General features: G+C 30.8%; 48 protein-coding genes and 3 tRNA genes. 25 read left to right on the forward strand and 26 right to left on the reverse strand.

Annotated elements, in window-relative coordinates; translation table 11 throughout:
- Window positions 1-39 precede the first annotated feature (39 nt).
- Genes B0A57_RS09645 through B0A57_RS09660 form a run of 4 tightly spaced genes read right to left on the reverse strand, consistent with a single transcriptional unit; the run spans window position 40 to window position 3,737 of the window.
- Window positions 40-480 (reverse strand): sterol desaturase family protein, encoded by a 441-nt coding sequence (locus B0A57_RS09645; protein ID WP_011963569.1) that lies wholly within the window; start codon window positions 478-480, stop codon window positions 40-42.
- 5 nt (window positions 481-485) lie between these two features.
- Complete coding sequence (locus B0A57_RS09650) at window positions 486-1,325, reverse strand: phytoene/squalene synthase family protein (protein ID WP_011963568.1); 840 nt, start codon at window positions 1,323-1,325, stop codon at window positions 486-488.
- Window position 1,326: 1 nt separating this feature from the next.
- On the reverse strand, window positions 1,327-2,790 hold the full coding sequence (locus B0A57_RS09655) for a phytoene desaturase family protein (protein ID WP_038466235.1): 1,464 nt from the start codon (window positions 2,788-2,790) through the stop codon (window positions 1,327-1,329).
- A 47-nt stretch (window positions 2,791-2,837) separates the two neighbouring features.
- Window positions 2,838-3,737 carry a MerR family transcriptional regulator gene (locus B0A57_RS09660; protein WP_034097676.1) on the reverse strand — a complete coding sequence of 300 codons (900 nt, stop codon included), beginning with the start codon at window positions 3,735-3,737 and terminating at the stop codon, window positions 2,838-2,840.
- Between the two features lie 78 nt (window positions 3,738-3,815).
- Here B0A57_RS09660 and B0A57_RS09665 point away from each other — a divergent pair, with 78 nt between their 5' ends.
- Window positions 3,816-4,958 carry a lycopene cyclase family protein gene (locus tag B0A57_RS09665; protein WP_011963565.1) on the forward strand — a complete coding sequence of 381 codons (1,143 nt, stop codon included), beginning with the start codon at window positions 3,816-3,818 and terminating at the stop codon, window positions 4,956-4,958.
- 315 nt (window positions 4,959-5,273) lie between these two features.
- On the opposite strand, the gene B0A57_RS09670 is transcribed toward B0A57_RS09665, so the two are convergent.
- The 3 genes from B0A57_RS09670 to B0A57_RS09680 form a co-directional block, all read right to left on the reverse strand.
- A tRNA-Leu gene (locus tag B0A57_RS09670) sits at window positions 5,274-5,356 on the reverse strand.
- A gap of 43 nt (window positions 5,357-5,399) precedes the next feature.
- Window positions 5,400-5,472, reverse strand: a tRNA-Lys gene (locus B0A57_RS09675).
- Between the two features lie 26 nt (window positions 5,473-5,498).
- Window positions 5,499-5,571, reverse strand: a tRNA-Lys gene (locus tag B0A57_RS09680).
- 127 nt (window positions 5,572-5,698) lie between these two features.
- Here B0A57_RS09680 and B0A57_RS09685 point away from each other — a divergent pair.
- Window positions 5,699-6,217, forward strand: coding sequence for a shikimate kinase (locus B0A57_RS09685; RefSeq protein WP_011963564.1), 519 nt, complete (start codon window positions 5,699-5,701; stop codon window positions 6,215-6,217).
- On the opposite strand, the gene B0A57_RS09690 is transcribed toward B0A57_RS09685, so the two are convergent.
- The 3 genes from B0A57_RS09690 to B0A57_RS09700 are packed head-to-tail and all read right to left on the reverse strand — an operon-like array spanning window position 6,209 to window position 7,678.
- The gene (locus B0A57_RS09690; protein ID WP_011963563.1) at window positions 6,209-6,706 is read right to left on the reverse strand and encodes a phosphoribosyltransferase domain-containing protein; all 498 of its coding nucleotides are present in this window, start codon (window positions 6,704-6,706) and stop codon (window positions 6,209-6,211) included. The two genes, B0A57_RS09685 and B0A57_RS09690, sit on opposite strands and share 9 nt — an antisense overlap.
- A 5-nt stretch (window positions 6,707-6,711) precedes the next feature.
- Entirely contained in the window at window positions 6,712-7,296 is a 585-nt protein-coding gene (locus tag B0A57_RS09695; RefSeq protein WP_011963562.1) for a methyltransferase domain-containing protein, read from the reverse strand.
- On the reverse strand, window positions 7,283-7,678 hold the full coding sequence (locus B0A57_RS09700; RefSeq protein ID WP_011963561.1) for an RNA-binding S4 domain-containing protein: 396 nt from the start codon (window positions 7,676-7,678) through the stop codon (window positions 7,283-7,285). The genes B0A57_RS09695 and B0A57_RS09700 overlap by 14 nt, the downstream gene beginning before the upstream one ends.
- Window positions 7,679-7,754: 76 nt before the next feature.
- Here B0A57_RS09700 and B0A57_RS09705 point away from each other — a divergent pair, with 76 nt between their 5' ends.
- The 10 genes from B0A57_RS09705 to ftsY all read left to right on the forward strand — a co-directional run bounded on the left by B0A57_RS09705 (window position 7,755) and on the right by ftsY (window position 15,082).
- Window positions 7,755-8,750: an FKBP-type peptidyl-prolyl cis-trans isomerase gene (locus B0A57_RS09705; protein ID WP_011963560.1), complete on the forward strand. Its 996-nt coding sequence runs from the start codon at window positions 7,755-7,757 to the stop codon at window positions 8,748-8,750.
- Between the two features lie 115 nt (window positions 8,751-8,865).
- Window positions 8,866-9,636 carry a 3'-5' exonuclease gene (locus tag B0A57_RS09710; RefSeq protein ID WP_011963559.1) on the forward strand — a complete coding sequence of 257 codons (771 nt, stop codon included), beginning with the start codon at window positions 8,866-8,868 and terminating at the stop codon, window positions 9,634-9,636.
- 46 nt (window positions 9,637-9,682) lie between these two features.
- Entirely contained in the window at window positions 9,683-10,294 is a 612-nt protein-coding gene (locus tag B0A57_RS09715; RefSeq protein ID WP_034097679.1) for a fumarylacetoacetate hydrolase family protein, read from the forward strand.
- A gap of 5 nt (window positions 10,295-10,299) precedes the next feature.
- Window positions 10,300-10,653, forward strand: coding sequence for an Hpt domain-containing protein (locus B0A57_RS09720; protein ID WP_034097681.1), 354 nt, complete (start codon window positions 10,300-10,302; stop codon window positions 10,651-10,653).
- 75 nt (window positions 10,654-10,728) lie between these two features.
- A complete protein-coding gene (locus B0A57_RS09725) occupies window positions 10,729-11,799 on the forward strand; it encodes a Ppx/GppA phosphatase family protein (protein ID WP_011963556.1) in 1,071 nt (356 codons plus the stop codon).
- 109 nt (window positions 11,800-11,908) lie between these two features.
- A complete protein-coding gene (locus B0A57_RS09730; RefSeq protein WP_034097683.1) occupies window positions 11,909-13,165 on the forward strand; it encodes a competence/damage-inducible protein A in 1,257 nt (418 codons plus the stop codon).
- A 68-nt stretch (window positions 13,166-13,233) separates the two neighbouring features.
- Window positions 13,234-13,470, forward strand: a complete 237-nt coding sequence (rpmB, locus tag B0A57_RS09735; protein ID WP_011963554.1) for a 50S ribosomal protein L28 — start codon at window positions 13,234-13,236, stop codon at window positions 13,468-13,470.
- 26 nt (window positions 13,471-13,496) lie between these two features.
- Complete coding sequence (gene rpmG, locus B0A57_RS09740; RefSeq protein WP_011963553.1) at window positions 13,497-13,679, forward strand: 50S ribosomal protein L33; 183 nt, start codon at window positions 13,497-13,499, stop codon at window positions 13,677-13,679.
- A 9-nt stretch (window positions 13,680-13,688) separates the two neighbouring features.
- A complete protein-coding gene (locus B0A57_RS09745) occupies window positions 13,689-13,841 on the forward strand; it encodes a DUF4295 domain-containing protein (protein ID WP_011963552.1) in 153 nt (50 codons plus the stop codon).
- A gap of 287 nt (window positions 13,842-14,128) precedes the next feature.
- Complete coding sequence (gene ftsY, locus B0A57_RS09750) at window positions 14,129-15,082, forward strand: signal recognition particle-docking protein FtsY (protein ID WP_011963551.1); 954 nt, start codon at window positions 14,129-14,131, stop codon at window positions 15,080-15,082.
- 225 nt (window positions 15,083-15,307) lie between these two features.
- Here ftsY and tpiA read toward each other — a convergent pair whose 3' ends face one another.
- The 4 genes from tpiA to B0A57_RS09770 all read right to left on the reverse strand — a co-directional run bounded on the left by tpiA (window position 15,308) and on the right by B0A57_RS09770 (window position 18,433).
- The gene (gene tpiA / locus B0A57_RS09755) at window positions 15,308-16,060 is read right to left on the reverse strand and encodes a triose-phosphate isomerase (RefSeq protein ID WP_011963550.1); all 753 of its coding nucleotides are present in this window, start codon (window positions 16,058-16,060) and stop codon (window positions 15,308-15,310) included.
- Window positions 16,060-16,557: a TlpA family protein disulfide reductase gene (locus B0A57_RS09760; protein ID WP_034097688.1), complete on the reverse strand. Its 498-nt coding sequence runs from the start codon at window positions 16,555-16,557 to the stop codon at window positions 16,060-16,062. Before B0A57_RS09760 ends, tpiA begins: the two co-directional genes overlap by 1 nt.
- A gap of 6 nt (window positions 16,558-16,563) precedes the next feature.
- Window positions 16,564-17,667, reverse strand: a complete 1,104-nt coding sequence (locus tag B0A57_RS09765; RefSeq protein WP_034097692.1) for a protein TlpB — start codon at window positions 17,665-17,667, stop codon at window positions 16,564-16,566.
- A 217-nt stretch (window positions 17,668-17,884) separates the two neighbouring features.
- Complete coding sequence (locus tag B0A57_RS09770) at window positions 17,885-18,433, reverse strand: DUF1599 domain-containing protein (RefSeq protein ID WP_011963547.1); 549 nt, start codon at window positions 18,431-18,433, stop codon at window positions 17,885-17,887.
- A gap of 112 nt (window positions 18,434-18,545) precedes the next feature.
- On the opposite strand from B0A57_RS09770, the gene folP reads away from it, so the two are divergent.
- Complete coding sequence (gene folP / locus B0A57_RS09775; protein WP_038466242.1) at window positions 18,546-19,385, forward strand: dihydropteroate synthase; 840 nt, start codon at window positions 18,546-18,548, stop codon at window positions 19,383-19,385.
- Between the two features lie 93 nt (window positions 19,386-19,478).
- Here the strand turns inward: folP and B0A57_RS09780 are convergent, their stop codons facing one another.
- Complete coding sequence (locus B0A57_RS09780) at window positions 19,479-20,363, reverse strand: NmrA family NAD(P)-binding protein (RefSeq protein ID WP_038466245.1); 885 nt, start codon at window positions 20,361-20,363, stop codon at window positions 19,479-19,481.
- Between the two features lie 129 nt (window positions 20,364-20,492).
- Between B0A57_RS09780 and B0A57_RS09785 the strand changes: the two genes are divergently transcribed.
- On the forward strand, window positions 20,493-20,807 hold the full coding sequence (locus B0A57_RS09785) for a winged helix-turn-helix transcriptional regulator (RefSeq protein WP_038466248.1): 315 nt from the start codon (window positions 20,493-20,495) through the stop codon (window positions 20,805-20,807).
- Window positions 20,808-20,877: 70 nt separating this feature from the next.
- Here the strand turns inward: B0A57_RS09785 and B0A57_RS09790 are convergent, their stop codons facing one another.
- From B0A57_RS09790 to B0A57_RS09815, 6 genes are all read right to left on the reverse strand, one after another.
- Entirely contained in the window at window positions 20,878-22,632 is a 1,755-nt protein-coding gene (locus tag B0A57_RS09790) for an ABC transporter ATP-binding protein (RefSeq protein WP_038466251.1), read from the reverse strand.
- On the reverse strand, window positions 22,619-23,371 hold the full coding sequence (gene truA, locus B0A57_RS09795; protein ID WP_011963544.1) for a tRNA pseudouridine(38-40) synthase TruA: 753 nt from the start codon (window positions 23,369-23,371) through the stop codon (window positions 22,619-22,621). The genes B0A57_RS09790 and truA overlap by 14 nt, the downstream gene beginning before the upstream one ends.
- A gap of 274 nt (window positions 23,372-23,645) precedes the next feature.
- Entirely contained in the window at window positions 23,646-24,233 is a 588-nt protein-coding gene (locus tag B0A57_RS09800) for a Maf-like protein (RefSeq protein WP_034097711.1), read from the reverse strand.
- Entirely contained in the window at window positions 24,223-25,146 is a 924-nt protein-coding gene (locus tag B0A57_RS09805; RefSeq protein ID WP_074460287.1) for a geranylgeranylglycerol-phosphate geranylgeranyltransferase, read from the reverse strand. The genes B0A57_RS09800 and B0A57_RS09805 overlap by 11 nt, the downstream gene beginning before the upstream one ends.
- Before the next feature lie 46 nt (window positions 25,147-25,192).
- Window positions 25,193-25,720 (reverse strand): KdsC family phosphatase, encoded by a 528-nt coding sequence (locus B0A57_RS09810; protein WP_034097713.1) that lies wholly within the window; start codon window positions 25,718-25,720, stop codon window positions 25,193-25,195.
- Window positions 25,704-26,465, reverse strand: coding sequence for a Rossmann-like and DUF2520 domain-containing protein (locus tag B0A57_RS09815; protein ID WP_011963540.1), 762 nt, complete (start codon window positions 26,463-26,465; stop codon window positions 25,704-25,706). The genes B0A57_RS09810 and B0A57_RS09815 overlap by 17 nt, the downstream gene beginning before the upstream one ends.
- Window positions 26,466-26,619: 154 nt before the next feature.
- Between B0A57_RS09815 and ccsA the strand changes: the two genes are divergently transcribed.
- Window positions 26,620-29,745, forward strand: a complete 3,126-nt coding sequence (gene ccsA, locus B0A57_RS09820) for a cytochrome c biogenesis protein (RefSeq protein ID WP_074460288.1) — start codon at window positions 26,620-26,622, stop codon at window positions 29,743-29,745.
- 10 nt (window positions 29,746-29,755) lie between these two features.
- Window positions 29,756-30,349, forward strand: coding sequence for a glutathione peroxidase (locus B0A57_RS09825; protein ID WP_034097715.1), 594 nt, complete (start codon window positions 29,756-29,758; stop codon window positions 30,347-30,349).
- 96 nt (window positions 30,350-30,445) lie between these two features.
- Here B0A57_RS09825 and B0A57_RS09830 read toward each other — a convergent pair whose 3' ends face one another.
- Window positions 30,446-31,531: a serine hydrolase domain-containing protein gene (locus tag B0A57_RS09830; protein WP_034097717.1), complete on the reverse strand. Its 1,086-nt coding sequence runs from the start codon at window positions 31,529-31,531 to the stop codon at window positions 30,446-30,448.
- A gap of 168 nt (window positions 31,532-31,699) precedes the next feature.
- Between B0A57_RS09830 and B0A57_RS09835 the strand changes: the two genes are divergently transcribed.
- From B0A57_RS09835 to B0A57_RS09865, 7 genes are all read left to right on the forward strand, one after another.
- The gene (locus tag B0A57_RS09835) at window positions 31,700-32,119 is read left to right on the forward strand and encodes a lipocalin-like domain-containing protein (protein ID WP_011963536.1); all 420 of its coding nucleotides are present in this window, start codon (window positions 31,700-31,702) and stop codon (window positions 32,117-32,119) included.
- A 1-nt stretch (window position 32,120) separates the two neighbouring features.
- Entirely contained in the window at window positions 32,121-32,417 is a 297-nt protein-coding gene (locus tag B0A57_RS09840; protein WP_011963535.1) for a DUF721 domain-containing protein, read from the forward strand.
- A 344-nt stretch (window positions 32,418-32,761) separates the two neighbouring features.
- Window positions 32,762-33,958 carry an MBOAT family O-acyltransferase gene (locus B0A57_RS09845; RefSeq protein ID WP_227029032.1) on the forward strand — a complete coding sequence of 399 codons (1,197 nt, stop codon included), beginning with the start codon at window positions 32,762-32,764 and terminating at the stop codon, window positions 33,956-33,958.
- Between the two features lie 4 nt (window positions 33,959-33,962).
- On the forward strand, window positions 33,963-35,093 hold the full coding sequence (locus tag B0A57_RS09850) for an alginate O-acetyltransferase AlgX-related protein (protein ID WP_034097719.1): 1,131 nt from the start codon (window positions 33,963-33,965) through the stop codon (window positions 35,091-35,093).
- A gap of 59 nt (window positions 35,094-35,152) precedes the next feature.
- On the forward strand, window positions 35,153-35,287 hold the full coding sequence (locus B0A57_RS09855; RefSeq protein ID WP_219350036.1) for a DUF721 domain-containing protein: 135 nt from the start codon (window positions 35,153-35,155) through the stop codon (window positions 35,285-35,287).
- Window positions 35,288-35,446: 159 nt separating this feature from the next.
- Window positions 35,447-36,883, forward strand: coding sequence for an MBOAT family O-acyltransferase (locus B0A57_RS09860; protein ID WP_034097721.1), 1,437 nt, complete (start codon window positions 35,447-35,449; stop codon window positions 36,881-36,883).
- A gap of 2 nt (window positions 36,884-36,885) precedes the next feature.
- On the forward strand, window positions 36,886-37,947 hold the full coding sequence (locus B0A57_RS09865) for an alginate O-acetyltransferase AlgX-related protein (RefSeq protein ID WP_034097722.1): 1,062 nt from the start codon (window positions 36,886-36,888) through the stop codon (window positions 37,945-37,947).
- 87 nt (window positions 37,948-38,034) lie between these two features.
- Here B0A57_RS09865 and B0A57_RS09870 read toward each other — a convergent pair whose 3' ends face one another.
- Both B0A57_RS09870 and bshC read right to left on the reverse strand, forming a co-directional pair.
- A complete protein-coding gene (locus tag B0A57_RS09870) occupies window positions 38,035-38,454 on the reverse strand; it encodes a nucleoside-diphosphate kinase (RefSeq protein ID WP_011963530.1) in 420 nt (139 codons plus the stop codon).
- A gap of 117 nt (window positions 38,455-38,571) precedes the next feature.
- A complete protein-coding gene (bshC, locus tag B0A57_RS09875) occupies window positions 38,572-40,167 on the reverse strand; it encodes a bacillithiol biosynthesis cysteine-adding enzyme BshC (protein ID WP_034097724.1) in 1,596 nt (531 codons plus the stop codon).
- A gap of 76 nt (window positions 40,168-40,243) precedes the next feature.
- Here bshC and B0A57_RS09880 point away from each other — a divergent pair, with 76 nt between their 5' ends.
- The gene (locus B0A57_RS09880; RefSeq protein ID WP_034097726.1) at window positions 40,244-42,421 is read left to right on the forward strand and encodes a B12-binding domain-containing radical SAM protein; all 2,178 of its coding nucleotides are present in this window, start codon (window positions 40,244-40,246) and stop codon (window positions 42,419-42,421) included.
- A 25-nt stretch (window positions 42,422-42,446) separates the two neighbouring features.
- On the opposite strand, the gene B0A57_RS09885 is transcribed toward B0A57_RS09880, so the two are convergent.
- Entirely contained in the window at window positions 42,447-43,130 is a 684-nt protein-coding gene (locus tag B0A57_RS09885; protein ID WP_011963527.1) for a response regulator transcription factor, read from the reverse strand.
- Complete coding sequence (locus B0A57_RS09890) at window positions 43,131-44,390, reverse strand: sensor histidine kinase (RefSeq protein ID WP_034097728.1); 1,260 nt, start codon at window positions 44,388-44,390, stop codon at window positions 43,131-43,133.
- A gap of 176 nt (window positions 44,391-44,566) precedes the next feature.
- On the opposite strand from B0A57_RS09890, the gene B0A57_RS09895 reads away from it, so the two are divergent.
- Window positions 44,567-44,950 carry a DUF1573 domain-containing protein gene (locus B0A57_RS09895; protein WP_034097729.1) on the forward strand — a complete coding sequence of 128 codons (384 nt, stop codon included), beginning with the start codon at window positions 44,567-44,569 and terminating at the stop codon, window positions 44,948-44,950.
- The last annotated feature ends 141 nt before the right edge of the window (window positions 44,951-45,091 follow it).

Below are 45,091 nucleotides of genomic sequence, written 5' to 3' on the forward strand. Positions count from 1 at the left end.
AAAAGAAAAACGATCTTATATTATAAGATCGTTTTTCTTTTATTTAAAGTATTTAAAAGGAACAAAAAGCATTCCAAAACACTCTCCATCTCCTTTGCCAATGTGTTTGTGATGCATTTTGTGTGCTCTACGAAGCGCTTTTGCATATTTGTTATTAGCAGTTCTAAAAAATTTAAACCGTTGGTGAATAAAAATGTCGTGAACTAAAAAATAAGTTAGCCCATAAGAGAAAATTCCTAAACCAATAGCAAGACCAACTTCTAGAATATTATTTTTCCAGAGTAAGAAGAAGATAATGCTCACAATGGCGTAAAATATAAAAAAAGCATCATTTCTTTCAAACCAAGAATTGTGGTCTTTCTTGTGATGATCTGCATGTAAATTCCACAAAAAACCGTGCATAATGTATTTGTGACTAAACCAAGCCATAAATTCCATAAAGAAGAAGGTAAAAACGAAAACTAATATATATAACCACATAATTTTTACAATAAATTTAGACGATATTTTACATAACAATTAGCTAATAAGCTAATTTTTTGATAATCAGAAACTCGGATTCTAGTATTTTTTATTTCTCTTGAAGGCGTTTTTTTTAATTTAGACAATAATTTTTTGTAATAAATATAAGCGGTATATACACCAAATTTTGCTTCTATAGGTAAATGCGTAATGCCTTCGTAGCCAGCCTTAAAATCGGCTTCAATCTCTTTAATAATTTCTTGTTTAGACGTTTCGTTAAGTTGCGATAAGTCAGTATTAGGGAAATATGTTCTATTTAAATCTTCAAAATCGGCTTTCAAATCTCTTAAGAAATTTACTTTCTGAAAGGCTGATCCTAATCGCATTGCTGCATTTTTTAAACTTTCGTATAATTCTACATTTCCTTTTACAAAAACGGTCAAGCACATTAGTCCTACAACATCTGCGCTTCCGTATATGTATTGGTCGTATTCATCTTTTGTTTTGTACTCTTTTTTTGCTAAATCTAGTTTCATGCTATTCATAAAAGCATCAATAAGATCGTAGGATATTTTGTGTTTGTGAACCGTGTGTTGAAAAGCATTCAAAATTGGATTTAAGCTTATTTTTTGTTCCAAAGCATTTTTCAAATCTATTTCAAAGGTATTAAATAAAGCTTCTTTGTCATAATCATGAAAACTATCTACAATTTCGTCTGCCAGACGAACAAAGCCATATACATTGTAAATGTCTTGCCTAATACTTGACGAAAGCATTTTTACTGCCGACGAGAATGAAGTGCTATAGGATTGTGTTACAATCTTACTACAATCATTAGATACCGTGTCAAAAAGTGATTTCATATTAAAAGGAGTATTTTTTTATTAAATCGGCAACTAATTTTCCAGATATTAATGCAGGTGGCACACCAGGTCCGGGTACAGTTAGTTGACCCGTAAAATATAAGTTTTTTACTTTTTTACTTTTTAAATTAGGTCTTAAAAATGCGGTTTGTAGTAAGGTATTTGCCATTCCGTAAGCGTTTCCTTTGTATGAGTTGTATTCTTTTACAAAATCGTTTACACAAAATGATTCTTTAAAGATAATATTTTTTTTAACTTCTTGGTTTGTAACTTTTTCGAAACGAGAAATTATTTTTTCGAAATAAGTATCTCTTAATTCTTGTGTGTCTTCAATTCCAGGAGCAATTGGGATTAAAAAAAAACCGTTTTCACAACCTTCTGGGGCAGTTGTATGATTTGTTTTTGAGGTAAAGTTTGCATAAAACAAGGGTTCTGTTGGCCATTTTGGGTTGTCGTAAATTTCTTCCGAATGCAAATCGAAATCAACATCGAAAAATAAATTATGATGAATCACATTTTCTAACTTTTTGTCGAAACCAACATAGAAAAGCAGAGAAGATGGTGCAAAAGTTTTCTTGTCCCAATATTTTTCAGAATATTGTCTGTATTCTGGTTCTAAAAGTGTTTCGGTATGATGGTAATCGGCTCCAGATAAAACGATATCGGTATAAATTATTTTTTTATTTACCAAAATCCCTTTTGTTGTTTTATGATCTACTATAATTTTTTCAACATTTGCATCGGTAATTATTGTTACGCCCAATTGTTTTGCTAAAGTTGCCATTGCATTTGCCACATCGTAAAAACCATTTGTAGGTTGCCAAGTTCCTAAGCCAAAATCTGCAAAATTCATAAAGCTATAAAAAGAGGGCGTTTTAGATGGTTTTGCACCAAGAAATAATACCGGAAATTCTAATATTTGAATTAGTTTTTTGTTTTTAAATTGTTTTCTAACATCTTTGCTAATAGTAGAAAAAAACTGATCTATTTTCTTGGCAGTTTCTATAGTTACTAGTTCTAGAGGGGATTCACCTGGTCTGTAAACCAAGTCTTTTATGGCAATGTCATAATTGCTTTGTGCTTTTTGTATAAACTTTTGTAGTTTGCTACCACTTCCAGTTTCAATATTTTCAAAAGTATCTACTATTTCTTTAAGATTGTCTGATATGGTTATAAAATCATTGGTATCATAAAAAACCTGATATCCTGGAGATAATTTTTTTAAATCATAGTAATCAGATGGTTTTTTGCCAAAATGAGCAAAGAATTTTTCGAAAACATCTGGCATCCAATACCATGATGGACCCATATCAAAAGTAAAGCCTTCTTTTTCAAATTGTCTGGCTCTTCCGCCAATGGTGCTGTTTTTTTCATATATGGTTACATCGTTACCCGCTTGTGCTAAATAGCAAGCTGCGGCTAAAGAAGAAAAACCAGATCCTAATATTGCTATATTTTTTCTCATAAATGTTTAACAAATATATAAAAAAGTTAAACAAAAAACAATAAATTTTATATTTCTTCTATAATTGATGCTATCGATTGAAATATTTTTGTTTTTTCATTTAAAATTTCAGGATTTATTTCAGTTGTCATCTTTCCTATAAACCAGCATTCGGAGCTGTTTTCTCCAAGAATTTCGGTTTTAATTTTCTCTATATAACTATTAATTTCATCTTTCGTTGGTTGTACAGTCATATAACTTACAAAAGTAATTTTATCAAAATAACGTTGAATATCCTTAAGGCTTTCAATAGGAACGCTTTCTCCAAGATATATCGTTTTGTATCCGCTTAGTATAAATTCGTAGTTCAGATACATTAATCCGAGTTCGTGAATTTCGTTTGAAGGCAAATATAAAACAAAAATTGTATCGGTTCTAGTAGGTTCTAAAACCTGAATTTTTTCGATATTTGTGACAAGTTTTTGTTTTATCAAATGAGTAATAAAATGTTCGTGTGCAATAGTTATGGTGTTAGATTGCCATAATAATCCTATTTCGTTCATGAGCGGAATAAAAACCTCGTAAAAAACGGCTCTAAAAGATTTTTCCAACAATAAATTATTATAGGTATTAATAAAAAGCGTCTGGTCAAAATTCATCATAGCCATTTTAAAAGCATTTATAGCATGACTTTTTGCGCTTTTTTCAGAAACAATTTCTCGTACCAATGCTGGGATTTTATCAGGCGATAATTTAGATATTCTAGATATCTTATAGCCGTAATCGTGTAGTAAGGTTATATTTAATAATTTTTGAAGGTTATGAATATCATAAAGCCGAATATTTGTATCGGTTCTCATGGGTTCTAAAATTGAATATCTCTTTTCCCAAATACGAATAGTATGCGCCTTTATTCCCGAAAGATTCTCGAGGTCCTTGATACTAAATATTGTTTTAACTGCGTTCATCTTTTTCTTGTAAAAGTTAAACAAAACTAAATAAATAATTGTTTTGTTTTCTTATATTTGTTAAAATACTTTCAAAAAATGCAAATAAAGTACGATTATATCTTTGCAGGAGCAGGATTAGCAAGTCTGATGATTTTAGACAAAATGATGAATAATAAGCTTTTAGAAGGCAAAAAAGTATTATTATTAGAACCTAATGATAAAAATAATAATGACCGAACTTGGTGTTTTTGGGAGGATAAATTAGGTGATTTTGAGAGTTTAGTTTCAAAAAAGTGGCAACAAGCTTTGTTTATTAATGAGAAGGCAACAATAGAATGTCTTGCTGATGGTACAAATTATAAAATGATTGAGTCAATTCGTTTTTATAATTACGTTTTCGATAAATTAAAAAAACATTCAGAAATTAGCTGTAAAAAAGAAAGTTTTATTGCTTTTGAAGACAAAAAATCGCACGTAATTGTGACTTCTAATGTTGCGAAATATGCTACATTTAAATTTTTTAATAGTGTTTTTGATGTTTCAAAAATAGATATCAATAAAAAACACCCACTTTTAAAACAGCATTTTATAGGTTGGTTTGTAAAAACGAGTAATCCTATTTTTAATGTTAATTGCGCTACATTTATGGATTTTTCTATTCCACAAAAAGGAAACACACGATTTATGTATGTTTTGCCTTTTTCTCCAACCGAAGCTTTGGTCGAATATACTTTGTTTTCAGCTAATTTGTTGCAAACACAAGAATATGAAGTTGCAATAAACGATTATTTAAAAGAAAAAGGAGCAACTTCCTTTGAGATTGTTGCGAAGGAGCAAGGAAATATTCCCATGACTATTTTTCCTTTCTGGAAAAACAATTCGAGAAATGTTTTACATATAGGAACTGCTGGTGGTTGGACAAAAGCCAGTACTGGTTATACTTTTAGGAATACAATAAAGCAATCAGAAAAATTGGTCGGATTATTAAAAAAGCCAACAATCGACTTTCGAAAATTTCATCAAAAGAATAGATTTTTATTTTACGATAAAATTTTTGTTAGTGTTTTGTATAAAGATAATGATTTAGGAAAAAAAATATTCTCTAATATGTTTCTAAGAATAAAACCAAAAAAAATATTTAATTTTTTAGATGAAACATCTAATCTAAAAACTGAATTAGAAATTATACTAGCTTGTCCTAAAATACCCTTTATAAAGGCTTTATTAGGCTTTAAATGAGTTATTGCTGTCTTTGCCAAAACAAAGTGTAGTGACAACAAATGAAAGCGAACCACCCCGCAAGCTTATTATAAAAATCAATAGAAACAGCGAGTAATTTAAACCCTGATGCAGTAAAATGTATTAGGGTTTTTTGTTTTGTGTAAAATGTATAAAGTATGCACCTAAAAAACAAACATTTATTTTTTTTATTAAGATGGTAGTTATTAGCTTAATTTTTAACTAGAATACAGAAATAATACAAATTTAAAACTAAAAAAAAAATCCTAACTACTTAATTTATAAGTGATTAGGATTTTATTTTTAACTTAAAAGTGACCACGGCGGGATTTGAACCCGCACGCCCTTACGAGCACCAGCCCCTCAAGCTGGCAAGTCTACCGTTTCTCCACGTGGCCTTAAATAAAAAAAGTCATTCACTTGTGGTGAACGACTTTCTTGTGACCTGGCTGGGGCTCGAACCCAGGACCCCATCATTAAAAGTGATGTGCTCTACCAACTGAGCTACCAAGTCATTGCTTGAAGTAATAAAAAAAATTGTGACCTGGCTGGGGCTCGAACCCAGGACCCCATCATTAAAAGTGATGTGCTCTACCAACTGAGCTACCAAGTCATTGTTATTACCTCAATGCGGGTGCAAAGATAAGAATATATTATTCATTTTTCAAAGTAAATTTGTCTTAAATTTGTCTTTTTTTTAAAAATATTCTCAGTGTCTTAATTTATAAGGTTTTAGCTTCATGAAAAAAATTGTTTTAGTTGGTTATATGGCTTCTGGAAAAACAGAAATAGGAAAATTACTCTCGAAAAAAGTAAATTTACCGTTTTTAGATATAGATTATCTCATCGAAGAGAGTCTTTCTAAAACTGTAAATGAAATTTTTGAAGAGAAAGGAGAGGTTTTTTTTAGGAAAAAAGAACATGAAGTGTTTAAAAATAAAATAAATTCGAAACAATCGTTTATATTAAGCCTTGGCGGCGGCACGCCATGTTATGCAGAGAATCATCTCTTTTTGCAAAAAGATGACGTAATTTCTATTTATCTAAAAGGGAGTGTTGCAACTTTAGTAGATAGATTGAAGATGAATAAAGACAAACGACCGCTTCTTAAGAATTTAGCAAATGATGAACTAGCAGAATTTGTTGCCAAGCATTTATTTGATCGTAATTTTTACTACAGCCATTGTAAATACACTATTATAATAGATGATAAGTCTCCGTTTGATATTGTTGAAGAAATACATAAGATATTATTCTAAGTATGCGCAATCCTGATTTTCGGTAAAAACGACTTGTACGTGTTCTAATAAAGAGGTAGACAGCGAAATGCCTTTAAAATCTGCTTTTATAGGGTATTTTTTGTGATTTCTGTCTATTAAAACTGCGGTTTTAAACTTTTTTAAATCAACATCAAGAAAATGCCTTACACCGTAAATTAATGTCGTTCCAGAATTAAGAACATCATCAACTAGTACTAATCCTTTATTTTCATAATCCTTTTTAGCAATAGAAGTTGTAATGGGAGAGTTTGGGTTTCTTTTATTAATGTTTACATCACATAAAATTACTTCGAGAGGAGATATTTTTTTTAGTTCTGTAGCGATTTTATTAGCAAAAACACTTCCGTTTCCTTCAATTCCAGCTATGACAATTTCATTTTCATCGATAAAAGTTTCATAAATCTGATAGGCAATTCGCTTTATTTTAAATTCAATTTCTTGGTGGTTTAAGATATTATTTTGGCTCATGGTTGTTATTTTTTTGTAAAGATAAAAAACAGTTCGTTTCCTTCACGTGGTTTAATCGAATTATAAGCAGTTTCTATTGTTTTTATGTTAAAGTTGGTAGAAAATAATTTTAAATACTCTTCTTTCGATCCTCCAAAAGGTGGTCCAGCTTCGGTTAGCGGGAATTGAAACAGTAAGCCAATTATTTTGCCTTTCGGCGAAAGTAAAGAAAGCATCTTTTGTGCATATTTAACCCTTAATTCTGGATTTAATGCACAAAAAAAAGTTTGTTCGATAATTAAATCATAACTTCCTTCGAGTTCAAAAAAATCAGAAATTAGTAACTGATTCGCATTACAGTTTGGTATTCTTTTCTTCAAATTATCAATAGGTGTTTGGGCATAATCTGCAACAAAGCTATTATAGAACCCTTTTTTTATAAGGTATTCGTACTCATAGCCATTGCCGCAACCTGGAATTAATATTTTGATAGATTGATCTTCTATTTGGTCTATATATGCTTTTATTGGGGTGGTTATTTTACCTGTGTCCCAAGCAATATCGTTAGTTTGATATCTGTTTTGCCAGTATTTTTGGTCAATCTTCTTCATCGGTTTGTTTGTCTGTTGTATCAGTCCCAAAATCTTCTATATCTCGACGGTCTTTTTTAGTAGGACGCCCCGTTCCGTTTTTTCGGTAATGTTCTTTCGATAATTTTAGCAGTTCTAAATGAGCAAACGACTCGCTTGGAGTTTCATCTTTCCTATATATATCGACCAGTTTTGCACCCACGCGATTGTCAGGGATGCCTAAAACTGAGATGATATAAGTTATCTGATCTCTTCTAAAAGTAACTTTATCTCCAGCAAAGACTTCTTTAGAAGCTTTTGCTACTTGATTATTTACTGTAATGTGGTTTTTTTTGCAGGCTTCGGTAACCATATTTCTGGTTTTGTAATAGCGTACACACCAAAGGAATTTATCTATTCGCATAAAAATTAAAAAACAAAGTTAAATTTTAAACAAAAATAAATCAAAATTGTATCTTGCGCACCTAAAAAAGAATATAATGATTAGATTTTTTAAAGTAGCTTTTATATTTGCAATGAGTTTGATGATTTTTAGTTGTCATAAAAATGAGGATCCTACACCTGAATACGTTGTTCCTTTTGCTGAGCAGTATCCTAGAGACATTGCTGCTATCGATAAATATTTAGATGAATATCATATGGATGTAGCTGTTTTAGATGGTTCTTATGATGTAACATTTAAAAAAATAAGTATTATGCCTACGCCAGGTGTATCTATTAGAAATCAAACAGATTATCCTTTATTAAATAAAACAGTAAACAGAAACGGTGTTAATTATAAAGTATATTATATCTCACTGCGAGAAGGAACAAAGGAAAGACCAACAAAGGTAGATTCTGCTTTTGTGTCTTATAAAGGGTATTTGCTTAACGAGACTGTTTTCGATCAGGCACAAAATCCAGTGTGGTTTACTTTAGATAGAGTTATACAGGGCTGGAGGGATATCATGCCGTTATTTAAATCAGGAACCTTTGCTACAGATGCTGATGGAACAGTAAATTATACCAATTTTGGTGCAGGTGTTATGTTTTTGCCTTCGGGATTAGCTTATTATAATGGTTCAAGGGGCGCTATTCCTTCTTATTCGCCACTTATTTTTACCTTTAAATTGAAGGGAGTAAATTATGTAGATCATGATTATGATAGGATAGACTCTAAAGACGAGGATGTAGATGGAGATGGAGATCCAACAAATGATGATTCAGACGCAGATGGGCACCCTAATTATCTAGATATAGATGATGATGGAGATGGTTATTCTACAAAATCTGAAATTAAAAAACCTACCCCTTTAAGTGCAGGACAAGGAACTAGTTTGTATTATCCTTTTAGTCCAATTGTAGATGACCCTACAACAACAATAAATGAAAGTGAACCCAAAGGTATTCCTAGTTTATCTGGCGATGGCGATACACCCACAAGGTTGCGAAGACATCTAGATAAAAATGCGAAGCCACCTTATATAACATATTAAAATAAAAAATCCCATTTCATTAGAAATGGGATTTTTTATTTATGACAGAAAAAATGTAAAACTTTGTAGTTTTCAAACACTGAAAATTTTACATTTGTAATAACAAACAAATAATATGGAACTCAAATTAACCCGTCCAATTTGCTTTTTCGATCTCGAAACCACAGGAATAGACATAGGAAAAGACAGGATTGTCGAAATATCAGTATTTAAAATTTTTCCAAACGGAAACAAAGAAAGTAAAACATGGTTGGTAAATCCTACCATTCCAATTCCCGCACAAACCACGGCAGTGCACGGAATAACAGACGAAAAAGTAGCTAACGAACCAACTTTTAACGAATTGGCGTCGCAGGTTTATAATATGATAAAAGATTCAGATTTAGCAGGATTTAATTCTGATAGATTTGATATTCCGTTATTGGCAGAAGAATTACTTCGTGCAGGTGTCGATTTCGATATGAAAGGAAGAGTCTCTGTCGATGTGCAAACTGTTTTTCATAAAATGGAAGAACGAACGTTAAGCGCAGCACTCAAATTTTATACGGGTAAATCTCTAGAAAACGCCCATTCTGCAGAAGCAGATACAATGGCAACATACGAAATTCTAAAAGCACAACTTGATCGTTATCCGGAATTAGAAAATGACATGAAATCACTTTCAGAATTCACAACCAGAAAAAAAATAGCCGATTTTGCTGGAATGATAGCTTTTGATAAAGATAATGAAGAAGTTTTTACCTTTGGAAAACACAAAGGAGTAAAAGTAAATAAAGTTTTAGAAACGGAACCAGGTTATTTTAGTTGGATTCAAAACGCAGATTTTCCGTTATATACCAAGAAAGTTCTAACAGCAATTAAACTTCGAAAACTAAACACTAAATAATTTAATCTTTCAATTTTCGAATTATTAAATCTTTCAATTTTAAGAAATGAAAATAATCTGTATAGGTAGAAATTATACCGAGCACATTGCCGAATTACAAAACGAAAGGCCAGCGGAGCCAGTAGTCTTTCTAAAGCCAGATTCAGCTATTTTGCTAAAACAGCACCCATTTGTAATCCCCGAATTTAGCGATGATATTCATCACGAAATCGAAATAATTGTGCGCATAAATAAAGTTGGAAAATATATTGAGGCAAAATTTGCACATAAATATTATGACGAAATTAGTGTTGGAATCGATTTTACAGCACGTGATTTGCAACAAAAGTTAAAAGATAAAGGTTTGCCTTGGGAGAAATCAAAGGCTTTTGACGGTTCGGCAGTTATAGGTGACTTTTTATCGAAAAAAAATTACAATTCGATCGAAAATCTTACATTTGAGCTAACTAATAATGGTACAACAGTTCAAAAAGGAAATACAAATATGATGTTGTGGAAAATAGATGAATTAATCGCTTATGTTTCCCAATATTTCACCCTAAAAATTGGAGATGTTATTTTTACAGGAACCCCAGCAGGTGTTGCAAAAGTTAATCCCAATGATGTTTTGGAAGGCTTCTTAGAAAACAATAAACTATTTAGAATTCAAGTAAAATAAAAAGTATGGCAATACATTATAATTTGGCAAAAGTTTATGCAATTTCTGATGATGATAAAGACTTCGTATTGCAAATAGTAAAACTGTTTGTAGAGGAAGTTCCGTTAGATGTTAAACAAATAAAAGAAGGAATTAACGCTAAAGATTATGCCCACGCATACGGTTATGCCCACAAAATAAATCCCACACTCAGTTTATTGGGAATGGAAGCTGCTCATGATGAAATTCTTCAAATCGAACAATGGGCAAAAAACAAAGGTAAGAAAAAAGAAATTAAAGAAATATACAAAAGTATGTCGGGTCGTATCGATTTAGCTTTGTCTGAAATAAAAAAAAATTATAGTTTACATAAGGTATAAAACTATGATTATCATAAAAAAACGGCATAATTTTTGACATGTCAAATAAATGATTTTAACTTAAAATAATATATAATGCAAAAAAATTCGCTATTAAAATACTCCTTAACTTTATCCTTTTTTCTTTTTACTATTATAACTAATGCCCAGTTGTATGGAGGAATAGAGATAGGTAGTAAGGGAATAAAGATGACCGTGCTAGATGTAGATAATATTAAAAGAGGAGATTATGTTGTAAAATCTTTCTGGTCTGAAAATGCTGGAATAGTAAAAGGAGTGGCAATAGATGGTAATTTAGCAAAACAAGATATCGATAATGCAGGTGCTATTGTTTTGTCTAATTATATAAAAATAAAGCAAGATTTTAAAGTCCTAGATGAAAATATTTTTATAGTTGGTTCTTCTGGTGTTGCTATGGCAAAAAACACACAAGAATTAAAAGACAAGATTAAAGCGCTAACCAATAAAGATTTAGATTTTATAGATGTGCAAACCGAGGGTAAGATGTTGCTAAAAGGCTGTGTGCCACCTATAGATTATCCAAATGCCATGGTGTTAGACATAGGCGGAGGAAATACAAAAGGTGGTTATGTAGATGTTAGAAATGGCGATGTTTTTGTTTTTTTTCCAGTAAGTCTTAATTTTGGAACGGTTTCTCTAACCGAAGAAGTTTTCAAAAGAACATGGAAAGGAACCTTAGGGGAATATAACGAAAAATCATTTAGTTTTCTGCCAGAAGTTAGAAGGCAAATAGCCGCAATGTATGCCGCTGGTTCTTTAGCATTAGAAAAAGAAAAAATATTTATGTCCGGAGGAGCTGTTTGGGCTTTCTATACGCTTATGAATGGAGCAGCGAAACAAAATTTTAGCCAGTTTAAATTAGAGGATGTTATAGATTATGACGCTATACTAAAGAATAATTTTGTAAAATTTGAAGAGCTTGCTAAAACAGATAAGGAAGTAGAAGCAGTTTTAAAAACATATTCCCAAAAACATCTAATATCGGGCAGTAATATTCTTCAGGCTTGTCTAGAAGCTTTGCCAAATATTAACAATAAAAAGCTATATTTTGCCAAAGAAGGTCGAATCGCTTGGTTAGTTTCATATGTGGCCGATAGGTCTAAAAAAATTAAAAAAGTGTTTTAAATAGTTAAAATACAATCAAATAAACAAAAAAATCACTAATAACTACAAATAAACTCGTGGTAATTAGTGATTTTTTTATTATAAATTAAAAACAGAAAAACTATCAATAATGAAAGCAACCATAGTAACCGTTGGCGACGAAATTCTTATAGGGCAAATAATAGATACAAATTCCTCATTTATAGCCAAATCCTTAGACAAAATAGGCATAGGAGTGCACGAAATGTTATCTATCACTGACGATAAACAACATATTTTACAAACGCTTTCCTTACTACAAAACAAAGTCGATGTAGTTATTATAACAGGAGGTTTAGGACCAACAAAAGACGATATTACCAAGAAAACTTTATGCGAATATTTTAACGATAAACTAATAATTAACGAAAAAGTATTGGTTCACGTTACACAACTTATAGAAGATTATTTCAAAAGACCAATAACACAAGTAAATAAAGATCAGGCGCTTGTCCCATCTAAATGCGAAGTACTTTTTAATCAAGTCGGAACAGCCCCAGGAATGTGGTTGCAAAAAGAAAACACCGTCTTTATATCCCTACCTGGCGTACCCTATGAGATGAAATATTTAATAGAAAACGAAGTAATTCCAAAATTAATAGCAAAATACGAACGCCCTTTCATTATTCACAAAACCATACTAACCTATGGCGTTGGCGAAAGTTTATTAGCAGAACGAATAGAAACCTGGGAAGACAATCTGCCTAAATTTATAAAACTAGCCTATTTGCCAAGCCCAGGACGAGTACGATTAAGATTATCAGCTCGTGGTGTCGATGAAAATGTGCTAAAAAACGAAATTAGTTTGCAAGTACAAAAGCTACAGTTAATAATTTCCGATTGCATTGTAGGCTTCGAAGAAGACGAAACCCTCGAAGTTGTTTTAGGAAAACTCTTAACAGAAAAAAAGCTAACAATCTCGACAGCAGAAAGTTGTACAGGTGGCAAAATAGCCTCAACTATAACATCAGTTTCGGGATCATCAAATTATTTCAAAGGCAGCATCGTGAGCTATGCTACCGAGGCCAAAGTAGCCGTTTTGGGTATTTCTCAAGAAAAAATAAACAAATTTTCAGTCGTTAGTACTCAAGTAGCTGAAGAAATGGCAACACAAGTTCAAAAAAAATTTAAAACAAATTTTGCCATTGCCACAACAGGAAATGCAGGACCCAATAAAGGCGATGCAAATGCAGAAGTTGGAACCGTTTTTATCGCAATTGCCACTCCAAAAGGAGTTTTTTCCGAAAAATTCAATTTTGGGCAACCCCGTGAAAAAGTGATAGATAGGGCTTTAAACCAAGCTTTAGAAATGATTTATAAAGAAATTTTAAAAAACTATTCAAAATAATTTGCTACAACCATTTATTTTTCGTTCTTTTGCACTCTGAATTTTGAATAACGAAAAAAGATAATATAATGTCAAGAATTTGTGACCTTACTGGTAAAAGAGCGATGGTAGGAAATAACGTTTCTCACGCAATGAACAAGACAAAGAGAAAATTCTCTGTGAACTTGATTAAAAAGCGTTTTTACCTTCCTGAAGAAGACAGATGGATTACTCTAAGAGTAGCAGCTTCTACAATCAAAACGATTAACAAAAACGGAATTTCTGCAGTTTTGAAAAAAGCGCAGACAGAAGGATTTATAAAATAATCTGGTCCTAAAAACTATATAGCAAGATGGCAAAGAAAGGTAATAGAATTCAAGTAATTTTAGAGTGTACTGAGCATAAAGCTTCTGGCGTAGCTGGAACTTCACGTTACATTACAACTAAAAACAAAAAGAATACTCCAGATCGTTTGGAGATCAAAAAATTCAATCCAGTATTGAAAAGAGTAACTGTTCATAAAGAAATTAAATAATAATAAGTCATGGCAAAGAAAACCGTAGCAAGTTTGCAAACAGCTTCTAAAAGATTATCTAAAGCTATCAAAATGGTAAAATCCCCAACAACGGGAGCTTACACTTTTGTTGAAGCAATTATGACACCAGAAGAAGTAGATACATTCTTAAAAAAGAAATAATCTAACAGAACAATAAATATACTAAAGCTACTTTCTTTTGGAAGTAGCTTTTTTGTTTTATATTTGCATGTAAAAATTTTTTAGGAGCAAAACATTTTCGAATTTATTAAACCATTTTCCTGCTGTACGTTACAATCTTTATATGTCATACAGGTTCTAAAAACCTGTATGACATATAAAGGATTTTCACTTCCATCAGGGCTAAATACAAACTGTAGGCTTCTATTAAACATTAGGTTTTTAGTCTATACTCTAAAAATCTAACCACATAAAAAAAAACAAATAAAATGAATTTTTTTAAAAAAATATTCTCCTCCGAAAAAAAAGAAAATCTAGACAAAGGACTAGAAAAATCCAGCAACTCTTTTTTATCAAAACTAACAAAAGCCATAGCAGGAAAATCTAAAGTAGATGACGATGTCCTCGATAATCTAGAAGAAATTCTCGTATCATCAGACGTAGGAGTAAATACAACCCTGAAAATCATTCAACGAATCGAAGCCCGAGTTTCTAACAATAAATACCTAGGAACCGACGAACTCAATAAAATACTTCGAGAAGAAATAGCAGGACTATTATCCGAAACAAATACAGGCGAAGCCACAAAATTTGAAATTCCAGCCCACAAAAAACCATATGTCATTATGGTAGTAGGAGTAAACGGAGTAGGAAAAACAACAACTATAGGAAAATTAGCCAATCAGTTTAAAAAATCAGGATATAGTGTCGTTCTTGGAGCTGGCGATACTTTTAGAGCCGCCGCCATCGATCAATTACAAATATGGGCAGATAGAGTAGGAGTACCTATCGTAAGACAACAAATGGGAAGTGACCCAGCATCGGTAGCTTTCGATACTTTACAAAGTGCCGTAGCACAAAATGCAGATGTTGTTATTATAGACACCGCTGGTCGTTTGCATAATAAAATAGGCTTAATGAACGAACTCACCAAGATAAAACGAGTAATGGAAAAAGTAATTCCAGAAGCGCCACACGATGTAATGTTGGTTCTAGATGGTTCAACAGGACAAAATGCCTTCGAACAAGCCAAACAATTTACCGCTGCAACCGAAGTTACTTCATTAGCCGTTACAAAACTAGACGGAACAGCAAAAGGTGGAGTCGTAATAGGAATTTCTGACCAATTTCAAATTCCTGTAAAGTATATAGGCGTAGGTGAAGGTATAAACGACTTACAGGTTTTTAATAAATACGAATTTGTAGATTCTTTTTTTAAATAAGATATGAGTAAACTAACTGACTATTACAAAAGCTTAAATCCGTTGCATTTATTTATATTTGGAACAGTCTTTATGCTTTTAGCACGCACAGCAAAAGATAACTTTACTTTCGAAATTAGTTGTTTATTAGCTTCTTTAATACTATATGTTTTGGCTCTGATAAAGTATTTAAAAAAGTAAAACCACTCGTCTCGGGTGGTTTTACTTTTTTAAAGTGAATTTAGTTTATATCCCATTTACGATAACTACAAAATCATCAGCTTTTAATGCTGCTCCTCCTATTAATCCGCCATCAACATCGGGTTTAGAGAAAATTTCTTTAGCATTGTCAGGTTTTACACTACCACCATAAAGAATAGAAACATCTTCGGCAATATCACTTCCAAAAACTTTGCGAACAGTTTCTCTAATAAATTCGTGCATTTCTTGCGCTTGTTCTGGACTTGCAGTTTCGCCTGTTCCTATTGCCCAAACGGGTTCGTAAGCCAAAATAATATTTGCCCAAGCGGATTTATCTATATGAAATAATCCGTCACGCAATTGGTTTTCAACGATATTGAAATGTTGTTTGTTTTGACGGTCTTTCAATTCTTCTCCAAAACAAAATATAACAGTCATCTCGTGTCTTAAAGCCGTATCTACTTTAAACGAAATTATAGCATCAGTTTCATGAAAGATAGCTCTTCGTTCCGAATGGCCAAGGATTACAGTATTTACTCCAATGCTTTTTAGCATATCTGCAGAAATTTCACCAGTATAAGCGCCATTTTCTGCTTGGTGCATATTTTGTGCTGCCACACGAATATTAGTAAATTCGGTATGGTCTACAGCCGAAGCAAGATTTATAAAAGTTGGTGCAATAATTATTTTAGCATTACTATTGGTTGGTAATTTATCTATTAATTCATTAATTAAATCTTCGGTTTCTTCCGAATTTTTATTCATCTTCCAGTTTCCAGCTACAATTTTTGCTCTCATTAGTTTAGGCTTTTTAATAATATATTTACTTTTTCTTTATCGGTTTCAATGGCTTTATATAAGGCTATTTTTCCTGTCTTGTCTATAATAATATATCTGGGAATCCAATCTAAATTGATAGATTTTCCAAAAGTGCCTTTCATCCCTTCTGGGATTAAATAATGATCTCCTTTTAGTTCATGTTTTTCTATACCTTTTGTCCAAGCTTCTAGTGTTTTGTCGCAAGAAAGAAAAACAAAATCAGTATTAGAATGTGTGGCTTGTAATTCTTTAATATTGGGTATATTTTTTACACAATCGCCACACCAAGATGCCCAAACTTCTACAACTAGAGTTTTTCCTTTGTGTTTTTTTATAATTTCGGCTAAATTGGTTTCGCTTGCATCTGGAGCCACTAATTTGCTTATTAAAGTTTCTTTAGCAAATTCTGTTTTTTGAGCATTCGAACAAGAAATATTTAATGCTATAACGAATAATAATCCTATTAATTTTTGCATGATTTTTTATTTTTTTAATTCAGAAAATGGTTTGTTAATTAGTGCTTGATAATCGATAGGGTTAAATTTGTTGTCGGTAATTCCGTTATAATACTTATAGGTATTGCCGTTCCAGATATATTTTACCCCTGGCGTGTCTTTGCCAGTTCCTAAGGCATTCCAAAACGGAATAATCTCGATGATTTTATAAGGATATTCTGCACCTGTTTCTTTAAAAAAGTCTGGAATTAAATCTACTTCTTCATTCATAAAAATGATTAATATTTCAGGGAAATTAGCATTTTTTTGTTTCAATTCTGTTAGTTCTTTTGCTGCTTTGCGGCAGTGGTCGCAACCTGGAACAAAAAAGCAAAGTGTTTTTCGACCTGTATCTATTTTTGGAAATAATTTGGCATAACCTGATTTGTGTTTTGTGGGTTCGGTTGTTGAAATTACTTCTTCAATTTTTGTTGGAATTGCTTTTTTTACCGAATCTACTTTTACAGTAGTAATAACTGAATCTTTAAGAATTGGAGCTATAATTTCGTTTTTAGTGCTGTCTATTAAGGTGTTTTCTATAGGCGAAATAGTAAAATCGTTTGTGTTTTTTTTAATTGGTGCCAATAAAAACAGTGATATTATGGTTGCTAATGTAATACCTATAACTACATAAAAATTATTTTTATCATTTGTTTTTGATAATAAAAAGAATAAGTAAACCAACAGAAAAATGGCAATTATATTCTTTATAATGGCTTGAATAGGTGTCATTGGGATTAGTTCGCCAAAACAACCACAATTCCCTGTGTTTCCGCCACTTAAAAATGTTACATAAGACAAATGACCAACGAAAACCGCTAATAATAAAATGGTTATAGGGATAATTAATTTTCGTAGAAAGTTGTTTTGAAGTATTAAAATACCTAAGGCTAACTCGATTCCTATTAAAATTCTAGAAAACCACGGTGCAATAATTTCCGAAAATCCTAGCGGATACAACTGTTTTACTTCAAATGTTGAAATGGCAAAATACGGAGATGGATACATTTTGGCAATGGCCGAAATGATAAATAAGAACGAAATTAGTATTCTAATTGTGTAAGGTAAATAACTACTTTTTACTTTTTCCATTTTTATGTTTTTTACAAATATAAAACGGATTAATTTTAATATTTGTTAATGAGTTGTTATTTTTTGAAATCTATATAATATAAATATTTCACCACATATAAACACAAATTCTGAAAAAAACAAAACTTTGTTTTTAGGTAGATTGCATAGCTATATCTAAAAATATTTTCTATGTAAACCGTTACTCTATTTTTCTATGCATCTGTGCGTTAAAACATTAAATATTCTTACGATAATTCATTAATATTAATGCAAAAACGGCATAATTTATCATATCTTGATAATTGGCATCAATTCCTTCAGAAACCAATGTTTGGCCCTTATTATCTTCAATTTGTTTTACTCTAAGAATTTTTTGCAAAATTAAATCGGTCAAGGAACTCACACGCATATCACGCCAAGCTTCACCGTAGTCATGATTTTTGTTTTCCATTAATTCTTTGGTCAATTTTATTTTTTCGTCATATAATTTCACAGCCTCATCAACAGATAAATCAGGTTGTACGGCAACTCCTTTGTCTAGCTGTATTAATGCCATTATCGAATAATTGATAATCCCAATAAACTCTGAACTTTCGTCTTCATTTACTTTTCGAACCTCATTTTCTTGAAGGCTACGAATGCGTTGTGCTTTTATAAATAGCTGATCTGTAAGCGATGGCAAACGTAAAATGCGCCATGCAGAACCGTAATCTTTCATTTTTTTAGTAAATAAATCTCGACAAATTATGATGATTGCGTCGTATTGTTGTGAAGTATTCTTCATTTTTTAATTTATATTTGTAACAAATTTGTTCAAAAATAAGGTATTTTTTTGATTGTTGATTGAAGATTAGCGATTTTTGAATGCAGATTTGTAAAAACTGAAATTTATACCAATGACAATTAACTGCAAAGGACAACTTATAGATTTATCTACACCAAAAGTAATGGGGATTTTGAATGTTACACCAGATTCTTTTTATGATGGTGGACGATTTGTTTCAGAAAAAAATGTTTTGATTCAAGTGGAAAACATGCTACAAGATGGTGCGAATTTTATAGATATTGGAGGGCAATCTAGCAAACCAAAAGCGGCCATTGTTTCGATCGATGAAGAGTTGAAAAGAGTTGTGTCGATAGTCGATTTAATTTTGAAAAAATTTCCAGAAACGATGATTTCTATAGATACTTTTAATAGTAAAGTAGCTCAAATAGCGGTTGAAAATGGCGCAGCAATTATTAATGATATTTCTGCAGGAAATCTTGATGATAATATGTTCGAAACCATTGCAAAACTACAAGTTCCGTACATTATGATGCACATGCGCGGCACACCGCAAACCATGCAAGAAATGACAAACTATGATGATTTACTTAAAGATATTTTGTTTTATTTTTCTGAAAAAGTAGCCAAAGCCAGAAGTTTTGGTATTAATGATTTGATTATAGATCCAGGATTTGGCTTTGCTAAAACATTGGAACAAAACTTTGAATTATTAAATAAATTAGAATTGTTTGAAATGCTCGAATTACCAATTTTAGTTGGAGTTTCTAGAAAATCGATGATTTATAAAACATTAGAAACTACACCTGAAAATGCTTTAAATGGGACTTCGGTTTTAAACACAATTTCGTTAACAAAAGGGGGTAATATTCTCCGAGTCCATGATGTAAAAGAAGCGGTAGAATGTGTGAAGTTGTATAATCAATTACACAAATTTGCACAAATTAATTAGTTAACTGATACCCGTGAGCGGTACAAAATGCAAAAGAAAAAAGGAACAATAAAGTACTTTGCATTTTATTGTTCCTTTTAATTTATATTTTAGCTACCAATTTATCTTGCTTGTCCAATCATCAAAGGTTTCAAGCGAAATTGGAAGGTTTTTCAAAGTGTTTTCTTTTAAATCTTGAACTTGTAAATAAGTAATATTGTCTTTTACAAATCTGTAAATATTTGAAATTTCTTTTGCAGTTTCATCTCCAAACGCTGGAGAAATTTGTAATTCAAAATCATCAGGTGAAACAGGAACAAAACGAATTGGTTTTCCAGCATATTTAGAAATTGTTGATGCCATTTCTTCGCCAGTTAATAACTCAATTCCACCAACATTAAACTTTCTACCTTTTAATTCTGGTTTTTTTAGTGCTTCAACAATAAATTTTGCTAAATCAAAGTGACTAATCCAAGCAATTTTTTCATTCGGCGGAACTGGATATGGTAGAATTCCATTATTTTGAATTACAGGTAGCAAAAATGGAGCAGAAAAATTATCCATATATAAAGTTGGGCGAAGAGAAATGTAAGGTAACTTTTCTTTATCAAAATACTGCTCAATTAATAATTTGCTGTCAAAAGCAATCAAACCAACTTTTTCAGGATAAACAGGTAAATTAGTATTAAAAATTATTAACTCAACTTTTGAAGATTTCCAAGCATTAACAACGTTTTCGGCAAAAAGCATCAATTGCTTTTCATCAAATAATAATGGAAACGACAAAACAACTTTACTCACATTCTTAAAAGCATTTTTTAAACTTTCTAAATCTTCAAATCGTCCTTCAAAAATTTCGATATTCTGATTTTCTAAATCTTTCGCTTCTTTGTTTGGAGAAACCAAAGCCGAAACTGAAAAATCTTGTTTCAAAAGTTCTTGAATTACTGCATTTCCTTGATAACCAGTTGCACCAGTTACTAAAATTTTATTTTTCATAATTTTTATTTTTAAATATTAAAGCAAAACTATAACTTAGCAAACTATTAGACAAGTACCTACAAAAAAGTAGGTTACTAACTAAAAAGTAATAATTATTGATAATCAGTGTACTAAAAACATTAAATAGTGAAAAATAATTTTTTACAAGTAGAAGAATGTCCGGTAAAGCGTTCATTAAACATTTTAGGAGGAAAATGGAAATTGAGAATTATTGGACAAATTGGAATTGAAATTCGCAGATATGGTGATTTGAAAAGACAAATTCCAGACATTAGCGAAAAAATGTTGATCCAAGAATTAAAAAGTTTAGTAGAATTTAATATTTTGGATAAAAAATCGTACAATGAAATTCCGCCAAAGGTTGAATATTCATTAACTAAAAAGGGATTAAAAGTATTGCCAATACTAGAAAGTTTGTCAGAATTTGGAAAAGAAAACTAAAAAATCGGGCATCAGTTAACAGCCTTTTTATGGGATTGCTAATTTAGTCTTGTATTTGTAAAATTTGTGTTTATATTTTCTCAAGAGCTACAAACTGCGAGTCATATAATTTTCGGTAATAACCATTTTCCTTTTGTAAAAGCTGATTGTGTGTTCCTTCTTCAACTACGATTCCTTTGTCTAGAACTACAATTTTATCAGCATTTATAATCGTTGCCAAGCGATGTGCTATTACGATTGATGTTCTGTTCTTTGTAATTGTTTCGGTAGCTTTTTGTATGAGTTCTTCTAAATAAACATCGATAGATGAAGTGGCTTCATCGAGAATTAGAATGCTAGGTTTACTCACATAAGCACGCAAAAAAGCAATGAGTTGGCGTTGTCCTGATGATAACATATTGCCACGTTCTTTTACATTATAATCGTATCCGTTTGGTAAACTCATAATAAATTCGTGTGCACCAATTTCTTTAGCAGCAGCGACAACTTCTTCTTTAGAAATTGCTAGATTGTTTAAAGTGATATTATTATAAATCGTATCTGCAAATAAGAAAACATCTTGTAAAACAATGGCTATTTGTTGGCGCAAACTATCTAGAGTATAATGAGTAATATCATTACCATCAATAGAAATTGTACCTGATTTTATTTCATAAAAACGGTTTAGCAGGTTAATTATTGTCGATTTTCCTGCGCCAGTTGCTCCTACAATGGCAATTGTTTTTCCCTCATTAATAGATAAATTAATGCTTTTTAAGACATCTTCATCTGGTTTATAGCCAAAAGTTACGTTTTTAAAATTTATTCTTCCTTCAAATTTTGGAGCGATTTCGGTGCCAATATCTTCAATATGATCATTGGTGTCTAATACTTCAAAAACACGATGGGCTGCAATCATTCCCATTTGCATTTCGTTAAATTTATCTGCAATTTGTCGCAGTGGTGTAAAAAATATGGAGATATACATCGTAAAAGCAAACAAATCGCCTTGTTTGGTTAGCGGATCGTCGTTTAATATTAGCATGGCTCCGTAATAAACAATAAAGCTTAAGGATAAAGACGAAATAATATCGGCAATTGGAAAAAATATAGAGTTATACCAAACATTTTTTACCCAAGCTTTTCGGTGTTTGTCATTTATTTCTTTAAATTTTTCGAGTTCTATGTCTTCTCTAGTAAAAAGCTGTACAATTTTCATTCCTGTAACGCGTTCTTGTACGAAAGTATTTAGGTTAGAAATTTGGTTTCTCACTTCTTCGAAAGCAAGTTGCATTTTTTTCTGAAATATTCTGGTTATATACACAAGAATTGGCATTGCCGCTAGAATAATCATGGTTAATTTCCAATTCATATACAACATAAAGAGGAGTACTACGGCCATTTTAAGTAAATCACTTATAATCATAAATAAACCTTGGCTAAAGATTCTTGCAATAGATTCGATATCAGAAACAGAACGGGTAACTAATTTGCCTACGGGTTCGTGATCAAAATAACTAATTTTGAAGCTTGTCATGTGTTTAAAAAGCTTTATTCTAATGTCTTTTATGATGTCTTGTCCCAACCAGTTTGCCCAATATACAAAGTAAAATTGTGATAATACTTCGAGAATAAGCGAACTTGCCATAAGGATTACGAATAAGGAAAATCCGTTTTTATCTTTTGGTAATACATAATCATCTATTATGTTTTTTAGCAAATAGGGGCGAAGTGCTGCAAAAATGGCTAATAATATTGCCCAAACAATAACGCTATAAAATCGTTTTTTGTATGGTTTGGTATATTCTAAAATCCTTTTGAAAAGGGTTGTGTCAAATGCTTTCATCTTTTTTTATATACGGGTATTCGATATTTGTGAGAAATAAACCATGTGCTGGAACCGAAAACCCTGCGTTTTCTCTGTTCTGAGATTCGATTATTTGTATAAAATTTTCGATTGTTATTTTGTGTAAACCAATATTTATGAGTGTTCCTACAATGGCACGTACCATATTTCTTAAAAATCTGTCGGCCGTGATGGTAAAGATGAGTTGCTCTTTTTCGATGCTCCAAAATGCTTCGGTTATCTTGCAGTTATAAGTATTTACATCTGTATTTGTTTTCGAAAAACATTTAAAATCGGTAAATTTTAATAATACTTTTGCCGCTTCATTCATGGCAATGACATCTATTTTCTTTGATGAATACCAAGCTAAATTATTAGTAAAAACATTTTTGTAAGTCGAAATATGATAGTTGTATGTTCGTGAAGTAGCATCAAATCTGGCATGGGCTTGATTGTGAACGGGAATTATATTAAAAATCACAATGTCTTTTGGTAAAAATGAATTGGCTTTGTGAATAAATTTTGCATTATCGATACTAATATCAGTATCAAAATGACCATACATTTGTTTGGCATGCACACCAGCATCAGTACGGCCAGCACCCATAATATCTATTTTTTCTTGTAGTAGTGTCGAAAAAACTTTGTTTAAAGTTTCTTGTACTGATGTCGCATTAGGTTGGTATTGCCAGCCATGATATTGTGTTCCGTTATAAGCAAATTCTATAAAATATCTCAAAACAAAAAAGGATTTTTTTTACAAAGATAAAGGAAATGTATTGGTAAGTTTCAATTACAAATTATGAATTGCGAATTAGCTTTAAAATTTATTAATTATTGTACAATTAAATTCGCTTAATTGTATAATTCGCTACATTTTTTAAATCTCATTATTTGTGTGTTGCCACTAGGGTTGGGCTTTTGGTTACAAACCAAGTTTACGGAACTCCGATAAGAATAAAGTTTACTAAAAAGCCTTAACGCAAAATACGGTAATTAATAGAAATAAGCCACTAAAACGTATGGTTTAACAAATATAGATATACTTTTTCGGTGGGTAATCCTACCACGTTTGTGTACGAACCATGAATGTTTGTGATGCCTATAAGTCCTATCCATTCTTGTATTCCGTAGCTTCCCGCTTTGTCGAAAGGTTTGTAATTATCTAAATAATATTTGATAGCTTCGTCTGATAATGTACCAAAAGTAACTTGTGTAATATCATTTATAATTTCGGTTTTGTTTTTGGTTTTAAAGCAAACTGATGTTATAACTTCATGAGTTTGATTAGATAATTTTTGAAGCATGGCAAAAGCATCGTCATAATCTTTTGGTTTTCCTAACGCTTCATTTTGTAACCAAACCAAAGTGTCGCTTGTTACTAGTAGTTCATTTTGGAGTAAATCGCCATCAAAAGCCGAAGCTTTTAGTTTGGCTAAATAATCGGTAATTTCTAGTGATTGTAAGGTTTTTGGGAATATTTCTTCGATTTCTTTGAGACGGACTTCAAAATCTAAATCTAAATTTTTAAAAAATTCTTGTCTTCTTGGAGAGCCAGAAGCCAGAATTATTTTGGTGTTTTCGAACTTTTTACGCAACATAATATTTCATATTTATTCCAATTACTGCAATAGAAATGATTCCGAAAAGGATAACCATTTTTAAAACATTACTAAGATAATAGAAGTCTTTTTTTGTTTGGGCAAACCAAATTTTAATCATAAAATATAATAAAGGACCAATTAGGAAAAGGAAAATATAACCTGTTGCATATTGTAAATGAAACAAATAATTATATACATAATACAAGATGCACAAAACGGGAACAAAGCTTAATATAAATACTAATTTGGAAGTTTTATAAACCCCAAAAACAATTGGTAGTGTTCTTATTTCTTGTTTTTTATCTCCTTTTGTGTCTTCTAAATCTTTTACAATTTCTCTTATAAAATTGAGTATAAATGCTATCGTAGCAAAATCTATCAGCACAGAAAATACGGGACGCATTTGTTCTTTGTTAGTAATATCTGTTGCGGGAAAAATCATGAATAAATCTATTATTATAATGCTAAAAGCTAGTAATGAAGCTACAATAACATTTTTTAAAATCATGATTTGCTTTAGGTTAGTGGCATAAATATATAATAAGGCGGCGCATAAAATGAAAACGGTAACAAAATTAGGACGCATGATGAGTCTAGAAAGGTAAAATCCTATTCCTACGCCTATAACGGTAAAAAGGACATATAAATTGTAAGCTAATGCTTCGGTAATGGTTTTGCCTATGATGACTTTTTTGGGTTTGTTTTCGGTATCAGCATCTTGATCCATAATATCATTAATAATATAGCCGCCAGCAGCAATGCAAACTGTCGAAATTATTAATAAATAATATTGCCATAAAGCCAAAGCTAAAGGAATGTCTTGCATTTTTAGGAATCCAAATAAAACGATGAGTTGCATGAGTGCAATCATAATTAAGTTTTGGTATCGAATGAGTTTTAGGTATTTCATTTTTTTGTTTATTTGATTAAGATTTCAAATTAATTCGTAATTATTCTTAATCGTGTTTCCCATCAAAATAAGTAAGCCATTTTCCTTGTACTTTCATCACTTGTTCTATCACATCACGAACAGCACCGTTTCCGCCATTTATGTGCGAAATATATTTTGAAACTCCTTTTATTTCTGGGGTTGCATCCTGCGGACAAGTGGGTAATCCAACCAATTGCATGACATGATAATCAGGAATATCGTCGCCCATATACAAGACTTGTTCGGGTTTAATATTGTATAATTCGATATATTCTTTAAAGGTTTCTACTTTGTTTGGTGCGGCAAGATGAATATCGGTAATGCCTAAATTTCTTAATCTGATGCGAACACCTTCGTTGCTTCCGCCCGAAATAATGCAAACATTATAACCAGATTCTAGGGCTGATTTCATAGCAAATCCGTCACGAATGTGCATTTCTCGTAGCATTTCTCCTGTTGGGGAAACGTGTACTTTTCCGTTGGTTAGTACGCCATCAACATCAAAAATAAAGGTAGTGATGTCGTTCATGATTTCTTTATAGCTTTTTGCCATTATCGATAATAGATTTTGTTAGTATTTTATAAATTTCCTTCTGATTTTCGTTGGTTAGAAAATGCAAATGGGCGTTAATTGTTTGTGTGTCGTTTCGTTTTGCTGGTCCGGTTTGGGCTTCATCTGGCGAAAGTAAAGAAATTTTATTTGCTGTTTCTTGTATTAATGGTTGTAATATTTCGAAAGGAATATTGTTTTCGGTACAAATATCGTTTCCAATTTTATACAAATGATTTACAAAATTATTGACAAAAACTGCCGAAACATGTAGTGTTTTTCTTTGATTTGAATTAATTTGAAACACTTTTTTAGATATAGATCTAGCCACTGTTTCTAATAATTTATAATCGGATTCATTTTCGGCTTCTACACAAATTGGAATTTCGTTGAAGTTAATAGCTGCGTTTTTCGAAAAGGTTTGCAACGGATAAAAAACACCTTTTCGGTTTTTATCATCTAAATTAGTAATATTGATGCTTCCCGAAGTGTGTACTACTAATTTGTTATTTAAATTTAATTGATGAGAAACTTCTGCAATAGCATTATCAGAAACAGAAATAATATACACATCGGCATCAACTAAAGAGCTAAAGTTGCTTGTAATTTTCGAATAATCGATAATATTTTTAAGGCTTTCTTTGTGGCGAGAAAAAGCTTGTACTATTTGGATAATATTACTTTTAGCAAACGATTTTATTAAATGTTGCGCAACATTTCCTGAACCTATTATTACTACTCGAATCATTTGGCTAAAATAAATAAAATTTATTAATTTTTTGAAATTTATAAATTTGGTAAATTTATCATAATTTATGCTTAAATTATGATAGTTTGTTTATTTGAAACAAACATTTTTCAGTATTTTTGCTACACTTTATAAAAACGACTCCAAATTTATTATGGAAAAATTAAAATCGATACTCTTTTCAACAAGATTAATGGCAATATTGTTTCTTGGTTTTGCAATTGCGATGGCCACGGGAACATTTATAGAAAGCAAATACAACACCACAACGGCTAGAATTTTAGTATATAATGCTTGGTGGTTTGAGGGGATTATGTTAGTTTTTGTATTAAATTTTGCAGGAAATATTAAGAGGTATCAGTTGCTAAAAAAAGAAAAATGGGCAACATTAATGCTTCATTTGTCATTTATATTTATCATTATAGGAGCAGGAATTACCCGATATATTAGTTACGAAGGCATGATGCCTATTCGTGAAGGGGCTTCGGAAAATCATTTTTATTCTGATAAAACTTTTTTGTCATTAAATGTAGATGGAGAATATAAAGGAGAAATGAAACGTCGTACTTTCGAGCAACCCGTTTTGTTTTCGCAAGCAACCAACAATCATTTTTCGATAAATGAAAATTTCGACAAAACACCATTTACTATCCAATTGAAAAAGTTTATTATGGGCGCAAAAGAAACCATAATAGAAAACAAAAACGGAATAGATTTTCTGAAAATGGTCGAATCTGGTGGCGGATCACGACATGAGCATTTCCTAAAATCGGGCGAAGTAGTTAATATTCATAATGTACTTTTTTCGTTAAATAAATTTACAAAAGGCGCTATAAATATTAATACCACTTTAGGTGCTTACACGATAAGTGCGCCATTTGAGGGTGAGTTTATGCGAATGGCAGACAAACTACAAGGAAAGGTTGCTAAAGATGCTACCCAACCATTGATGATGCGTTCTTTATATAACGTTGGAGGGGCACAATTTGTGTTTCCAGAACCAGCAAAAAAAGGAACAATAGGTTACGAATCTAGTAATAATTATAAAGCAAAAGAGGAAGATGACGCACTTGTTTTAATCATAAAATCAGCGGGGCAGGAGCGAGAAGTAACACTTGTGGGTTCTAAAGGTAAAATGGGTGAGCCAAAAGTTGTAAAAATTGGAAAACTAGATTATACCTTATCTTATGGTAGTAAATCGTACGAATTACCATTTAAAATAAAATTAAATGATTTTGCTGCTCAAAAATATCCAGGAACAGAAAAAAGTTATTCTTCTTACGAAAGCTCAGTTACAGTTGAAGATAAACCAAATTTCGATTATAAAATTTTTATGAATCACGTGTTAGATTATAAAGGGTATCGTTTTTTTCAGTCTTCATTCGATCCAGATGAGAAAGGAACAGTACTGTCAGTAAGTCATGATTTTTGGGGAACTTGGATTACTTATCTGGGGTATTTTATGTTGTTTTTTGCCTTAATGGCCATCATGTTTACAAAAGACTCTCGTTTTGCCGACATAAAACGAAAATTAGAACTTGTAAAAATTAAAAAAGCAAATCTTACAATTCTGTTTTTATTATTTGGATTAAGTGGTTTTGCACAAAATCATCAGGAGAAAAAAATTACACAAAAACAAATAGATTCTGTTCTAGACAAACGAAAAATTAGCGAAAAACATGCCGAAAAATTCGGACGTTTAATCGTTCAAGATTTGGGTGGAAGGATGAAACCTATAAACACTTTTTCGTCAGAATTATTAAGAAAAGTGAGCCATTCTGATACATATCAGAATATGAATTCAGATCAAGTATTTGTCTCGATGACACAATATCCAACAGTTTGGTATGAAGTGCCATTAATTTATATAAGAGAAGGAAACGACAGTATTCGCAGTATTATAGGGATTGATAAAAAACAAAAATTAGCCAAATTTATCGATTTTTTTGATGAAAAAGGAAATTATAAATTATCTAAATATCTAGATGCTGCCTATAAAGCTGCAAATCCCAATAATTTTGAAAAAGGTTTTGTAGAAACAGATAAGAAGATAAACTTAATGAACTCGGCATTATCAGGAAGTATTCTTAAAATTTTTCCAATTCCTAACGACGAAAATAACAAATGGGCATCGTACGCAGAGCTGAATCATGTGGCACTAAAAGGAATGGATTCTGTTTTTACCAAACAAATTTTGCCTATTTATTTGATGTCTTTAGAAACTGCAGCGGCAAATAATAACTATAAGGAATCTGATTTTTATTTAGACGGCATTGTTAAGTTTCAGAAAAAACACGGAAGTAAAGTCATGCCAAGTGAAGAAAAAATCACATCAGAAATACTGTATAACAAATACAATATCTTGCAAAAGTTATTTAATTATTATAGTCTTTCGAGTATTTTAATGTTAATTTTTACCTTGTTGAGTATTTTCTTCGACAAGAAATGGCTAAGAATTACGGTCGATACTTTTCATGTGTTTATTGGCTTCTTGTTTGGTATGCACACTTTGGCTTTGGCCGCAAGATGGTTTATTTCTGGACATGCCCCTTGGAGTAACGCTTATGAATCTATTATTTATGTAGCTTGGGCAACCATGTTTTTTGGTTTGGCTTTCGATAAAAAATCTAAATTAACGGTGGCTTCGGCAGCATTTGTAACCGCAATGATTTTTATGCAGGCCAATGCCAATTGGATAGATCCAGAAATTGCAAACCTGCAACCAGTGCTAAATTCGTATTGGCTTATGATTCACGTGGCAGTTATTGTAGGTAGTTACGGACCCTTTGCCTTAGGAATGATTTTAGGTTTTGTATCATTGGTACTTATGTTTTTTACCAATGAAAAAAACAAAGCTAAAATGACCTTAAACATAACAGAGATAACATATATTAATGAAATGGCATTAACCATTGGATTGATTATGCTTACCATAGGCAATTTCCTTGGGGGGCAATGGGCAAATGAATCTTGGGGACGTTACTGGGGTTGGGATCCGAAGGAAACATGGGCACTAATTAGTATTATGGTTTATGCTTTTGTAATTCATGCTCGTTTTGTACCATCGTTGCGAGGAAAATGGTTTTTTAACCTGATGAGTATGTATGCTTTTGTATCAATATTGTTTACCTATTACGGTGTCAATTTTCACTTGGTTGGTTTGCATTCTTACGCTAGTGGTGAAGCAAAATCGCTCGATTGGATATACTATTCGTTAGGAACAATTTCATTAATTGGACTAATAACTTATCCTAAATACAGAAAATATTATAAAAAATAAAAATAAAACTATGAAACAATTACTTTGCCTATTTTCATTAATGATATTAATGACTTGTAAAAGTCAAGAAACAAACATTAAAAATCAGTCTTCTTCAGAAAAACAAAAAACAACTAAAATGGTACGAGAATCTATTTATCAGTTTAAAGTAATTGATATTGAAGGAAAAGAATTCGATTTTTCTTCATTAAAAGGGAAAAAAATAATGATTGTAAATACCGCTTCAGAATGTGGGCTAACCCCACAATATAAGCAATTGCAAGAATTATATACACAATTTAAAGGCAAAAATTTTGTCATTATAGGATTTCCTGCAAATAATTTCGGACACCAAGAACCAGGGGCTAATGTCGCAATTGCTACTTTTTGTTCTAAAAATTATGGTGTAACTTTTCCTATGATGGAAAAAATATCTGTAAAAGGTGATGATATGCATATATTGTACCAATTTTTAACCCAAAAATCTAAGAATGGTTTAGAGGATAATGAGGTACAATGGAATTTTCAGAAATATCTGATTGATACAACAGGGCATCTCGTTAAAGTTATTGCGCCAACCACATTGCCTACAGATAATGAAATAGTAAGTTGGATTAAGGGTTAGTACTTTTGTGCTATAACAGTAAACCCCGCTAATTGTCTAGTTTTTTTAATTAGCAAATTAGTGGGGTTTACTTTTTTTATTGGATAGTAAAAATTGCTATTGGTATAAGGCATTTATTTTTTGCCATAAGATATTGTCAAAATCCGATAAAGCAAGATTTGCCCCATCGGCAGCATCGCCCATTCTAATGACAACCATTTTTTTGCTAGGAATAATATATATTTTCTGGTCATTTTTTCCTAAAGCCATAAACATATCATTAGCACCGTTAGGAATAATACTTCCAGGATACTGAAACTGGCTTTGAGGCAAATGATAACTAGATTTACCATTTAACCACCACAAATAGCCATAACTTTGATTTATGGCTTGCGATGTATTTGTTGCTTCATTAAAATAATTTTCATTTAATATTTGTTCAGAATTCCATTTTCCTTTATTTAACATTAATAAGCCAAAACGAGCCATACTTCTAGTGGTGCTTCTGTATACTGAATTATTGCCGCTTTGAATCCAATTGCCTTCCATACCAATTTTATCTCTCAATTTAGTATTGAAATAATTGCTCCAAGTTTGTCTAGAAGCATTTGCTACCACCTCTTGTAGTTTTACATATACATTATGATATGCCCATTTGGTGCCAGCATCGGTACTGTAAATAAGGCTTGCAGGATCTACGGCATCGGTAGTATCATCTAAACCAGAAGTCATCGTTAATAAATTTTTACAAGTAATAAGATTCTCTTTTGTCAAATTTTCGCTTGTCCAGCCAGTACCAAGATACTGCGACACGCTATTGTTTATGTTTAGTAATCCTTCTTGTTGTGCAATGCCTGTTGTTGTAGATGTTAATGTTTTTCCGGCGCTTGCCCAATACCATAAAGCATTTGCATCATGTCCGTTAAAATAATTTTCTATGACAATTTTTCCGTTTATAAGAATGATAAATGATTTAGAATTTTTTAAAACCAAATAATTGAGCAGTGGTTGTACAGCCGATTGGTTCCAACCTAATGTTTGAATGCTTTTAGTTTCCCAAGTACTACTTCCAATAGTTGGATAATACATAGGCTCTTCAACTGAAATTAAAACAGGAGCCATTGTTGGCGTTAGCATAACTTCATCTTTGCTACAACTTGTAAAAAATATAATGCTTAATAATGAGAGTAAAATAGGTTTCATAATAAATATGGTTTAGTATCAAATTTAGACAATAATTTTTCAAAAAGGTTTAATGTATTATTAGTATTTTTACAACATAAAATATTTATGATATCGTAATGATGAAAACCGATAAATATTTTTTGATTACTATATCAAATTTTAATAAAAAATAAATATGACCTGCTTATGAAAAAAAAATTAAGTTTAGTATTTCTTGTATCAATTTGTTTTGGTTGTTCCCAAAAGGTTGATATTTCGAAAACGGATACCATAAATGGCTATTGGCAAATAACCAAAGCTTTAAACACTAATGGCGATAAGAAAGATTACCCCATAAATGAAGTGTATGATTATTATGAAATAAAAGGCAAAACTGGTTTTCACAAAAAAGTAACTTGGCAACCTGATGGTGTTTTTTTAGTAAATGATTTATCAGAAAGTGTAAAATTATCGAACAATTCCGAGGGGGTTTTTATTCAATTTAGATCGAAATTTGGGAAACATACTGAAAAAATAGAATCTATTTCTGAAAAAGAACTGGTTTTAGAAACACCAGACAAAGCAAAATTATATTTTAGTAAAGTCATTTTAAATACCAGAAAGTAAAATGGCAAAACGAATTAACAACCAGAGTATTGTTGGCGATATTTTAAATCAAATTATAAAAACCAATAAACTCGAATCAGGATTAAACCAAGTTTCTGTTATTGATGCTTGGAAAAACCTAATGGGAAATGGTGTAAATAATTATACACGAAGCGTCTCATTGCGAAATAATATTTTATATGTAGAGCTTACTTCGTCAGTTCTACGTGAAGAGTTAAGTTACGGAAAAGACAAAATTATCAAAATGATAAATGAAGAATTAGGGAAAGAAGTTGTAAAAGACGTAGTGCTTAGATAAAAAATTATAGTACTCAGAATAGTTTTTTTGCTTCATTTTTAAAATCTTGTCTTGCTCGTTAACTAATTTGTCTTTTAAACTAAGATTAATTTTTATACCTTTGTGGTAAAGATAAATTTATGGTTTTTAGTAGTGTTTTATTTATATTAATATTTTTACCCTTCTTCTTGTTGGCATACTATCTCGCCAATCCAAAGTATAAAAATTTAGTAATTTTAATTGGAAGTATTCTTTTTAATGCTTGGGGTACACCTAAATATATTTTACTGATATTTACATCACTAATTCTTAATTTTTATGTTATAAAACAAATGTATAAACATAAAAATTATTCAAAAATATTGATGATATTGTCAATAGTAATCAATTTAGGAGTTCTAGCATATTTTAAATACTTTAATTTTTTTATTGATAATATTAATTTAATATTGTCATTAACTAGCATACACCCTTTGTCATGGGTCAGATTGGCATTGCCAGTGGGGATTTCTTTTTTTACATTTCATTCTATTTCATATACTGTAGATGTTTACCGAGACGTTCATAAGCCATTAGACAAGCTATCAGATTATGCGATATATTTATTAATGTTTCCTCACTTAATTGCTGGTCCAATAATTAGATTTAGTACAATTGCAGATGACATTGTTGACAGGAAACACAAAGAAACTGCAGAAAACAAACTCTTAGGTTTTTATAGATTTTCTATAGGAATAGGTAAAAAGGTATTAATTGCAAATATTATAGGAGAAACTGTTGACAAGATATATGCTTTACCAATTAATGAATTAAGTTCGCAACTAGCTTGGATAGCAATTATTGGCTACTCATTTCAAATTTATTTCGATTTTAGCGGATACTCTGATATGGCAATAGGTTTAGCACGAATGATGGGCTTTACATTTCCAGAAAACTTTAATATGCCTTATGTATCTAAAAGTATCACAGAATTTTGGAGAAGATGGCACATGACTTTAGGAGATTGGATGCGAGACTACCTTTACATACCCTTAGGCGGTAATAGGGTAAAATCTCAAGCAAGATTATATTTTAACCTAGCAATTGTATTTTTATTATCTGGTCTTTGGCATGGCTCTTCTTGGAATTTTATTTTTTGGGGTGCTTGGCATGGGTTGTTTTTAATTTTAGACCGAGTGTTTTTATTAAATTTATATAAAAAAATAGGTGCAATTCCGAGCATGTTAATTACCTATTTTATAGTTTTAATTGGTTGGTTATTTTTTAGAGTTGAAGGTTTCATGAATGCCATTAATTATTTAAAAATAATGTTTAGTTGTAAAACTTCGTTTGTCAAATTTCCAATCAATGTCGATTTTTGGTTTGTATTAATATTGGCAATATTAATATCACTAATAGGATCTTTACCTTTCGGAGAAAAATTAAAAGATATTATATATCCGTCAAATTTGAAACCAAAAACAGGATTTATATATTTTTTAGCCACTTTTATTTTATTACTTGTTGGAGTGTCACTTATAACCGCAACGGGTTTTAATCCATTTATTTATTTTAGATTTTAACCCGATGAAAAATAAAACCTATTTTTATATTTTACTCTTCTTTATTTGGCTTCCGTTTTTAAATAAGTACATTTGTTACAGAGCCATACATAGCCTAGAGGGTAATGTCGTTTTGAGAGAAAAACCATCCTTAAATAAAACCACTTGGTTTTCAGGTAAATATCAAGAAGATTTCGAGAATTATATTAACGATAATATAGGAGGACGACCTTTTTTTGTTAGAGTTAAAAACCAAATTTATTACAGTTTGTTTGATATAATAAAAGCAAATGGAATAGTAGATGGTAAAAACAATTTTCTGTACGAAAAATCTTATATTGATGCTTATTATGGTAAGGATTTTTTAGGAAAGGATACCTTACATAGTACTGTATTAAAAATTCAGAAATTGCAAAGTCTTTTAGAAAAGCAAAATAAAACCCTAATTATATGTTTGGCACCAAGTAAAGCACGATTGTATCCAGAATTTTTTCCTTCTGATTTTTTGGATAAAGAAACAGATAAGACCAATTATGATTATTACAAAGATGATTTAAAGAAAGAAAAAATTAACTTTATCGATTTTAACAGTTTATTTTTAAAACTAAAAAAATCTAAATGTGATTGCCCAATTTATCCAAAATATGGTATTCATTGGAGCGAATACACCTCAGGAACTTTAGCAACAGATAGTTTGATAAAGTATATTGAAGCCAAAAGGAATATTGACATGCCAAACTTGATTGTTGCAAGTACTGAAAAATCTTTGACTCCTATAGGACAGGATTTTGATATTGGTGCTTCAATGAATCTATTAGTAGATTTAAAAATAACTACCCCCATGTGTTATGCCAAAATTAAATGGGATAGCGATAAAAAATTAGTAAAACCAAAAGTTTTAACAATTGGAGATAGTTATTATTGGGGAATATTTATAACAGGAGTGCCAACTAGGTCTTTTAGTTTAGGCGGTTTCTGGTATTATAATAATCAAGTTTATAGTACCTCAAACCAGAAATTTGACACAACTGTTGATAAACTGGACCTAAAAAAACAGATTTCAAAAAATGATGTTATTGTAATCATGGCGACCGAACCTAATTTGAGTAAACTAGGATGGGGCTTTATAGATAATGCAATAAAAGTGTTGCAATAAAAAAACAAACTCAAATCAGTATTAAACAAGTTACTGTTATTTATCCTCGGAAAAACCTAATGGCAAATGTTGTAAATAATTACACACAAAGCGTCTCATTGAGAAACACTATTTTATATGTAGAGATTACTTCGTCAGTTTTACGTGAAGAGTTAAGCTACGGAAAACACAAAATCATCAAAATAAAGAATTAGGAAAATATGTCTTAAATGGCGTTGTATTTAGATAGTGATTAGTATTAATATTTTTCAAAACTTATTAATAAAAACATTTTATATATATTTGCAGGAATGTGTTTTTTTAAATTAGTTTAAATAATTTAAAATTGTAATAATTCGTTAATTTTTATTTAAATGCTTTTTAATTCTTTAAACTTTGCTTTGTTCCTGCCAGTAGTTTTTCTCTTATATTGGTTAGTTTTTCATAAAAATTTAAAACATCAAAATATATTATTATTAGTTTCAAGCTATTTTTTTTATGCTTGTTGGGATTGGCGTTTTTTGTTTTTACTTGTTTTCTCTACACTTTTAGATTATTTTACGGGGATAAAAATGGAAGAATCAAAATCTGAAAAGCAAAAAACTTTCTGGTTTTGGCTAAGTATTTCTATAAATCTTGGGTTTTTAGGTGTTTTTAAATATTATAATTTCTTTGCTACTTCATTTGCAAATGCAATCGCTAATGTTGGATTAGAAATAAATCCTTGGACACTAAAAGTTATTTTACCAGTAGGAATTTCATTTTATACTTTTCACGGATTATCGTATGTTATAGATATTTATAAGAATCGAATCAAAGCCGAAAAAAACTTTATAGAATATTCTGTTTTTGTTAGTTTTTTTCCGCTATTAGTTGCAGGTCCTATAGAACGTGCCACACATTTACTACCTCAAATAAAAGAAAAAAGAACTTTCAATTATACAAACGCAGTAGACGGATTGCGACAAATTTTGTGGGGATTATTCAAAAAAATTGTCATTGCAGATCAATGTGCAGAACATGCAAATACTATTTTTAATAATTATCAAAACTATTCTAGTTTAGGACTTATTGCTGGAGCAGTGTTTTTTTCGATACAAATATATTGTGATTTCTCAGGATATTCTGATATTGCATTAGGAGTAGCTAGACTTTTTGGGATAAATTTATTAAGAAATTTTGCTTTCCCTTATTTCTCAAGAGATATTGCTGAATTTTGGCGAAGATGGCATATTTCTCTTTCTTCGTGGTTTAAAGATTATTTGTACATACCGTTAGGAGGTAGTAAAGGGGGTACGTGGATGAAAGTTCGAAATACATTTATTATATTCTTAGTGAGTGGTTTTTGGCACGGTGCTAACTGGACATTTATAATCTGGGGCTTATTAAATGCGTTATTTATCATGCCGTCAATTATTTTTAATACAAATAGAAGTAATATAGAAATTGTAGCGAAAGGAAAAACATTTCCAACTCTCAAAGAGTTTTTGTCTATTCTTACAACATTTGCATTAGCAGTATTTGCATGGATATTTTTTAGAGCAGAAAACCTAGAACATGCCATCAATTTTATTTCCAGAATATTATCGAACGCTTCGTTTGTAACAGAACTAAAAGTGCGTGGAGACTTAATTTTTATCATTTTGTTTTTCCTTATTGTAGAATGGTTTGGAAGAGAGGAGCAATTTGCGTTAGCTAAAATTGGACTGAATTGGAAAAGCCCGATTCGATATGCGCTTTATTTTGCCTTAATAATTATGTTGTTTTGGTTTGGCGGAAAAGAACAACAATTTATTTATTTTGAATTTTAAATATGAAAAAATTTTTATACAAAACAGCGGTATTTGTTGTTCCTTTTTTACTTATTTTTTTATTAAGTTTTAAATATTATACAGATACTAAGGGAGATTTATTAAGGCTCGGATTTATTGCCGATATTTATAATTATGATTTTAATAAAGTCTTCAAAAAAGAAATGGCTCGTAAGATAAATTATACTGTATTTTCAGAGCTTAATTTAAAAAAACAAAATAATTTTACAGTTTTTGCTATTGGTGATTCTTTTTCAGAGCAAGGTGCTGCGGGCTATCAAAATTATTTAGCCAATAATTCGGCTATAAAAGTTCTGCATTATGACAGGTTTTTGCATGAAAATCCCATCGAAACAGTCACTGGTTTTTTAAACGGAAATGTATTAGATAATATTAAAGTAGATTATATTATTTTGCAATCTGTTGAAAGAGTATTTGTAGAAAGAGCATTAGTTTTTAATAAAAAAATTAAAATAACTAATGATTCCCTAACTACCTTAATTAATAAACACAAAGAGAAATTACGCGAAGTTGTAAAAGAAAAAACTAAAGATAAATTTTTTTCTAGGGAAATACTTAGATTTTCGCTAAATACAATTTGCTATAATTTTGATGATAATGCCTATTTATCAACAGTGTATCAGGTTAAAACCAAAAAAAAATTGTTTTCTACTAATAATCACAATCTACTTTTTTATACTGAAGATTATGAATTTCTAAAAACAAACAACGACGTAAAAAAGATAAATATTTTAAATAACGAACTAAATACCTTAGCAAAAAGATTAAAAAATAAAGGTATAAAGCTAATTGTACTGCCTTGTCCGGATAAATTAGATTTTTATTATGACGAAATAATAAGCAAAGATAAATATGCTAAACCTATATTTTTTGATTGTCTGAAAAATCTAAATAAAGAATATATTTATATAGATGCTAAGAAGGTATTACAAGAAAAAGCTAAGAATAAAAAAGATGTTTATTTTTATGATGACACACATTGGTCACCTATTGCAGCCAAAATAATTGGAAGCAAACTTGATGAAATTATTAACACAAAATAAAATAGGTTTCATAAAAAAACCATTTCTCTAAGAAATGGTTTTTTTTTATGAATATTAGAAAATTCTAAATTCTGTGAGATTCTAATATTAGAATTGTTCTCTTCCAGCAAAGTGAAAAGCACCTTCAATAGCAGCATTTTCGTCGCTATCTGAACCGTGAACCGCATTTTCTCCTATCGAAGTAGCATATTTTTTACGAATAGTACCTTCGGCCGCATCAGCAGGATTTGTAGCTCCAATTAAAGTTCTGAAATCTTCTACTGCATTGTCTTTTTCTAATATAGCAGCAACAATAGGGCCTCTAGACATAAATGCTACTAATTCGCCGTAAAATGGTCTTGCAGCATGTACTTCGTAAAATTTTTGAGCATCAGCAACTGTTAATTGTGTCAATTTCATTGATACAATTTTGAAACCTGCTTCAGTTATCATGTTTACTATTCCGCCAATGTGTCCGTTTTGCACACCATCAGGCTTAATCATTGTGAATGTTCTATTCGTTGCCATTTTTAATTTTTTTAATTTGTTGCAAAAGTAAACTTTTTTATAAAAAAGAAAGGCTACTTTTTAGAATATATTTTACTTTAAGATTCTTGTTTGTTTAAATTTGTAAAAAAGTATAAATTATGCGTGTTTTATAATGCTAAATGTAGCAGCTAAAGGGTGTAATTGATCACTTATTTTGTTTATTAATTCCTCACCTATTTCTACATAAATTTCTGAAAAATTAGATTTTCGTTCTTGTAAGCTTTCATTTGGAAACAAATTATTTTGTAGTTCAATAATTTTTTTTAATTTTTCTGAGTGCATTTTTTTTTCGGCTTTTAAAAGTCTTTTTTCAAGATTATCTAAACCTTTTGTTTGTTTTTTTTCTTGTGCCTTTACAGCGCCAGAAAATGATTTGTCGGTTTTTAATGCGATTTGATGCAAGGCTTCAAATTGCTTCTTGAGATGTGCTTTTTGTTCAGAAAAATCGATTTTAATTTCAGAATACTCTTTTGTTTTGGCATCAATTAATACTTGTTGTTTTAGGAATAATTCTTGCCAAGTAATGTTTAATTTTTGTCTGTTTTTTTCTTGTTTTTCATTAATTAAAACCGCCGAGTTTCTAACCAATAATATAGGAAAAGTTACTTTGTGAAAATCGAACATTGCTTTTAGTTCTAACCAATAAGCAATCTCACCACCACCACCAATATATGCTAAATTGGGCAAAATTACTTCCTGATATAAAGGGCGTAAAATAACATTTGGGCTAAATTTTTCTGAATTTGCATCTACTAGTTTTAATATTTCGGTTTCAGAAAAGGTTATAAATGTGTTGTTTACTTTATAATTTCCGTTTTCATAGATAATGCGTTCTCTGAGATTTGCTTCAATATAAAAAAGATTTATTTCTCTAGGATTTACCTGAATTGAATAGTCTTTAAGTTTGGCAATACTTTCTAAAACTTTTTTGTTGGAATTTTGATATAATAATTCGTCTTTAATGTAAGGTATAAATTGTTTTTTTAAGGCTGCCGCATCTCCATCTAAAATAACCAAGCCATATTTGCCAAATAGTTTATTTGCCAAAAAGCGTGTAGCATCGGCAAGATTTGAATGTTGCAAGTAGCTATCCGAAAATAGTTTTTTTATATATTCTGCATTGTTACTTAAACCAAGTTCGGCTTTAAAAACAGTAAAAAAATTAGTTAAACTTTTTGTAGATAATCTTCCAACAGCGCCTTTTGATGCTGTATTCCAACTTAATTTTTTACCTTTAAAATTAAAATGATTTATTTCTTCAAAATCATGATCTTCAGTCGCCATCCAATATATAGGTACAAAATTATACTCAGGGTAATTGCGCTTTAATTCTTTACATAAATTAATGGTTGACACAATTTTATATAAAAAATACAGCGGTCCTGTAAATAAATTGAGTTGGTGACCAGTAGTAATGGTAAATGTTTTTTCGTTTTCTAAAAGAGCAATGTTTTTTTGGGTTAATTCTGAAATTTCAAAATTTGTATATTGTTTTTTTAAGGCATCTACTAAAATTTTTCTTTTATCATTGTTCTTGAAATTGTGATTTTTTTCTTCAATTTGATGTTTAAAATTTTCGATACTAGGAAAATAATTGTATAATTCTTTTAGTTCTGGTTTTTTATCTAAATAATCTACAATTAATTTAGAAAAATATCCTGATTTTTGATAACTAATACAATCGGTTGGCATAATTTATTTTTTTGTAAAAATACTCAAATTTCAGTTTACAATAAATAAAAATTACCTTTGTAAAAACAAATCTCTTTTGAAAGACCTACTCCTCATCACACCGCCTTTTACACAGCTGAATACGCCATATCCAGCAACAGCTTATATAAAAGGTTTTTTAAACACAAAAAACATTTCGGCTTTTCAGATAGATTTGGGAATCGAAGTTATTCTCGAATTATTTTCGAAAAAAGGATTAGAAGCATTGTTTGGTAAAAGTAGCCAAGTAAATTCGCCAAATAGTAAACGAATATTCGCCTTAAAAGACGATTATATAAAAACAATCGATGCTGTTATTGCTTTTTTGCAAGGCAATAATCCAACATTAGCAAGACAAATTTGTTCAGGCGACTTTTTGCCAGAGGCTTTTAGGTTCGAGCAATTAGATGATATGGAATGGGCTTTTGGATCGATGGGAATGCAAGACAAAGCCAAACATTTAGCCACTTTATATCTCGAGGATTTATCGGATTTCGTTGTCGAATGTATCGATGATAATTTCGGATTTAGTCGTTATGCCGAACGTTTGGGCCGAAGTGCTAATTCTTTTGATGATTTGTACTCGCATCTGCTAAAGGAATTAACTTATATAGATGCCATTGCTTTAGCAATATTAAAAGAAAAAATGCACGCCATACAACCTAAATTAGTTTGTATTTCGGTTCCGTTTCCAGGAAATTTGTATAGTGCTTTTCGTTGTGCACAGTTTATCAAAACTAATTTTCCAGGCGTAAAAACATCAATGGGTGGCGGTTTTCCAAATACCGAATTGCGCTCTTTAACAGATGTTAGGGTTTTCGAATTCTTCGATTTTATTACTTTAGATGACGGTGAGTTGCCCTTACAATTGATAATTGATTCTATACAATTAACAGTTTCAAACGAATTTAAACGAACATTTTTATTAGAAGATAATCAAGTCGTTTACAAAAATAATACACTTCAAAGAGATTATAAACAAAGCGAAGTTGGCACACCAGATTATTCAGATTTGTTGTTAGATAAATATATTTCGGTTATCGAAATTGCCAATCCGATGCACAGTTTGTGGAGCGACGGTCGCTGGAATAAACTTACCATGGCACACGGTTGCTACTGGGGAAAATGTACTTTTTGCGATATTTCTTTAGATTATATAAAAGTTTACGAACCCATTCTTGCTAAAACATTAGTAGATAGAATGGAAGAACTCATAGCACAAACTGGCGAAAATGGCTTTCATTTTGTAGATGAAGCCGCACCGCCAGCTTTAATGCGTGAATTAGCGTTAGAAATTATTAAACGAAAACTAGTTGTAACCTGGTGGACAAACATTCGCTTCGAGAAAAGTTTCTCCCAGGATTTGTGTGTTTTACTAAAAGCATCGGGTTGTATTGCCGTTTCTGGAGGGCTAGAAGTTGCTTCCGATAGGTTATTGCAACTCATAAAAAAAGGAGTAACCGTAGAGCAAGTAGCACAAGTAACCCGAAACTTTACCGAGGCAGGAATTATGGTACACGCTTATCTTATGTATGGTTATCCTACACAAACTATTCAGGAAACGGTAGATAGTCTAGAAATGGTTCGTCAGTTGTTCGAGTTGGGTATTTTGCAGTCTGGTTTTTGGCACCAATTTGCCATGACAGCGCATTCGCCAGTGGGTATGTTTCCTGACGAATTTGGCGTTATTCCACAATCGAACGAAATCACTTTTGCTAATAATGATATTCAGTTTACAGACAAAACAGGTATAAATCATGACCAGTTTAGTTTCGGGCTAAAAAAATCTTTATTTAATTATATGCACGGTCTTTGTTTCGATTATACTTTGCAAGATTGGTTCGATTTTAAAATTCCTAAAACAACGGTAAAACCTAATTTTATATACAATTCGATTCAAAAAGAAGAAAATTTTAGTACAAAACCATCGGCAAGAATTGTTTGGATAGGAGGAAAGCCATTAACAGAGATTTTTATAAAATCTAAAAAAGGGAACGCTTGGGAAATGATAAAAATGACTTTTCACGACAAAAAAGAGACTTTTGTAATAGATATTGAAAAAGAGAAAGGGGATTGGTTGCTTAAAATTTTAAATATTATTTCGATACATAATGATAAGAAAAATACTTTTTTAGTATTGAAAACAGATTTTGAAGAAAATTTTGATGATTTTGAATTATTTTGGTACTCGAAACCAATAAATACTTTAAGAAATTTTGGTCTTTTGGTTTTATAAAAATAAATTAAGCAATGATGTCTTTTTAAATATTAAAACGAAACCCAATTCCGTGTAAATTTTCGATAAAAATTTTTTCCTCATGGGCTAATATTTTCCTCAAGCGAGATATAAATACATCTAGGCTTCGCCCCATAAAGTAGTCATCGTCTCCCCAAAGTGATTTTAGAATTTCTTCTCGTTTGAGTACTACATTCTTATTGTTTAAGAAAAATTTTAGCAATTGAGATTCTCTTTCGGTTAGTTTTATTTTTTGATCATCAGTAAATATTACATAATTTTTTGAGTCAAACTGGTATTTGCCAAGTGTGTAAATGTTTTTTTCTTCGAAATTATTTTTTAGGGAACGTTTCAAGAAAATTTCTATTTTTAGCAATAATTCTTCGATGCTAAAGGGTTTTATCAGGTAATCATCGGCTCCTAATTTTAATCCTTTTATGCGATCTTCTTTTAGTGTTTTTGCTGAAAGAAATAGGATAGGGATGTTGGTGTTTAATTTTCTAATAGCGGTTGCCAGCTCAAAACCATCTATTTTAGGCATCATAATATCTAGAATACAAATATCAAAAGGGTTGTTTTTAAAAGTATCTAAAGCGATTTGCCCATCATTGCAATGTGTGATGTTATAGTTGTTTTGTTCTAAATTGTCTTTGGTTAAGAAGGCTAAAGTTTCGTCGTCTTCTGTATAAAGTATTTTAAAATTAGTCATTTATATAGGTTTTATTTGTACAGAAACGGTAACTCCTTTTTTAGTGTTGCTTTTTATAAAAACCTTCCATTGGTGTAGTATGCAAACTTTTTTTACATAATATAAACCTAGACCAAAACCGTTTACTTCGGTAGTTTTTTGGCTTGTAATTCGATAGAATTTATCAAAAACAAAAGGAATGTTTTTTTCTGATATACCAGTTCCGTTATCAATAAACTGTAGTAACAAATGGGTTTTTGTGGCAAATATATGTATAATGATTTCAGGTTTTTGATCGGCATATTTTATTGCGTTTTCAAGGATATTGTAAACTAAATTTGAAAAATGAAACTCATCAGCATTAATAAAAATGGTGTCAGATTGTGATTTTATTTTAATATCAACAGTCTCATATTTTAGCTTTATGTTTTCGATAACCTGATTAATAATAGTAATAATTTCTAGTTTTTGTTTTTCTAATGCCATAGGAATATTGTCCCATTTTGCGATATTGAGAATTTTCTCGATGTGATTGTTTAGTTTATTACTTTGGTTAATAATAATTTGAGCATATTTTTCTAATTTTTCATCAGTTTTAATACTTTCTTGTTGTTTCAAATAATTAGAGGCAATGAGTATAGATGATAATGGTGTTTTAAATTCGTGTGTCATGTTGTTGATGAAATCACGTTGTAATTCAGAATATTTTTTTTGTTGAATAATCGTGTAAATAGAATATACGTAAACTAACAAAACTATAATTAATGCTATCGATAAGAGGAACCAAAACCGCAAAGAATTAAATAAGTAAGAGGTTTCAGTAGGGAATCGAATGGCAAAATAATAAATAAGATTCTTGTGTTTTGGGAAATAAACAGATGCCTTTTTAGCTGTTTTGTTAGTTGCCGAAACATAATTACCATATACCATTTCGTCACTTTGGCAATTGTACATGGCATATTCGAAATCTGTATTTAGGTTTGCTTTTTTAAATTCGGAGTTTAAATAATATTCAAGAATTTCGGCTTCAAAATCATTATCAATATTTACAACATAATAATCATTTGCAATTTTTTTTATGGGGTTTTCTGCCGGAAGGTCATGATTTGTGCCTTCATATAAATGTTTTACTACTTCGAGCAAAGCAATGTGTGCTTTTTGCGAAAATTTCTTTTCTTCGAGTGTAAAGGCTTGCTTTGTCCATAATAATTGAGCCATAAGGATTCCAATAGTAGCAATAAGTCCTAGCACTATAATTGTATTTAACTTGTTTGTTTTCAATTGTGAATTAGGTTTGTCATTTGTTCAAATTTACTCAAAAAACACATTCAAAATAAGTGTTAACAAGTCATTAACAAACATTTGAAATTGGTTAACAAGAGCCAAGCTTTTCTTGAGCTACTTTTGGATTATCAAATTTGAGAAACCAATTTATTAATCAATTAAAAATTAAAATTATGAATACAATTAAAACCTCCTTTTTAGCATTAACATTGGGATTAATGTCGTTTGCTACTGTTGCTGCAATTACCTGGAAAAGTGAAACTATAGATGTTGGAGATATTCCACAAGGTAAACCAAAAGCTATTATTTTCGAATTTAAAAACACAGGAAAAACAGATGTAATTATTACAAACGTGCAAGGTTCGTGTGGTTGCACAGCTACCGATTATACAAAGGAAGCTATAAAAGCTGGAAAATTAGGACTTGTTACAGCAACTTATAATGCGGCAAATGTTGGTGCATTTACTAAAACTATAACAGTAACCACAAATGCAGATGCTAGTTCAAAAGTGTTAACGTTGAAAGGAATTGTAAAAACGGCTGTGATACAGAGTTAGTAAAAGAAATTTTCTGACAAAGTTTACCACAGATTCACAGATTTTATTTTAAATATTCTGAAAAAATTATTTCACAAATTTTCAAAATTATTTTTCTTAATCTGTATTTTTTTAAATTTTTTAAAATCTGTGAATCTGTGG

Source organism: Flavobacterium psychrophilum DSM 3660 = ATCC 49418, assembly GCF_002217405.1.
Lineage (GTDB): Bacteria > Bacteroidota > Bacteroidia > Flavobacteriales > Flavobacteriaceae > Flavobacterium > Flavobacterium psychrophilum.

Excerpts from the sequence above, each read along its gene's own strand:
- B0A57_RS09655 (WP_038466235.1), bottom strand. The coding sequence starts at position 2,790 with ATGAGAAAAAATATAGCAATATTAGGATCTGGTTTTTCTTCTTTAGCC.
- B0A57_RS09765 (WP_034097692.1), bottom strand. The coding sequence starts at position 17,667 with ATGGAAAAAGTAAAAAGTAGTTATTTACCTTACACAATTAGAATACTA.
- B0A57_RS09835 (WP_011963536.1), top strand. The coding sequence starts at position 31,700 with ATGAAAAAAAAATTAAGTTTAGTATTTCTTGTATCAATTTGTTTTGGT.
- B0A57_RS09780 (WP_038466245.1), bottom strand. The coding sequence starts at position 20,363 with ATGAAAAATAAAATTTTAGTAACTGGTGCAACTGGTTATCAAGGAAAT.
- B0A57_RS09710 (WP_011963559.1), top strand. The coding sequence starts at position 8,866 with ATGGAACTCAAATTAACCCGTCCAATTTGCTTTTTCGATCTCGAAACC.
- rpmB (WP_011963554.1), top strand. The coding sequence starts at position 13,234 with ATGTCAAGAATTTGTGACCTTACTGGTAAAAGAGCGATGGTAGGAAAT.
- B0A57_RS09805 (WP_074460287.1), bottom strand. The coding sequence starts at position 25,146 with ATGAAATACCTAAAACTCATTCGATACCAAAACTTAATTATGATTGCA.
- folP (WP_038466242.1), top strand. The coding sequence starts at position 18,546 with ATGACAATTAACTGCAAAGGACAACTTATAGATTTATCTACACCAAAA.
- B0A57_RS09840 (WP_011963535.1), top strand. The coding sequence starts at position 32,121 with ATGGCAAAACGAATTAACAACCAGAGTATTGTTGGCGATATTTTAAAT.
- B0A57_RS09645 (WP_011963569.1), bottom strand. The coding sequence starts at position 480 with ATGTGGTTATATATATTAGTTTTCGTTTTTACCTTCTTCTTTATGGAA.
- bshC (WP_034097724.1), bottom strand. The coding sequence starts at position 40,167 with ATGCCAACCGATTGTATTAGTTATCAAAAATCAGGATATTTTTCTAAA.
- B0A57_RS09790 (WP_038466251.1), bottom strand. The coding sequence starts at position 22,632 with ATGAAAGCATTTGACACAACCCTTTTCAAAAGGATTTTAGAATATACC.
- B0A57_RS09665 (WP_011963565.1), top strand. The coding sequence starts at position 3,816 with ATGCAAATAAAGTACGATTATATCTTTGCAGGAGCAGGATTAGCAAGT.
- B0A57_RS09860 (WP_034097721.1), top strand. The coding sequence starts at position 35,447 with ATGCTTTTTAATTCTTTAAACTTTGCTTTGTTCCTGCCAGTAGTTTTT.
- tpiA (WP_011963550.1), bottom strand. The coding sequence starts at position 16,060 with ATGAGAGCAAAAATTGTAGCTGGAAACTGGAAGATGAATAAAAATTCG.
- B0A57_RS09720 (WP_034097681.1), top strand. The coding sequence starts at position 10,300 with ATGGCAATACATTATAATTTGGCAAAAGTTTATGCAATTTCTGATGAT.
- B0A57_RS09705 (WP_011963560.1), top strand. The coding sequence starts at position 7,755 with ATGATTAGATTTTTTAAAGTAGCTTTTATATTTGCAATGAGTTTGATG.
- B0A57_RS09730 (WP_034097683.1), top strand. The coding sequence starts at position 11,909 with ATGAAAGCAACCATAGTAACCGTTGGCGACGAAATTCTTATAGGGCAA.
- ftsY (WP_011963551.1), top strand. The coding sequence starts at position 14,129 with ATGAATTTTTTTAAAAAAATATTCTCCTCCGAAAAAAAAGAAAATCTA.
- B0A57_RS09650 (WP_011963568.1), bottom strand. The coding sequence starts at position 1,325 with ATGAAATCACTTTTTGACACGGTATCTAATGATTGTAGTAAGATTGTA.
- B0A57_RS09760 (WP_034097688.1), bottom strand. The coding sequence starts at position 16,557 with ATGCAAAAATTAATAGGATTATTATTCGTTATAGCATTAAATATTTCT.
- B0A57_RS09800 (WP_034097711.1), bottom strand. The coding sequence starts at position 24,233 with ATGTTGCGTAAAAAGTTCGAAAACACCAAAATAATTCTGGCTTCTGGC.
- B0A57_RS09865 (WP_034097722.1), top strand. The coding sequence starts at position 36,886 with ATGAAAAAATTTTTATACAAAACAGCGGTATTTGTTGTTCCTTTTTTA.
- B0A57_RS09660 (WP_034097676.1), bottom strand. The coding sequence starts at position 3,737 with ATGAACGCAGTTAAAACAATATTTAGTATCAAGGACCTCGAGAATCTT.
- ccsA (WP_074460288.1), top strand. The coding sequence starts at position 26,620 with ATGGAAAAATTAAAATCGATACTCTTTTCAACAAGATTAATGGCAATA.
- B0A57_RS09845 (WP_227029032.1), top strand. The coding sequence starts at position 32,762 with ATGATATTGTCAATAGTAATCAATTTAGGAGTTCTAGCATATTTTAAA.
- B0A57_RS09885 (WP_011963527.1), bottom strand. The coding sequence starts at position 43,130 with ATGACTAATTTTAAAATACTTTATACAGAAGACGACGAAACTTTAGCC.
- B0A57_RS09855 (WP_219350036.1), top strand. The coding sequence starts at position 35,153 with ATGGCAAATGTTGTAAATAATTACACACAAAGCGTCTCATTGAGAAAC.
- B0A57_RS09825 (WP_034097715.1), top strand. The coding sequence starts at position 29,756 with ATGAAACAATTACTTTGCCTATTTTCATTAATGATATTAATGACTTGT.
- B0A57_RS09685 (WP_011963564.1), top strand. The coding sequence starts at position 5,699 with ATGAAAAAAATTGTTTTAGTTGGTTATATGGCTTCTGGAAAAACAGAA.
- B0A57_RS09745 (WP_011963552.1), top strand. The coding sequence starts at position 13,689 with ATGGCAAAGAAAACCGTAGCAAGTTTGCAAACAGCTTCTAAAAGATTA.
- rpmG (WP_011963553.1), top strand. The coding sequence starts at position 13,497 with ATGGCAAAGAAAGGTAATAGAATTCAAGTAATTTTAGAGTGTACTGAG.
- B0A57_RS09815 (WP_011963540.1), bottom strand. The coding sequence starts at position 26,465 with ATGATTCGAGTAGTAATAATAGGTTCAGGAAATGTTGCGCAACATTTA.
- B0A57_RS09695 (WP_011963562.1), bottom strand. The coding sequence starts at position 7,296 with ATGAAGAAGATTGACCAAAAATACTGGCAAAACAGATATCAAACTAAC.
- B0A57_RS09850 (WP_034097719.1), top strand. The coding sequence starts at position 33,963 with ATGAAAAATAAAACCTATTTTTATATTTTACTCTTCTTTATTTGGCTT.
- B0A57_RS09810 (WP_034097713.1), bottom strand. The coding sequence starts at position 25,720 with ATGGCAAAAAGCTATAAAGAAATCATGAACGACATCACTACCTTTATT.
- B0A57_RS09725 (WP_011963556.1), top strand. The coding sequence starts at position 10,729 with ATGCAAAAAAATTCGCTATTAAAATACTCCTTAACTTTATCCTTTTTT.
- B0A57_RS09870 (WP_011963530.1), bottom strand. The coding sequence starts at position 38,454 with ATGGCAACGAATAGAACATTCACAATGATTAAGCCTGATGGTGTGCAA.
- B0A57_RS09830 (WP_034097717.1), bottom strand. The coding sequence starts at position 31,531 with ATGAAACCTATTTTACTCTCATTATTAAGCATTATATTTTTTACAAGT.
- B0A57_RS09770 (WP_011963547.1), bottom strand. The coding sequence starts at position 18,433 with ATGAAGAATACTTCACAACAATACGACGCAATCATCATAATTTGTCGA.
- B0A57_RS09895 (WP_034097729.1), top strand. The coding sequence starts at position 44,567 with ATGAATACAATTAAAACCTCCTTTTTAGCATTAACATTGGGATTAATG.
- B0A57_RS09690 (WP_011963563.1), bottom strand. The coding sequence starts at position 6,706 with ATGAGCCAAAATAATATCTTAAACCACCAAGAAATTGAATTTAAAATA.
- B0A57_RS09715 (WP_034097679.1), top strand. The coding sequence starts at position 9,683 with ATGAAAATAATCTGTATAGGTAGAAATTATACCGAGCACATTGCCGAA.
- B0A57_RS09700 (WP_011963561.1), bottom strand. The coding sequence starts at position 7,678 with ATGCGAATAGATAAATTCCTTTGGTGTGTACGCTATTACAAAACCAGA.